The sequence below is a fragment of the Sunxiuqinia elliptica genome (assembly GCF_900113005.1).
Lineage (GTDB): Bacteria > Bacteroidota > Bacteroidia > Bacteroidales > Prolixibacteraceae > Sunxiuqinia > Sunxiuqinia elliptica.
On sequence record NZ_FONW01000012.1, the window covers coordinates 1 to 57,671 of the forward strand.

Consider the following 57,671-nt stretch of genomic DNA (forward strand, 5'->3'; position numbering starts at 1 on the left):
ATAAGTGGCCCGTTCCCGTTTTTCGCAGGGCTTCAGAACTTTTTTCCTAAAATATCTTTAAGCATCTGGTGATCCAGGCTTAGATCGGCATACATCCGCTTTAACCGGCGGTTCTCTTCCTCCAGCTCTTTTAAACGCTTGACCTGGCTGCCATCCATCCCGGAATACTTCTTCTTCCAATTGTAGAAAGTTGCCCGGGAGACACCGTATTCCCGGCAAATACTTTGCACATCACGGCCTGATTCATACTCTTTGACCATCTTCAGAATCTGGCCTTCACTAAATGTCGATCGTTTCATAATTACAGCTTAAAATTAATAATTTGTCTAATTTTAAACTGTCCGATTTTTAGGGAAGCTTACAAATGCTGTAGCATATGTGGTGTAATTCTTTTTATGCCTGCGCTCCAACGGGCAGGCATTTCCGGCTTTAGTTTGGCCAGCAAATCACGCTCATCCGAAAATTCAACTTTGATTACTTCTTGTTGCCGATGTATTGTAGGCTTTAGTGTTAATTGTGGGCGCTTATTCAAGGGTTTCGGTTTTTATTTATCTAAAAATAGGAAACATTTGTTAGATAACAAATGCTTTATTAAGTTGCTTTTACTCCCTGCTGCCGGTCTGTATTGGTAGCAATATCTTCATGGAGCACTTTCTATTTAACACCTCAGGGGGGTACTTCCGAAGTACCCCTCCCCACCTCAAACCTGACTCGACTTACCTCTGAGGTGACTGCAGTCGGTTCCAACCTGGCTCGACTTACCTTCAGGGAGACTGCAGTAGGTTTCGACCTGACTCGAGTCATCAAAAAGGTGAGTGCAGTCGGTAAAAGGGTCGGCGAAGTCAGCGCTGAGCAAACTGCAGTCAGCAAAAACAGAACTCGGGTTGGTTCCGGACAAACTCCAGTCGGGGATCAACTAAGAGCTTCCAACTGGGCCCTTGTTCCTTCCGAAAAAAAAGACAGGAGTTCGGTACTGCTCCTGCTGCCGCGCGATTCCATCATCTGGTATCTCAACGAAGCCACACAATACAATCGTGGGAGAGCGAAGGCGTATTTAATTAATTTAGTAATCTTTCAATTTCATAACTAATCCATTGTCCCGGTTCTTTTGTCTTGTCAAATTGAATCCAACATTTAGGTAAATAAGAGCTATTAATTTTCCAACATCCATCTTTCTGCTTTTTTGTCAGAAGATAATCTTTTGCCAACTTACAACGCGTGTCTGAATCTAAATGATTGTCTTTTAACAATCGAAGGATCTCAATCACATTTGTTTTATATGAAAATGGATAAGTCAGTTTTTTTATATCTTTTGTAATCGGCTGTCCGTCTGATTTTCGCAAATAAATTTGATGGTCAAGGATATATTCCAATCCCAGTTCCAATTTGTTTTCAATTGTATTATTGACTGAATAATCGGGCTGTTTCTTATAATCTGTAAGTGTAATCATGGCTTTTACAATCCCAATATAGCAAGGAGTGTTTTTCATACAACCTCCATATTTTAAAATCCGACTACCTGCCCAGTTGCTTTTTTTGCCGCGTTCAACGTTTTGATAATTCAGAATCCACTCAACGCCCTTCGCAATTTTGACTTTATCGGGATAATGATTTCTAATCAAAATGCTTGTTATCATTGAATTGTAACACGACAATATATCATCGCTTTTTCCAGTAATTGAAAAACCGTCACCACAAAATGACAAATCTGCGAGTTTATTAGTCCATTTTTTTACTCTCTCGAGCTGATAGGCAAATGGGATCTCGGTGATTTCAGTCAATCTGTTTAGTAGATTTAAGACATCGAAGTCAAAATCAGACAACAAATCGTTTACAATCACTGATTTATTGAGGTAATCTGATGCTTTTTCGAAATCTTTAATTTCTCCAGAATCAACTTTTTGTTTTAAAATCAATGCGGTATCCATGTGTATTTCGGTCTCCTATATTACGCACAACAACTCGTCCATATAAAGCGCCCTGCTGCCGCGCGATTTCATCATCTAGTATCTCAACTAAGCCACACAATCGTGCGGTAACGGGAGATTTCTTTCCCTAAAACATTCTTGCCAATAATGGGACAAAGACGACAACAAGAATTGCAATTGTCAGCTGCCAATAATAATTTGTTATAAATAATCCACTCAATACGAGTAAGGATTCATCTACATTCGATTCAATTTTGCCACTTGTCGATGAACCTGCATATTTAATACGAACTCCTTCTGAATCTATGATACTCCATTGGGTATTCCAAAGATTATCATATTTCCAGTCTATTGTTTTTCCGTTTACCGTAATCGTTGCTCGAGTCATCCAAGCGCTATAGTCAATCCCTCCAATCACTTTGCTTTGTGCAACATCGAAAATTAGCGTTTCTTGCTTAAAAAATCCCTTGGTCTGAAACACGTATTCTTCACCGTTGAGAATCCCAGTGATAGATTGAGAAAATAATTTGTCTTTCAAACTTCCAATTTGCTCACCATTCAAGTAAATCTTATACAAACTTGAAAATACGCCTTTCTTCCATGTAAACTGCTTTTGCATAGTATTCTCAGCTATTAAATAATTACAAATGCTGCCGTGCGATTGCATTGCGTGGTATCTCAATTAGGCATACAATTGTACGGTAGCGAGGAATAACAAATAGTCAATTCGTTGATATTTTCGTTTTTTTCAACCCTTAATTTACGAAACTTTACAAAATAGTCGTATGACTAAACACATTTCATTCTCGTTCTAAATAACTGCGCTATAAAAACGTGCACATGGTCAAGAGAAGCAGGCCTGGATCCGGGAAGTCACACCAAAAAAGAATTGCTAAATGCCCAATGGACGGCTTAGGCTGACACCGTTGCTGAACCTCCTCCCTACGGACGCGTTTAAACTGCCGATGGATGCCTCAAACTGGGACCAGACAGCTTTAAATTGCCGACGGACGCATTTAAACTGCCAAAGGTCGGGGCAAATAAGCCAACGGAGACAATTAAACTGCCAAAGAACTCACTTAATTTGCCAAAGGACGGGTCCGAAAGGCCAACGAACGATATTAAATTGACAACGGACGCGTTTAAACTGCCGACGGACGACACAAACTGAGAGTGTTCAATAAACTGGAGTCAGAAGAACGCGCGAAGTCATGAACATACGAACTCAGGAACGAAAAAACACCTTCTTTCGCGTTGGCGAAAGTCCATTGTCCGGTTCAGGCCCATTTCCCCGCCTGACAAGGAGGGGTGTCCACGATTAATCGTGGACGGGGTGGTTGAAACAGTTCGCATCAGCTTGACAAACTCCTGCATTTTTCAGAACTTCAATGAAAAAACATGGGCAAGCTTAACAACCATTCTTACCTAAAAGATTATCGAAAAGGCCTTCGAAACCATTCAACTGCAGCTGAAGCAAGCTTATGGAAGCTCCTAAAAAGCAAGCAAGTTTTAGGGCTAAAATTTAGACGACAACATTCCTTTGGTAATTATATACTTGACTTTTACTGCCCGGAAATTCAACTAGCCATAGAATTGGATGGAGAAATACATACCAATTTATCTTCCAACCAAAAAGATCGGGAACGAGATGAATTTATACGGCAAAATGGGATCGAAATTCTTCATTTTGAAAACCGCTGGGTCTACGAATATCCTCAGGATATTATTGATGCAATCCAGAAAATCAAAAAACGAAAAGAAAAATAGATATAAACTAACCACCTCCCTTTTACTAAAGCAAAAGGACTCCTCCTTGAAAAAGGAGGAGAAAACAGCCAGTACCTACAGTACTCAGGATGACATTAAAAACCAGAAGATCGATTCGAATAAAGTAGATTCTTTGAGCACCAACAGCAAGCTTCAACCGGAGTCCATTTCCCCGCCTGTAAAAGAGGAGAAACAGCAAGCCGCCTTTACTCTTAAACCAGTTGCAGACTCATCCTCTCTTTGTAGCGTTGGCCCGTCAAAGTCGCCCGGGCCGGGGAAGGCGTGAATGATTTTTTGCGGGAATTCTGGCTGGCGAGCCGGAAAAGAAAAAATCATGAAGCGGGCTGAAGGATAACTTTGACTAGCTTTTTGCCTCCTTTTCAGCAATGGAAAAGGAGGAATTATTCCGATCAAAAGAAAGAAGTCGAAAATAAATCGGGGCCATTCCTCCTTGGAAGAAAGCATGGGGCAAAGCGCAAAGCTATTCGATACTTATAAACTTAGGAACTCAAAAAGGGTCAACGACAACACGCAAGGCTCACTTGTTTTCCCCTTCGCACTGTCCTTACTTTTTGCTATCTTTGCGCCTCAGTTTTAAAATGCTTTTAATCAACCAATACCATGGACTACAAATTCTGGGAGATTGAGCCGAGATGGCAGGCTTATTGGGAGGAAAATAAAACCTTCAAAACCCCAAACGATTTTTCAAAGCCAAAATATTATATTCTGGACATGTTCCCTTATCCATCAGGAGCAGGGCTACATGTAGGACACCCTGAAGGCTACACAGCAACCGATATCCTCAGTCGCTACAAGCGAATGAAAGGCTTTAACGTGCTCCACCCCATGGGTTGGGATGCCTTTGGCTTACCCGCCGAACAATACGCCATTCAAACCGGCACACACCCTGCGGTGACTACTTTTAAGAACTGCGACAATTTCAAGCGTCAGATCAAAACCCTCGGCCTTAGCTACGACTGGGACCGGGAAATCAATACCACTGACCCGAAATATGTCAAGTGGACACAATGGATTTTCACCAAACTATATAACACTTGGTTTGACTACGAACAAGGAAAAGGACGTCCGATTTCGGAACTGCCAATTCCTGAAGAAATTCAAGCAGAAGGAGAAGCAGCAGTAAAAGAATACATCGGCAAAAAACGCTTGGCTTATTACGATAACGCCCAGGTTTGGTGGTGCGACAACTGTAAAACAGTTTGTGCCAACGAAGAAGTGTTGACTGATGGAGCGCACGAAAAATGCGGACACCATGTTATTCGCAAAAACCTGAAACAATGGTTGCTTCGCATCCCGCATTACGCTCAACGTCTGCTCGAAGGTCTGGATGACCTGGACTGGCCGGAAGGTGTAAAAGACATGCAGAAGAACTGGATTGGCAAATCAACCGGAGCAGAAGTAGACTTTCAGGTAGAAGGTCTGGACCAACAACTGCGCGTGTACACCACCCGCCCCGACACCTTGTTCGGAGCAACGTACATGGTCGTTTCTCCAGAGCACCCCATGCTGAACGAACTGGTTGTAGCAGACAAGCAAGAAGAAGTTCAACAATATAGCAAGGCGGCCTCCTTGAAGTCGGATTTGGACCGTACTGAACTGGCCAAAGATAAAACCGGTGTTTTCACCGGACGCTATGCCATTAACCCGGTAACCGGATTGCCTATTCCAATCTGGGTAGCCGACTATGTGTTGATGGGCTACGGAACAGGTGCAATTATGGCCGTTCCTGCGCACGACACCCGTGACTTCGAGTTTGCAGAAAAATTTGAAATTCCAATTACCTGCATTCTCGATCCAAAAGATGCCGACGCTGAAGTACGCGAACAAGTGCTGGCTGGCAAAGCATGCTGGACCGAAGATGGTGCCTACATCAACTCATCAAGCGAAAAGACAGGCCTTGACATCAATGGTCTGAATAAGAAAGATGGTATTGCCAAAGTGATCAGCTGGCTCGAAGACAGAGGTATTGGTCATGCAACCACCAACTTTAAATTGCGCGACTGGTTGTTCAGCCGCCAACGATACTGGGGCGAGCCTTTTCCTGTTATTCACTGGGAAGATGGCGAAATAAGCCTGGTGGAAGACGACCTGCCCGTAACACTACCTGATTTGCAAAAATTTGAACCGGGTGAAGGTGGCGAATCACCACTTGCCAACGCAACAGACTGGCTTAACGTGGTGGATGAGAATGGCCGCAAAGGACGCCGGGAAACCAACACCATGCCGCAATGGGCAGGATCATGCTGGTACTTCCTGCGCTACATCGACCCGAATAACGATGAGCAAATTTTTGATCCCAAACTAGAGAACTACTGGATGCCTGTTGACCTCTACATCGGTGGAGCAGAGCACGCCGTACTGCACTTGCTGTACTCTCGTTTCTGGCACAAAGTCTTGTTCGATTTAGGCGTTGTTTCAACTGACGAACCATTCAAAAGACTATACAACCAGGGAATGATTCTGGCTTTTGCCTACGAAACTCAAACCGGAGCCAAAGTAACTTCAGACTTGGTTGAAGAAAAAGATGGAAAATACTTCCACACCCAAACAGGCGAAGAACTCCGACAAATTGTTGCCAAGATGTCGAAGTCGCTTAAAAACGTAATCAACCCCGATGATGTGGTTGAGAAATATGGAGCCGACTCACTACGCTTGTACGAAATGTTTATGGGGCCGCTTGACGACACCAAGCCTTGGGCTGAAAACGGCGTAAAAGGGGTATTTGGTTTCTTAACCCGTGCCCACCGTTTCTTTGCCAATACCGATCATATTACCGAGGGTGAAGAAGACCTGGAAGTATTGAAATTGTTGCAGCAAACCATTATTAAGGTAGGCGACGACATTGAGAACCTGAAATTCAACACCGGTATTTCAGCTTTAATGGTTTTCAACAACCTGGCCATCAAAAAAGGCAAGGTAACCAAAGCCACAGCCGAGACTTTTGCTAAAATTCTTTCGCCTTATGCACCGCACTTGGCTGAAGAACTTTGGAGGCTATACGGGCACAAAGAGTCATTGGCTTATGAACCATGGCCTGTAGCCGATGAAAGTTTGTTGGTTGAAGATACACACGAATACCCGGTGTCATTCAACGGGAAGATGCGCTTCAAGCTAGAGTTAGCACTGGACTTGCCTGCTAAAGAAGTAGAACAAGCCGTTCTCTCGCATGAACTGGCTCAAAAATGGCTCGACGGAAAAACACCGAAGAAGATCATTTACGTTCCAAAGAAAATTATCAACGTGGTATTATAATTCAGAAAAGGCGTCGTAAAGGCGCCTTTTTTTATTCCTCCTTTTTCTCAGGGAAACACAGGCGGACAACCGCTCCTCCTTCTTCGTTATTCGCAAGTTTCACGCTTCCTTCATGAGCTTTTAGGATCAGATTGACTAAAGCCAAAGAAAGGCCTTTTTGCTCGTCTAAATAGTCTTTCCCATAGGAAAACAGCCGAAATGGATCGCTTAATATTTCAGGCTCAAACCCTCGTCCCCGATCAGTGATTTCAATAACAAACCAAGCTTCTTCCACATAAGTATTTAGCAAAATTTCGCCTCCCGCAGGTGAATAGCGAATGGCATTGTCCAAAACGCACTCAATACTCTTCTCTAGTAAATTTTGATCAGCCCAAACCGATTCGACAGTTGAATTAATTGTCACCGTAATTTTCTTTTCTTCCATCATGAAACGAAATCGTTGTGAAATAACATCCAACAAATCGGGTAATTGACAAGTAGCATATCGAAGTATTTTTCGATTGGTCCTCAACTCGGTGATCAGCAAACTGAACTTGGCAAATTTCTCCAACCGTTTTGCCGACATATCCAGAAAATCAATCATTTCGTAGAACTCAGCATGCTTCAGCTTTTCCTTTAAAATGTTCGTAAAGCCAATAATGCCATTGAGTGGGGTATTGATTTCGTGGCTGATAATTCCCAAAAAATCAGCTTTCGCCTCATCCAACAATTCCAGCTCTCGATTGGCGGCTTCCAAATCTTCATTTGCTTGTTGCAACTCACTGGTTCGCTCTTCAACCAATGATTCCAGCCCTGTATTCAACTTTTTAAGCTCCTCCCGACTCCTTCTTAGTTCGATATGTGTTTTCACACGAGCCAGCAGCTCCAGTCCATTAAATGGCTTGCCCACGTAATCCTGACCTCCGACTTCAAACCCTTTTACAATATTATCCACCTCATTCAACGCCGTCAGAAAAATAACCGGGATATCACTCAAAACTTTCCGCTTTCGAATCTGCCGACAGGTCTCATAGCCATTCATTACCGGCATATTCACGTCCAGCAAAATCAAGTCATAATCGATTGATTCTTGCAACAATTCGAGCGCTTGCTTGCCATTAAAAGCAAAGCCAACTTGGTAGTTGGCCTTGCGTAATATCGAGCCGATAACTTTAATGTTTTCGTGATTATCATCGACAGCTAAAACCTTAAACTGGCCTTGCTGGGGGTGTATCTCATTTTTCAAAACTCAATCCTTTAAATTCCTCTACCAATAACGGAAAATTCCGCAATTTTTCCATCAGTTTTTCAATTTCAAAATTATCTGCGTGTTCACAAATCTCTTCTCCCCATTCAACCAACACATCGCATAAATTCTGATGTCCCAAGATCAATAAATCACGTCCAAATTTTTCGAAATCATCAATAACCTGTTTTCTTAAGACATCCTGACATGCAGGCAGAAACTCTTTTTCCAGTCTTTCAACCAATTCTGGAAGTTCCACACAGTCACCTTCTTCCAAGTTCCCATTCAAAAAGCGAGCACCATTCTTTGCCTCCTTTCCTTTCTCTTCAACAAGAGGCAAAAACCGCTTAAGCATCTTTTCCAACTCGGCAAATATGACAGGCTTCATCAAAAAACCATCAAACAACTCGGATTCCACCTGCTTTCTAAAAACAACTTGCGACGATGCCGAAACAGCAACGACGGGCATCATTTTATCCTGCAACTGTTCTTTTAAATGCCTGGTCGCTTCCATGCCATTCATTTCCGGCATGCGCAAATCCATCAGAATTAAATCTGGCAAATGTTCCAACGCTCGCTGAATGGCTTCCTTTCCATTAACAGCTTCAATCAATTTCAATTTTGAAGAAGCAAACAAATACTTTAAAAGCTCCCTGTTCTCCTGACTATCATCAACAATTAATACCGTTGCATCTCCAAACTCAAGTATAGTCGGGTCGTATTCAAGTAAATCTTCCCGGGCTTCAACTCCCTGGTCAAACAAAATCCCAGGTATTTCAACACGAAAAGTACTCCCCTTTCCGACCTCACTGCTTACAGAGATACTTCCTTCCATCATCTTTACCAAACGTTGTGTGATGGACAAGCCCAAGCCTGTTCCGCCAAAACGTTTTTCCAACTGTCCCTCTTGCTGCGTGAAAGGCTCAAAAATGCGTTCGAGCTGATCTTCCGGAATCCCGATTCCGGTATCTTCAACCGTAATAATTAAGCGAAGTATTTGTTTCCCCTCCCAAACTTGGTTGAACGACAAAATAACATCTCCTTCTGTTGTAAACTTAATTGCATTCCCCAACAGGTTGAAGAGAATCTGTCTCATCCTGATCTCATCAATCCACAAAATTGCCGGAATCGCTTGTTCAAACTCCATGAAAAAGGAAATGTTCTTTTCAGCAGCCCGTTGCCGAAACATCACCTCCATGTCATTGACTAAACGTTCAAAGGCGACAGGCTCCGGCTGAAACTCCATCCGGCCAGCTTCAATTTTCGACAAATCAAGAATATCGTTGATGATCTGAAGCAAATGCCGTCCGCTTCGTCGAATCGAATCAACTTGCGATTTTGCTTTTCCTCCTTCAAATGAAGCATACAGCAAGTCTGAAAAACCAATAATTGAATTCAAAGGCGTTCGTATCTCATGGCTCATATTCGCCAGAAAAAGGCTCTTGGCTTTATTGGCTTCCTCGGCTGCTTGACGGGCAATACGTTCATGTTCTGCTTGCTTCTTCTCTGAAATATCTTCCAACTGCGAAATAAAGTACATCGGTTCACCTTCCTTGGAACGAACTAAAGAAACACTCAGCAGCACCCAAATCAATCCTCCATTTTTATGGAAATAGCGCTTTTCAATATTGTAAGTACGGATTTCTCCGCGTATCATCTTTCCAACGTAATCTAAATCCAAGTCCAAATCATCAGGATGCGTAATATCCTGAAAAGTCATTTGAGCAAGTTCTTCTTTATCGTAACCCAATAATCGGCAAATGGACCGATTAACCTTCATCCAGCCTCCATCCAAATTCACCAGTGCCATTCCAATAGCAGCATACTCAAAGGCACTTGAAAACCGCTCCTGGCTTTCTCGTAAAGTCTCTTCATTCTTTTTGCGCTCCGTAATGTCGCGAATGGCAGAAAGAACGTACACCTCACCTCCGATAAGTTGATGATTTAAACTAACTTCAACCGGGAACTCCGTTCCATCTTTGCGTCGTGCATATAACTCAAGTCCGAGCCCCATTTGACGGGGTTTTGGATTATTTACATAGCTGTCGCGCAATCCCAGGTGTTTATCCCGAAACCGCTCTGGAACCAAGCATTCAACTTTCTCCCCAATCAGTTCCTTTACAGAATAGCCAAACGACTGAATAGTACGTTGATTGACATGCGTAATCTCTCCCTTGGAATTCAAGATCACCATCGAATCCGGGGTAGAATCCAACATCCCCCGAAACTTTTCTTCACTTGCTTTTAGGGCATGCTCCACCTGCTTCTGAGGCGTTACGTCAGTCAGCGTACAATTAACTTGCTTCAAGCCCAAGGTGGAAGAAGCATTAATCCGAATTGAAAGTTCTTGCTGAAATTGGCCGACAAATAAGAAATCGGCCTGTCGAAACGCTCCGCAAGCCAGCCCTTCCTGAAACCAGCCTTCAAAAGCATCCTGACTTTCCTTAGCTAAAAACAAATCTAGCTTTGTTCCCATAATTTCGCTGCGAGAACAGCCCAACAACCTCAGACAAGATGAATTAACAAGTTGTATATGACAAGACACATCCACCACCACCAAAGGTACCGGCACCAGTTCAACTTGTTTTTCACTTATCTCTTCCATCCCTAACGCCATAATCTGTCTAGTCTTAAAAAAAAGGGAAAAACTCCCCAAAACAAAGTCATAATATTAATACAATTATCTGATAATTTAAAACTTAATAGTTTTTTTTTAAATAGAAAGCACCTCTCATTTCGATGCAAAAAAGCCCGAAAAATATGGGCTTTTCAACAATTTTCGATGAATCTATTAACTGATGACTTTTACCCATTTTTTTCTACCAATAAAACTCATTCATTTGCAGCCAAATTACCGGATCTAAAAAAAATAAATTTTCCGGTTCGTTTTAACCCTAAAAAAACATTGCTAAAGTGACTGAAGAATATAAAGTTAAGTTGAAGACCACATTCATGGATTACTTAGTAATCACCTTTGGAATGTCGCTTTACGTACTTGGATGGACTGTTTTTCTAATTCCTGCAGAGATTACAGGTGGTGGAATTAGTGGCTTATCAGCAGTTATCTTTTACAGTACGCAAATACCGGTTGCTGTTTCGTATTTTATTATTAATGCGATTCTAATTTTAGTCGCAATAAAAATGCTGGGAGCAAACTTTGGTATAAAGACCATATTCAGCATGTTGGTTGCAACCTTTCTATTTTGGGCTACTTCCAACATGCTTACAAAGCCCTTGATTGATGATACCTTCTTATCAGCTGTGTTAGGAGCAATGATGGGGGGTGCAGGTATAGGGCTTGTTTTCACCCGAGGCGGCAGTACAGGTGGTACTGACATTATCGCAATGATTGTCAATCGTTACCGGAATATCAGCCCAGGACGGGTCATCATGTACTGCGATGTCATTATTATTGCCTCGAGTTATTTCGTTTTCCACTCGCCCAGCAAATTGGTTTACGGCTATGTTTCGATGTGGGTCATCTCCTATTCAATCGATGCTTTTTTAAACGGATCGAATGCATCTGCCCAAATTTTTATATTTTCGAAAAAATTTGAAGAAATTGCCGATTACATCAATAAAGTGGCAGGTAGAGGCGTTACTGTATTTGATGGGACTGGTTGGTACACCAAGGAGAATGTCAAAGTAGTTATGACCGTTGTTCGAAAGCGAGAGTCAAGCCTGATATTCAGAAAATTGAAAGAGATTGACCCCGATGCTTTCATTTCTATGGGAAGTGTTATGGGAGTCTACGGACAAGGATTTGATAAAATCAAGATCTAAACTTGTAGGTTATTTATTCTGCATACTACTTCGGCTCCTTTCCCGGCAAGATTCTATCTCATTAAAAAATTAAATAAATAGAACACAGCCACTGAAGCTGAAAAACAAATTACATGAAGTACGTTGCCGAAGTAGTTTTTTCCCTGATCGCACTAGGTTTATTTTTATTCTTTGTTATAAGTCCACCGCAACCACAGCAAGTTCCCGAAGTCCCAGACCCCGAACCGATTCCAATTCCTGAGCCGGTATTGAAATTTGGACTCCCAATTGATTCTTTTATTGTTGAAACAGCCACTGTTCGTCGTAATCAAAACTTATCAGATATTCTGGTAAAGAAAAATATATCTTATGGACAAATCGACCAATTGGCTCGCCAATCGAAACCAATTTTCGATGTTCGAAAAATCAAATTCAAAAACCCTTACCACTTTTTACTGCGAAACGATAGTTTAAAAACTCCGGCCTATTTTGTTTACGAAATAGACAATACGGACTACATTGTATACGACCTCTCCGATTCCATTCGTATTTATACCGGACAAAAGCCCATTCAGTCGGTCCTTCGGGTTGCCTCTGGCACCATCAAGTCTTCGCTTTGGAACGACATGCAGGCAGCGGGCGTCAATCCCGTCCTTTCACTCAGGTTATCAGACATCTATCAATGGACCATTGATTTCTTCGGTATTCAGCGAAATGACCAATTCCGGGTAATTTACGAAGAGAACTATGTTGACTCGATTTCAATCGGGATTGGAGAAATTTATGCTTGCCAGTTTCGACACATGGACAAAGATTTCTATGCTTTTCAATTTGAACAAGATAGTGCCTTTAGTTATTTTGACGAAGAAGGAAACAGTCTTAAAAAAGCTTTTCTGAAAGCCCCCCTAGAGTTTTCCCGAATCAGCAGTCGTTTTTCCAATAGCCGCTTTCACCCCGTGCTTAAAATTCGTCGTCCACATCACGGAATCGATTATGCTGCGCCAACCGGAACACCCGTTCGATCCATCGGAGATGGTGTGGTCACCCGAAAAGCCTACCAAAAACGAGGAGGTGGAAACTATGTCTACGTCAAGCATAACTCGGTTTATACCACCTGTTATATGCACTTAAGTGGGTTTGCCCGTGGAATCGCTCCCGGAGTTCGAGTCAGCCAAGGACAAGTTATTGGGTATGTTGGCGCCACAGGACTAGCAACAGGTCCTCATCTCGATTTTCGGGTTTTCAAAAATGGCTCGCCAATCGATCCGCTGAAAGTTGAAGCTCCACCAGTAGAACCGGTGCACGAAGTAAACCTTCAAGCTTTCACGGTATTGAAAGATTCATTAATTGGCCAACTCAATCAAGTACCACTGCCTGCCAAATAGCTCTTAGTAACCGCTATACATTATTATGTATATAGAAAGGCCGCTTGGAAAAGGAAAACTTCCAAACGGCCTTTTTAAAAAAATAAGAATTGAGTGGTCTTTATATTCTACTTCACTCATTATCGCCTAAAAGTACTTCTTCAATAATTCGCGGAAAATGCTCATACTCCAAACTCTGCACTTTCTGAGCGACATCTTCTGCCGTATCTGAAGCCTCAAGTTCACAAATCGTCTGAAAAATGACATTCCCCTCATCGTAACGTTCATTTACATAGTGAATCGTGATCCCCGAAATCTTTTCCTTGTTCTGCACAACCGCTTCATGTACCTTTCTCCCGTACATTCCTTTTCCTCCATATTTGGGTAAAAGTGCCGGGTGTATGTTAATAATAGGAAATTCTTCCGTGAGGTATTTTGGAACCAACCAAAGGAAGCCGGCAAGCACAATTAGATCGATTTTTCGCTCGCTTAACTCCTCTAAGACTTCCACACTCCCATAAAAGTCGTCTCTTGAAAAAGTAAATGTCTCAATTCCAAGTTTTTCTGCTCGAATTAATGCATAAGCATTTTCATTATTTGACCATACTGAATCCACAGTTACATGTCTTTTTCCTTGAAAATACTCGATAATATTTTGAACGTTAGTGCCTGATCCTGAGGCAAAAATGGCAATTTTTTTCATCTTATTTTCTACACTAATTTTTTTTAGAATAATAGACTCACATGTTCAAATATAGCTTAGATAATCAGTAACTTACAGCCAAAAACAGCTATTTATTTCAGTTTTTCTTTGATATATTTTGGGTAAATTTATTACTTTGCACCGGATTTTTTAAAAACAAAATTGAATATTAACTTAAAATTAGAACTATGTCTGACATTGCAGGTAAAGTAAAAGCAATTATCGTCGACAAATTAGGCGTTGATGAAAGCGAAGTAACCAATGAAGCTTCTTTTACAAATGACTTAGGTGCAGATTCTTTGGATACAGTAGAGTTGATCATGGAATTTGAAAAAGAATTTGATTTGGCTATCCCAGACGATCAGGCTGAAAAGATTTCAACAGTAGGTGAAGCAATTTCGCACATCGAAGCTAACGTAAAGTAATAAATTTGAATTAAACATTTATGGAATTTAAACGGGTAGTTATAACCGGACTTGGAACCGTAAACCCGCTTGGTAATTCTATTGAAGAGTATTGGGAGGGGCTAAAAAACGGAGTTAGCGGAGCTGACCGAATTACAAAATTCGATGTAGAGCTTCAAAAAACTCAGTTTGCATGTGAGGTTAAAAACTTCGATCCTACGGTATACGTTACGAAGAAAGAAGTGCGCAAGCACGACCTTTATACCTTATATGCTTATGCTTCTGCTCAACAAGCGATCGAAGACTCGGGTTTAGACCTTGAGGCAACTGATAAAGATCGTGCCGGAGTAATTTGGGGAGCCGGAATTGGGGGACTTCAAACCTTTTTTGAAGAAGCCCGCGCCTATGATGTGCATCGCCCCAAATTTAATCCGTTCTTCATTCCAAAAATGATTGCCAACATTGCCGGAGGTTTACTCTCTATCCGATATGGATTCAGAGGACCTAACTTCACGACCGTTTCTGCTTGTGCCTCGGCATCTCACGCGATAATTGAAGCATTCAATTACATTCGCATGGGGAAAGCTAACCTGTTTATCACAGGTGGCTCTGAAGCAGCAATTAACGAAGCCGGACTGAGTGGGTTCAACTCCATGCGAGCACTTTCTACCAGAAATGATGATCCCAAAACAGCATCTCGCCCGTTTGACAAAGACCGTGATGGTTTTGTTATGGGCGAAGGTTCAGGAGCCCTCATCCTTGAGGAATATGAACATGCTGTTAAACGAGGAGCCAAAATTTATGGAGAAGTCGTTGGTGGAGGAATGTCGGCCGACGCTTATCACATGACTGCCCCTGATCCTGAAGGCAAAGGCGCTTCATTAGTCATGAAATGGGCTTTGGAAGATGCCGGCATAAAACCAGAAGATATTGATTACATCAATGTTCATGGTACCTCTACTCCGTTAGGAGACATTGCAGAGCCAAAAGCAATTCAAAAATGTTTTGGCGACCATGCTTATAAATTAAGCATTAGTTCTACGAAATCAATGACAGGACACCTTTTGGGTGCAGCCGGAGCTGTTGAAGGAATTGCTTCAGTACTGGCATTGAAAGATGGAATTATTCCTCCAACAATCAATCATTTTACTGATGATCCTGAGATTGACAGTAAATTGGATTTTACCTTTGGTCAAGCCAAAGAGCGTAAAATTAATTACGCCCTTAGCAATACCTTTGGTTTTGGAGGACACAATGCAACAGTAATTTTTAAGAAATACTGATCACGTGATAAGAAATATCGCACAAAAAATAAAACTCTTTTCCTCTCCGAGAAAAGAGTTTTATTTGTTTTTAAAATCACTATTTAACATTACGCCTAATAATATCCGGCTCTATGAAACAGCTCTGATCCACCGATCGGCTTCAAAAACCGATTCACAAGGGAACTGGGTTAACAACGAGCGGTTAGAATATTTAGGCGATGCAATTCTTGGTGCCGTTATCGCTGAGTTTCTATACAACCGTTTCCCCAACATGGATGAGGGATTCTTAACTCAAATGCGTTCCAAATTGGTCAACCGAAGCTTCCTGACTGAATTAACTTTTCAGATCGGCTTGAACTACTATATCCAATCAAACACCAATAATACAGGGGAAAATAGCCACATCTACGGAGATGCCCTTGAAGCAATTATCGGAGCCCTTTATCTCGACAAAGGCTACCAAGTTACCCGCCACTTCATTATTCGTAAGTTATTGTTGCAGCAGGTTAACCTGGATAAAGTTCAGCATACGAACACCAATTATAAGAGCCAGTTAATTGAGTGGAGTCAAAAGCATAAGAAAGAAATCAATTTTGAAACCGTGGAGCAAACAAGCGACGACAACAAACAGCCCTTTTTTGTATCAACGGTGTTAATTGAAGACGAAGTGGTAGGGACAGGACAAGGTGGATCTAAAAAAGAATCACAGCAAAATGCATCGCGAGCAGCCCTGGTTAAGCTAGAAGAAAAAGTTTCTTAGTTGGACTTCCAGTTATCAAAAATTCGTTGACCAATAAAAAAGCGGAGCCAAAATGACTCCGCCTCTAAAACTAAAACCTAAATTTTCACCTTGTAAAAAACTCTGTTAAACCTCATTTGCGAAAATGATATATTCCTACTTTTGCTGTAATTCAAATATAGGCGAAAGCTTCCTGTAAAGGTGCAAACAAATGTTAAAGCCTGTTAAGAATTTCTGAAGATGAATGCGCCCGAAACCCGTTGATTTGGCCAATGTTAAATATTGTTAAGTGACGAATCGGGCTCCGTATTAAAAATTATCTTTGTAGTCATGAGCAGAAGAGTCATCATTTCTTTGATTGTATTAATGGCGATTGTCATGAGTAGTTTGATCCTTGTTCAAACCAATTCAATTCAAAAAGCTTTTCGGATCAAAGAGGAACAGTTTGACCAAACAGTACATCGAGCTATTCGGCAGGTAGCCCAACGTCTTGAGTTGGAAGAAACCTCGTTGTTGGTGCTGCAAAACAGGCAATCTTCTTACAATAATTCATTTTTCCCCAATAGCAATCATCAGCATAATGTCTTTCCTGGAAATTCGCAAACGACTCCTCGAAACAATCAAGCAGATGTCAACATCTCATTTCGTTTTTCACAACGAAAAACAACAAAAACCTACAGCGAAGAGTTGTCCATCAGTTATAACGATTCGGCCTCATTGTTTAATAATGAAAGAGGGCGCCCCGGAGACTTCCCTTCGGCTTTCGACGAAATTCATGATCATGATGACTACATTCTTCAACAATATGAAATGCGCAAGAATGTGCAAGCAAACTTGTTTCGCATCAGCCAAAACAAGCTCATCATGTCTCAGCTCCCAATCAACGAGCGAGTTGAACAGAGGATGATTGAACGAGCATTGAAAGACGAATTTAAAAATTCAAATATCAACCTGAACTATCGTTACGGCATTTTCACCGCGCCTTTGGGAAATGAGCGAAAGGTTTTTGGCAGCTCCGATTTCAATTTGCATAACAAAAAGCCCTACCAAACAGTCCTTTTCCCAAATGATCAGGACCCAAAACCCAACTACTTAAAAATATACTTTCCAAAGCGTCAGAGTTACTTATTGAAAGAAGCCGGCCTTATGGTTATTCCAACAGCCATCCTGACAGCCATGTTGATTGGGATTTTTATCTATACCATTTTGATTATCCTGCGGCAAAAGAAATTATCCAATATCAAAAACGACTTTATCAACAACATGACCCATGAGTTAAAAACCCCAATTTCAACCATCTCATTGGCAAGTCAGATGCTGCACGACAATAGTGTTAGCAATACTCCCAGGACCATTGAGCATGTTTCAAACGTTATCTTACAGGAAAGTAAGCGTTTGAGTTTTCAGGTTGAGAAAGTCTTACAAATGGCTGTTTTTAACGAAGGGCGCTTGAAGCTCAAGTTCAAAGAAGTACATATGAATGACCTCATTAACAATGTAATTCTTAACTTTGAACTACGGGTGAAGAGTAAAAATGGAACTCTAAACTCTAGCATTGCGGCAGAAAACGATCTAATCAAAGGAGATGAGGTGCACATTACCAATGTGATTTTCAATTTGCTGGATAATGCCATGAAATACAGCAAAAGCACCCCGGAAATCGAAGTAAAAACCGAGAATAAAAAAGGCTTTATTGTTGTTTCGGTGAAGGATAATGGCATAGGAATTGCTAAAGAACACCATGATCAGATTTTTGAGCGCTTTTTCCGGGTTCCAACAGGAAACGTGCATGATGTAAAAGGTTTTGGACTTGGATTGAGCTATGTAAAGAAAATTATCGACTCTCATCAAGGTAAAATAAAAATTGAGAGTGCTTTAAATAAGGGAACGACATTCATTATTTATTTCCCCCTAAACATGAAAGTAAATGGAAACAAAAGCAAAACTTTTATTGGCCGAAGACGATGAAAATTTAGGTCTTCTCCTGAAAGAATATTTAATCGCAAAAGGATACGAAACCGATCTTTTTGGAGACGGTGAACTTGCTTACGAAGGATTTAAAAAGAGTCAATACAGCCTTTGTATTTTGGATATTATGATGCCTAAAAAAGACGGGATGACTCTCGCCAGGGACATTCGCCTGATGAACTCCGAAGTTCCGATCATTTTCTTAACAGCCAAAAACCTGAAAGAAGATGTTTTGGCTGGCTTTAAAATGGGAGCGGATGATTACATTACCAAGCCTTTCAGCATGGAAGAGCTTATTTTTAGAATTGAAGCTATTTTGCGACGTACCAGTGACAGCAAAGGTGGCGAACAATCAACTTATCAGTTAGGGAAATACACCTTTGATCATCGTAAACAAACCTTGGTTACCGATGATGAAACTGTGAAGCTTACAACAAAAGAGTCGGAATTACTTCGTCTGCTTTGCAATAATGCCAACGATGTTTTGGAGCGTAATTTTGCCTTGAAAACTATCTGGATTGACGATAACTATTTCAATGCACGAAGCATGGACGTATACATCACAAAGCTTCGGAAACACCTAAAAGATGAGCCAAGTGTAGAAATCATCAATGTACATGGAAAAGGGTATAAGCTAATCATGTAGCATTTTCAGAATGCCCAATTTACGATATTTCAATCCCAGCTTAGACTGGGATTTTTTATGCAACAATTGTCACTATCGAAAAGCAGGAAGTAAACTCTAATTACTTCCTGCTTTTCTACTTCCACGCTCGGGAAAGCGAATTAAAAAATCGTTAGTTCGCAGAAACTACGCAACGAAAACCAGTATGATTCAAGCCTGTATCCCAACTTGTTTTCATACGCGCAGCCACCCGAAATCCTGAGCAATACTGATCATTGCAAAGGAAAGAGCCACCACGGGTTACCTTTTTCTGAGCATAAGGCTCGTCCGGATCGTACGATTCTTTCGGCCCCTGAGGATCAACAACCGAACCTTCCTGACTGCAAGTTTGATAATAATCTGCTCGGTACCAGTCAGCACACCACTCCCAAACATTCCCAGCCATATCATACAAGCCATAATTGTTTGGAGCATATTGCTTAACCGGAGCTGCTCGTTTATAGCCATCTTCCGACGTGTTCTCATAGGGGAACCGGCCATCCCAGGAGTTCGCTTTAACAGCTCCCTCATGAATCAACTCATTTCCCCAAGGGTAAATATCCGCTTCACGTCCTCCACGTGCGGCATATTCCCACTCCGCTTCAGTGGGTAACCGCTTTCCGGCCCAATGAGCATAAGCAAGCGCATCTTCCCAAGAAACATGAACCACCGGATAGTCTTCTTTTCCTTCAATTGAACTGCCAGGACCTTCCGGATGCCGCCAATCTGCACCTGGCACCCAGCTCCACCAAATGGTTGGGTTATTCAAGGAAACCGGGCCATCTGTTGCCTGAAACACCAAGGAAGCTGCCACCAGCATTTCCTCGGGAGGCTTAGGAGTCCCTGGAGGTACCTGCTTCTTCAGCTCTTCCCAATCCGGCTTACGCTCCGCTGTTGTCACATAGCTTGTTGCCTCGACAAAGGCCTGAAACTGTTGATTTGTGACTTCATGCTCATCCATATAAAAAGAAGAAATAGTCACCCGATGATGAGGAAATTCATCCGGGCGTCCCCAAAGGGAATCTCCTCCCATCACAAAACTTCCTCCTTCAATAAAAACCATCCCCTCCGTACTGGTTGATTCTTTTTCAACACCTTCTTGAGGCAACTGATGATTTCCAAAACGAGCAGGAAGATTAGAGCAACAACTAGCCAAGGTATCAACTACTTGTTCTTCGACTACTGGCTGTGGTTTTGATGATTTATTTGATTGGCAACCAAACAGAAAGGCGGCAACCAAAATAAGCGCAATACGATTCATGGGTTTATCTTTAAAAAATAGAAACAAGAACCTCTGCAAAGGGTTTAGCCGAAGCTTAATTTAGAATGAAAAGTTTGCCTGCTGCCGAATTAGTTTCTAACTTCAATCCATTTAAAACTCGCACCTTATGAAATCTCCTAAGCTTGCTGAAAATAATTGGAAAACCATTCGTAAACAATCAATAGAATTAGCCATACTCCCATGGGGAGCTACCGAAGCACATAACTATCATCTTCCTTACGCAACCGACAACTATCAAGCCGAGGCCATTGCCACAGCAGCAGCCCGAAAAGCGAATCGGAATTCGGCAAATATTGTGGTTCTTCCAACGATTCCTTTTGGAGTTAACACCGGACAATCAGACATTAAACTGACCATCAACATGCATCCGTCAACCCAGGCCAAGATGCTGACCGACATTGTTGAAAGTCTCAACAAACAAGGGATTAAAAAGCTGTTAATTATGAACGGACATGGCGGCAATGATTTCAAACAAATCATCCGGGAAGTCAACTACCGTTTTCCTGAAATGTTTATTTGTGCTAGTTCGTGGTTTAAAATGCCGGAGCATGAGCAATTCTTCGAAGAGCCAGGAGATCATGCTGATGAAATGGAAACCAGCATGATGCTTTACTTGCACCCGGAATTGGTTTTACCCTTGGACGAAGCCGGTGACGGAAAAGCCAAGTCATTTAAGATCGACGCATTCAATGAAAGTTGGATTTGGGCTGAACGTAAATGGACACAGGTAAGTGCCGACACTGGTATTGGAAATCCACGCAAAGCAACTGCTGAAAAAGGAAAAGCTTTTTTCCAGTTTTTGGTTGACAAATACAGCCAGGTAATGCTTGAAATTGCTCAACTTGATCCCAAAGGGTCCAACTATGAATAGCCCAAAGTGAGCAGAACCATAACTTGCGCTCACTCAGCTTTTAGCCTTCTTGGCTTACTTGCTTCAACAGGAAGCTCATTTTTTCCAAAAAGCTCAAATGCATTGGCAATTTGCTCCGAACGCCCCATGATGTATACAATGTCGAATAGCTCAAGTGTGGTATGTACATCCGGATGTTCGATTAGTTCCTCTTTGCGAAGAATTGCAACCAGCGTTACCCCAAATACCTTCCGGAAGCGAATTTGACTAATACTTTTTCCGATAACGAAAGACCCCTCACGAACCTTTAGTGCCATAATTTCCAAGTTAGGTAACTCCTGGAAAAGCTGATCGGATTTGGAGGTTTCTTCACGGAAAATTCCATAATGATCATCCCTGATCTTGGCCAGAAGCAAGTTAATCTCACGCTGAGGTACCAAGCGTTTCTTCAATACCCGTTCAAATAGCTCAATCGCTGTTTCAAACTCTTCCGGGATAACCTGATTCGCTCCTAAGCGATAAAGTTCTTCAATGTCAACAACCTTTTTCGTACGAACAATAATAAATGCATGCGGACTCAAGTTTCTGACTCGCTCAACAATTGACATGGCCACAATCAGGTTGCCAACTGACACCACCACCACATCAGCTGTTTTAACATGAGCCTTCTCCAAAATAGGTTCGTTGGTAGCATCGCCATAAACCACCGTTTCACCTTTTTCTTGTAATTTTTTCACCGTCCCCGGATCAAAAATGATGGAGATGTAAGGCATCTTCATATACTTCGCCATAACAGACAAATTTAGGGCTCGTGCATCTTTCCCAATAAAAACGACATGATTCTTCAACACCGGAATCTCAATTTGCGGAAGTGGGAATAAGCCATTCACCAAAGTTTTGGGCAATGGCAATTTCAACAGTTTTTCAGCCACCGGATGAGAAATCATCATTAGCAATGGCGTGACGGACATGCTGATAATGGCGACAGCTAAAAACAACTGGTAATAATAATCAGGAATCAATTGATATTTCATCCCCGATTGGGCAAGAATAAATGAAAATTCACCTACCTGGCAGAGCGCAAAGCCCACCATGATTGTTCCTCGAAAAGTGTGCCCCAGTACAAAAGCGGTTCCTCCAGCAATAATCATTTTGATCAACAAAACCAGCAAAACCGTGGAAATAACCAGTCCTAAATGCTCGGACACAAAATTAAGATCGAGCAACATGCCAATACTGACAAAGAAAAAGCTAGTGAAGGTATCTTTAAAGGGAATAAGTTGCCCAAAAGCATTGTGGCTATATTCCGACTCAGAAATCATCAATCCGGCCAGAAAAGCACCAAAAGCCAGCGAAATGCCCATTTCTGAGGTTAGCAGAGCTACCGATAAACAAATGGCAAAGATGCTCATCATAAACAGCTCTTGGTTCTTCGTATGAGCCACCATCCGCAACAGTTTCGGCATCAGCCACCGGTTCCCCACATAAACCAGCCCTACCAGAAAGACAGTTTTCCCCAGAAGCATAAGCAATTGCCCACTCTGATCAGAAACTTCGCCACCTAACATGGGTGTAAAAAGCAATAATGGAATTAGAATAATATCCTGGAAAATCAAAATACCCAAGACTGTTCGCCCATAGTTCGAAGTAATTTCAGAACGTTCCTGCATCAGCTTTAACACAACAGCCGTACTACTTAAGGCCGTCAAAAAGCCAACAAACAAAGCTCCTGCCCAATCCATATTGTAAAGCCGTGCAATAAGCATCGTTATTCCTGCTGTAAGAATAAGCTGCATAAAGCCTCCCACAAATACAATCTTTCGAATCCGCAACAAATGATTAATCGAAAACTCCAAGCCGATGGTGAACATCAACAGGACAACTCCAATCTCAGCTAACAACTCAATTTGGTGATGCGAGCTAACCAATCCCAACAAATAAGGTCCAGTCAATACGCCTGTCAACAAATAACCAATAATAGTTGGTACCTTAATTTTGGTAAATAGAAAATTTACCACGGTCGATAATGCAAAAATAACGACTATATCTTTCAGTAAGTTAAGCTCCATAATGTACAAGTTCGTCTGAATAAAAACATGGGGAAAAATCTGATTTGGCTGTTTCCAGTTGCTTCAAAATAAAACTATTTCGCCGATTCAGCATTATAAAAACCCCAATTTTATTTGATTTTTTTCAAGAGAATAAGACCTGATTTAGACCACCTCTTATCCCTTCCATAATTCAAAAGTACGATCAATCCAGCTTATGTTTCGCCTTTTTGGGTAATATTTTCAATAAAAATCTTTTACATTTTCATCCATTTCGGGAGCACTAATAAACATAAGTTTTTCATTCATTGTCTGAAAAGGGGGTTTCATTCAACAAATTGTTTCATTCATGAATTTTGTCCAGAGAGATGCAGCGAGTTTGATTTCGAATAAGTAACTTATCGTCAATAAAATCAATTCACCAGAAAGGAAAAAGAATGTGTAACTCTGATTACTTAGCCGCTTGCTTACCAGCATTGCTCAAACTATCAAGCGATCAGGTAAAAGAACCTAGCGTTCCAATAGCATGCTTTATTCAGGAAACAGAAAGCCTTCGCCAATGGTGCCAAGCTGATATTCCTAAGTTAGCTGCTGCCGGACTCGATATGGATCGGTTAGATCAGCTCGTCATTCGCTCTGGCGCATGTCAAGAAGCTCAGCGTCTATGGATGAAGGAGCCAAACCCAACCGGCCGTTGGCGAAAACAGGCACCCCAAGCCTTCGACCTTTTTGACGAGATGCACTATGCTTTCCGCTACGCCTTTCAGAGCAATGATTTTTTACGCAATCGACTGGCAAAAGTTAGTAATGACTTTGACTCCCACAGTCTCATACAGGGACTGGAGCAACTAGCTATTCTGGGAGAAAACAATCAAGCCTTACTCCAAACGATAGCCTTTGATACTTCAAAGTTGAACCAAGCACTAAGCATTTCAAATCAGCTAAAAGAAATCTTAGCTCTTGAAAATGGCACTAACCTGCCAGAAAATGACAATAAAGATTTGCGCGATCGGGCTTACACCTACCTGAAACTTTTAGTCGATGAAGTAAAAAACTGTGGACGGTACGTTTTTAGAAAAAACAAACATCGTCAACAAGGCTATAATTACCCCAATTGCAGTAGCTTGAATTTTATAAAAAGAAATAATCTATTACAAAAATCAAATCAAAATTGATCAGACCTACACAGACTGCTTAAGCTACTGACGAGAGCTTTCTTAGTTCTGTACCGAAAGACCAAAGTCTTAACGATTATCAACTTTCTCTGGATTTAAATCGTGATTTTGCATCCGATGCCAAGCCAATTCCTCGTACTTTGTTCCTGGCTTTCCATAGTTCGCATAAGGATCAATGCTAATCCCTCCACGTGGCAGAAATTTCCCCCAGACTTCAATGTACCTGGGATCCATCAACTTGATCAGATCTTTCATAATGATGTTGATGCAGTCTTCGTGAAAATCGCCATGATTTCGAAAACTAAACAAGTAAAGTTTTAACGACTTACTCTCAACCATTTTTTGATTGGGCAAATAACTGATGTAAAGCGTTGCAAAGTCAGGCTGCCCCGTAATCGGACACAAGCTTGTAAACTCCGGGGTATTGAACTTCACCCAATAATCATTCTCAGGGTGTTTATTGTCAAAAGCCTCCAATAAGTTTGGATCATAATTAAATTGATAGTCAGTCGTTCCACCCAAGTGTTTCAAATCATCCATAGCTTACTTTTTTAATCATTCAATTAAAAGAACTGTAGAAAAGATTAAGGCAATTTCGCATCACCAGTCACTCTGATTTTCAAATAAGTATCCAATCCATTTTTACGAAGTTTGCAGGCCGGACAAACACCACACCCATCTCCGGGCACACCATTATAACAGGTCAAGGTTTCAAATCTCACCAAGTCAAAAACTCCCAATTCATCAGCTAATTGCCACACCTCCGCTTTGCTTTTCCACATCAACGGCGTATGTATTTGGTAGTGATAATCCATCGACAGATTTAGGGTCTGATTCAACGAGCGGATAAACTCATCACGGCAATCGGGGTAGCCACTGTAATCGGCCTGTCCCACGCCAGTGATCAAATTCGCAATGCCTTTTTCCTTAGCTAAAATGGCGGCATACGTTAAAAACAACATGTTTCGTCCTTCAACCAAGGTATTGGGAGGACGATCAGCCGGTTTCTCTGCCTCAACTTCCAAGCTTGAATCCGTCAAGGCATTGCGGGAAAGCTGCCCCAACACATTCAGTGAATAAATAGCCAACGGAACGGCTGCCTGTTTGGCAATTTTAGCAGCAACATCCAGCTCATTCCGGTGCTTCTGCCCGTAATCAAAAGCTACGGCTTCCACCTCATCAAACTTGGACTTCGCCCAAAACAGGCAAGTAGTCGAATCCTGACCTCCTGAAAAAACAACCAGCGCCTTACTCATCACACTTGTTTTAACCGAAATGGATTGTAGGAAATTTCATTATCAAAGGCATCCTCGCCCTCAATCTGCTTCACTTTATTCACCACCCAGATTGTCAATGGAAGAACGGCCACCTCGTAAGCTGTTTTCAACAAAGCCTGCGTGACAATCATTCCTAAAATCACTTTTAAAGGAAAAATCCCGACAAAAGCAATGGTGATAAAAACCAGCGAATCGGCGCCTTCACCAACCAGGGTCGATGCAATGGCTCGGAATGAGAAGCCTCTCCCCTCGCTCATCACCTTCAACTTGCTCATCAGAAACGCATTCAGGAATGAGCCCATCAGGTAAGCCATTAAACTGGCTATCACAATCCGAACCGAACTTCCCAAGATGGTTTGGAAAGCCGCCTGGTGCTCATAAAACGGAGCTGCCGGAAAATAAATCGCCAACATAAAAAAAACAACAGCCATCAGGTTCACGGCAAATCCGGCCCAAATAATTAAACGAGCTTTGGCATAGCCCCATACTTCGGCAATAACATCATTGATGATGTAGGCCAAGGGAAAGATCAATACTCCAGCTGGAGCCGACCACGGACCAATTTGGATGATTTTTGACGCTAAAAGATTGGAAATTAACAGACAGGCAGCAAACAATACTCCTGTCAACAGGAATAATACAGATACTTTCGTTCTCATTATCTCTTGTTTTTTACGTGGTTATCAAGAACACGTCGTTCATACTGGCGGCAAAGATAGTTATTTTTTGGAAATCCTTAGCGTTCAGTTCTAACTCACAGCGCTCTGTCTTTTGCCCCATACCTAGCCACTGAGTTGCAAATATTTCAGCAATTCCAGATCAAGGCATCCTTTTTTTCGTATTTTTGTTTAGGATGTTACCTTTTTCAAAAATGATGTTACTATGGCTGTTTCCCGGTTTGGAGTTTCACTAGAGAAAGAATTATTGGATGCACTTGATCAATATGTCGAAGAAAATCATTTTGCCAACCGTTCTCAAGCAATTCGACAACTGATAAACCGCAATATTGCAGAGAAAAAGTGGCAATGTGACAATACAGTTGCCGGTTCTATAACCTTGGTTTATGCTACTTCTCGCCACGACATTCAGAATCAAATCAGCGATTTTCTTCAAACTTATACGACTGAAGTTTTATCCTCTCAACGCTTCCTGCTAAATGATTCTCAAACCATGGAGATCATTGCAATCAAAGGGATTGCTCACCGCCTAACCGAACTGGCTGACAGGCTAATCACAATTAAGGGGATGCAGCATGGCAAACTAAGCATGAGCCGGGCAGACTAGCAGCCAATCAATTCGTAATCGATAAACCAATAAGAACATGCAAACACTTTCGGATCATTTAAAACATAAACTACACCAGCTCGAAGACTGGTTTTCAACACGCAAAGGCTCCATCGTTGCTTTTTCCGGAGGAATTGACTCAACCTTGGTCCTTTTTCTAGCTCGAAAATTTCAAGGAAAGGAATGTGCAATCGGTGTCATTTCCAATTCGGAAAGCTTAAAAGCCAAGGATTTTGAATTAGCCCAGTCATTTTGCCGCGATTTTGATATTCAACTCGAGGTGATAAAAACACAAGAACTGACTGACCTGCGTTATAACCAAAACCCCGAAAACCGCTGTTATTTCTGTAAAGAACACCTGTTTCACGATTTACGAGAGATTCAGCAAAAATACCCGGATTTTGATGTTTTAAGTGGAACCAACCACGATGATCTGGGAGACTATCGTCCCGGCTTGCAAGCGGCTAGTAAGTTCAGTGTAAAAGCGCCCATGGCCGATTGCCAACTGACCAAGGATGAGCTTCGACAAATCGCCAAACACTTTGAACTCCCCAACTGGGACAAGCCTGCAAGCCCTTGTCTAAGCTCACGAATTCCTTACAATCAGCCAATCACCCATCAGAAGCTGCAACAAGTAGAAGCCGCTGAAAACCTACTGAATGAACTTGGATTCAGAGACGTTCGAGTTAGGCACTACGGAAGCTACGGACAGGTGGAGGTGCAAAAACAGGAGCTGGACAAGCTGCTGGCCATCGAGGATCAGGTGATCGCGCAAATCCGTTCGCTGGGTTTTCAAGAAGTTCGCATCGACCGGGAAGGCTTGGTTTCCGGCAAATTAAACCGTGCCTTAAAAGGCTTAAACCAAACAAAAGCATAAACCATGAAGATCTTGTACTATGACTGCTTCGCCGGAATTAGCGGCGATATGAACCTCGGTGCTCTTATCGACCTTGGTGTTGACGCCGAATACTTAAAAAATGAATTATCGAAATTGAATATAGATGGTTTCCGGCTCGAAGTAAATACCGATCAGCGAAGAGGCATTACCGGAACCAAAGCTGAAGTTATCATTGAAAACCAGGAAAACGAGAAACATCGCCACCTGCGTCATGTTGAAGAAATTGTGAATAACAGCAGCTTGCCAGAACAAGTGAAGCGTAATGCACTTAAAATTTTTGATTTGGTTGCTGAGGCAGAAGCCAAAGTGCACAACATTTCGAAACAACAAGTTCATTTTCATGAGGTCGGAGCTCTTGACTCCATTGCCGACATAGTGGGTGCTGCCATTTGTCTAAATTACCTAAAAGTGGACAAGGTGATGGCCAGCTCCATCCAACTCGGTGGAGGAACAGTTAAATGTGCGCATGGAATCATGCCCGTGCCTGCTCCGGCAACTGCGGAGATTGTCAAAAATATTCCTGTAAAAACCGGCTTAGTGAATCATGAAGCTACAACTCCTACCGGAGCGGCGATCCTGGTTGCTACTGTTGACGAGTTCACTGACTCAATCAGCTTTCCGATTCAGAAGACCGCCTATGGAATCGGCCAACGCGACCATGAGGTTCCGAACGTTCTTCGGGTTTACCTGCTCGAAACAGCAAATGAAACCGCTGATGTATCAACGGAGACTGCCAGCTTGCTCGAAGCCAATATCGACGATATGAATCCCGAGCACTACGACTATTTGCTGGAGCAGCTTTTAAAAGCGGGGGCTTCCGATGCGTGGCTCACCCCTATCATCATGAAAAAATCGCGCCCGGCAGTTCAGCTTTCAGTGCTGTCTCCTGTCAAGTTAGTATCCCAACTGAAACAGCTCATTTTTACCCATAGCACTTCCATTGGACTCCGGGAATATTCCGTGCAAAAGAGCATGCTCCGAAGAGAAGAACGAACAGTACAAACAACCTTAGGCCCCGTTCGTGTTAAGCAAAGTTTTTTTAACGGACAGCGGGTACGATGGAAAGCCGAAGCTGAAGATTGTCGCCAATTAGCCAGCCAACACAAACTTAGTTTACAAGCTATTGAAGAGGAAATCAGCAAACAACTGGAGTTATGAGTCCCAAAGAACTGTTAGAAAAGTATAAGAATGGTGAAATCAGCTTAACCGAAGCGCTGGAGAAATTCCCTGACCGTGGCATTGAGGAAATGGGTTTTGCGACAATTGACACCGATCGACTCTCCCGCACGGGACTTCCCGAAGTAATTTACGCTTCCGGGAAAACGGTAGAGCAAGTCAAACAGATTGCTTTACGCATGGTTGAAAAAGGGATTGACCTGTTGGCAACACGGGCAACTCCTGCCATGTTCGAGGCGATTCAGGAAGTTGTTCCCGATGCGCATTACAACGAATTAGCCCAAACCATCACTTACAAACACCATGAGACGGAGGTACCAGCAACTTACATTGCTGTTGTTGCCGCAGGAACTTCGGATCTGCCTGTTGCTGAAGAAGCGGTGGAAACAGCCCAGTTTTTGGGAAACCGGGTTGAAAAAATCTACGATGTGGGAGTAGCCGGAATTCATCGACTATTTCACCGACTTGATGTCATCCGCCGAGCGCGTGTCATTATTGTTGTTGCAGGCATGGAGGGTGCTCTCGCCAGTGTTGTTGGGGGCTTGGTTGACAAGCCGGTGATTGGAGTTCCAACAAGCATTGGCTACGGTGCTAATTTTGAAGGGCTATCGGCTCTTCTTTCGATGCTAAATAGTTGCGCAAGTGGCGTAAGTGTCGTCAATATTGACAACGGTTTTGGAGCTGCCTGCCAGGCCTCCCTCATTAACAAACTGACCTAATTAACAAATTTTCAACAAGACGACTAAAACCACCACGAAAACTTAATAAACATTCCTAAAAATTAAATCTTATGCAAGAGCTTTATCTATTGTCATTATCAGCCGCTTCGCTCGGCTTCATCCATACCATTCTTGGCCCCGATCACTACCTGCCCTTCATCGTATTGAGTAAAGCCCGCCAGTGGTCGAGCAACAAAACCATGTGGATTACCTTCATCTCCGGAATTGGACATGTGGGCAGTTCAGTCCTGATTGGGTTCATTGGCATTGCCTTAGGCATTAGCCTCAATAAGCTGGAATACATCGAAGCTTTCCGGGGTGAAATTGTTGGCTGGTTGCTATTTGCCTTCGGTGTTGGCTACACCCTTTACGGTCTATACCGCTATACCAAAAGCATTCCCCACTCCCATCTGCCTGCTTTTCTCGTTCCCAAAAAAGTACGCGAGCTTCAACATCTCCCCCTGGACGAACAAGAGGATAACACCAAGCTAACACCCTGGCTGCTGTTCTTGATTTTTGTGTTTGGCCCCTGCGAAGTGCTTATCCCCATGCTCATCTTTCCGGCCTACGAACACAGCACCTGGGGTATGCTTACCGTGGCTCTCATTTTTGGACTGGCAACCATCGGGACCATGTTGCTAACTGTTTACTTAGGCCATAAAGGAAGTCGCTTCGTACGATTTAAAAAGCACGAACGTTATGTCCATCTTTTAGCCGGACTGATTATTCTGATCAGCGGAGCCGGAATTGTTTTTATGGGATGGTAAATTGGATAAAGCGGAGTCAAGCGTGCAGGGAACGGATCTATTTAGAAATTAGAAGCTTGATTTTATCTTATTGTTTCACTAAAAAAGGCAGCATCATATTGGTACCGGAAAAAATATTACTTTTGTGAAAACAGAATCCAGATAAGTGTCTTACTCAAAAGGCGAGCTTCTTTTCCCTGGTAGTTTGATAATACATTCCTCCGTATTGATGGAACGAGCATATAAGATTAACATACAGCAATCAATAATTAACATGCAAGTTTTGTAGGAGACCTTAAAGACAGCTAATTCAATGGAAGCAGCAAGGTGATGATTATCACAAAGGAGGGTGATTCTGAGGTGGCAAGTTCCCTAATAAGTATCGGGATTGCCATTGAAAATAAAAAATAGAACGAATGAAATTTGACGATTTTGATTTACATGATGATATTTTAGATGCCCTGTACGATATGGGCTTTGATGAAGCAACAGCGATCCAGGAAAGCACCATTCCGATGATTTTGGAAGGACATGACTTGGTTGCTTGTGCTCAAACCGGAACCGGAAAAACAGCAGCTTTTATTCTGCCAATTCTGGATAAAATTGCTGATTATCCAGAAGGAAAAACGCGGGCCTTGGTGATTGCTCCAACGCGCGAGCTAGCCATTCAGATTGAACAACAGGTTCAGGGTTTTGCCTACTATTTGGGAATTACCTCCATAGCTCTTTATGGCGGCGGCGATGGCAATGAGTGGGAAACGCAACGGCAAGCATTGAATAAAGGTGTTGACCTGATTGTTGCCACTCCTGGCAAATTAATCTCTTTCATTGATAATGGAATTGCTCAACTTGACAGTGTTGATTTTGTTGTTTTAGATGAAGCCGACCGCATGCTCGACATCGGTTTTTATGATGATATCATCAAAATATTCAGTAACCTGCCAGAAAAGCGCCAAACCTTGATGTACAGCGCAACCATGCCGCCCAAAATCAAAACCTTAGCGTCTAAAATTCTGACCAATCCCAAAGAATTTAGCACCGCGATCAGCAAGCCGGCCGAGGGCGTTCTTCAGGCTGCCTATTTGTGCTACGAAAACCAAAAAACCCCCTTGATTGAGTCGCTGATTGAAGGAAAAGATGATTGCCAGAGTATTATCATCTTCAGCTCAACTAAAAAGAAAGTATCCACCATTGCACGAGCCCTAAAAAAGAAAGGCTTTGTTGCTGAAGGGATTTCTTCGGACCTGGAACAGAAAGAGCGAGAAGATGTGCTGATGCGCTTCAAAGCACGGCAAATTCGCATTTTAGTAGCTACCGATGTTTTGAGCCGTGGAATCGACATTAAAGACATCAACCTGGTGATCAACTACGATGTTCCGGGAGATGCCGAAGACTATGTGCACCGCATTGGACGGACTGCCCGGGCCAATACCACAGGAATTGCCCTGACGCTGATCAATGAAGACGACATGTACAAGTTTCAACAGATTGAAACGCTGATTGAAACTGAGGTCTTTAAAGCACCACTCCCGCCACAACTAGGCGATGGCCCGGAATGGAAAGTCAGTTCCAAAGGAAAAGGCAGAAACAAGAACAAAGGCCGCTACCCCAAAAAAGGAGCAGGAAAAGGCAACCCAAGGGGCAAGAAAAGCTAAGCAGAATTCACACAACTCCCCATAAAAAAGCAGGGCAAAATAAAATCTTTACCCTGCTTTCAACAAAAAGTTAGTTGACTGAAGCCTATCTCCAGCACAATTCGCCTAATTTACATTGAGCCCAATATTCAATTGCAACATGATTGGGAAAAAACCATTATTCCCTTTTGTATCGAAATAATACACTGATCCAACATCAAAGAGCAAGTGCATTTTACCATATGCCCTTTGGATTCCCCATGTTGGGCCAAAAGCAAAATTAATATCATCTTTCCTCAAGGCATTGTGAGCCTTCATCTCTTTAAAATTTGACAACAACCTCACTCCCCAGTAGTTCCCTGAGTTATAGTCAAGATTTTTACCTTTTGATAATCTTGCTTCTCGATTATAAAGTTTCTTATAAGATAAGTCTAAGAAAGGGGCGATATAATAGGTGGTACCAGAATTTGTGTAATCCAAGTGTAAGTAGGTACCTTGTATGCCAACACCAGCATTCGCGGCAATCGTTGCTTTTTCAGATATTGGCATTTCATACTCAATCCCCGGACTTAAGATATTTACCCTAAGAACTCTTTGGAGTTCAATTGTCTCCGATTGTCCCATACTAGCCACGCTTGCAAACAAGAACAATCCAATCAATCGTTTTCTCATTTTCTATTTTTGATAAAAAAATCCTTCCAATCTCTCAAGCTGCTTTCTACGCAGTCAAACCATGCACTTCAATGTCCATTGTATAGAATAACAGCCTTAAACTCTCTCAATTTCTAAAATGAAACAGCACGATTTTATTCCCACAAAGGGTAAGACAAGTTCAATACAAGCATCCGGTTACGGAAGACCTGCCCAACATGATTATTCCCATAAATTTCTCCAAAACCCTGCCAATCGAATCCTTGTTTGTAATTGACTGACCATTGCAATCGGTGTTGCTTGCTACCAAAGCCAACGACCCAGTCAAACTCCGGCTTTTCATTGACATGTTTGTAGTTTAAAAGCCAGCTGATATCAACGCCTGTTTCAACAAAATAATGCCTGCTAACCGGATACTGTAACTTCACAGGAATGACCAGGTAACTTTGATTAAATTTTGTCCAATAAGTTGTATAGGAGGGTTCATCAATAAGGTACTGCTGACTTTTATTTTCTTTATAACGATAACCTAAGCCTGCTACTGCTGATAGTTTTTTCCAAATTGGACTCGACACATAGATACCAGCACCAACACCAAACCCATTTTTTAATGAATTTGAATTGGATGAAAACTCTTTAGGCATAAACCAAGCCCCTTCAGTATAAATACCAATTTGATGAGCCCGCTGAGCTGAAGCTGCAAAAACAGCTAATACCAATAAAATTGAAATTGTTAATTGTTTCATCTGTTTTATAAAGTTAGTAAGACATGATAGACCTATAATTATTTCATCGCAATTCACCCTTCCACATCTGTCAACCACTGTTAACAGCCGATCTTATTCCCAATCAATTTCCCTTTTTTTCACTCTATTCCCGGACGGGAATCCTCATAGAAGCGCAAGCGAGATGCAAAAATATTTATTATTATTTAAACTACATAATAATGAATGTTAAACTAAAAATCGTTTTTCTCTCGAGCCAGAGAATAAAATAGAACACTACTGCCAATAAGTCAACATTTCCATCAACGACTTAAAACCTGACACTATACTTAACTGATGGAATAAATGGGAAACCACTTTGTTGATAAAGAACTAAAGGATTTGAGCGGTTCTGATCTTTATGGTCGAAATAATAGAAAACAGCATTTTGCCGGTTATAGACATTATAAACTCCAAGTGTCCAAATCCGTTCTTTTTTCCCTTTTTGCTTTCGAAAATTGAAACCAATATCCAAACGGTGATAAGCTCGCATTCGCATCCAGTTTTTCCCTGGATACAAGTAGGCCTCCCCATTGATATCAAAAGAATCATCACTCTCCAAATCAGTGGGGCTGTCCTCCCAGTCCCACCTCAAATGATCAAAATAATCAACAGGCCCAATCGTTTGATAGGTCGTCGTATGCAATGTTGTCGGGTATCCACTACCATAAGACCATGTTGCCGAAAAATCAACTTTATGAGATAACTTGTGATTAAGCACCACCGAAACAGCATGTCTCCTGTCATATTTAAAGGGATAGGCTTTCCCTCCATTTATATTTTCAAACTGACGATCTGTTTTTGCCAGCGTATAGGCTACCCAACCCGTTGTTCTCCCCTGCTTTTTTTGGAGCATTAGCTCAATCCCCTGAGAAGTTCCTTTTCCTCCTTTTTCAACATTATCATCCCACGTCTTAGAATTAACCAGCGTAACTCCACTTTTTACGGCCAGCAAATGGTGCATTTCTTTATAATAAGCATCTACACTTAACTCAAACTTCCCATTGGTTAGGCTTCTTACAAAAGCCAAAGAATATTGATCAGAAATGGCTGGTTCCACTTTGCTACTGGATGGGAGCCAAATATCGGTGGGGAAGGAGTTTCCTGAATAACTCAGCAAATGCATCGGTTGTTGCATCCTTGAATATCCGGCCTTTAAACTTCCCAGCCGTCCAAGTTGAAGCATGGCTATTATCCGTGGTTCAAACGAAATGTAGTTGCTGTTATCAATAGCCAAATTCGTCATTCTACTTCCTACATTGAAGCCCAGCTGATTAAACAGAAAAAACTCACTTTCCAGGTACACAAAGGAGTTAATCCCATTTAATCGATTGTTTACCCCTGCCGTATTTTCGGCACTTCCGCTATGGGTTATCGATCCCGGATTATACCAGTTTCCTGAAAATCCACCTCCAAAGCGAAAGATCAATTTATTTCGAAGGTGCCAGTAATAATCAGCCTTCGCTCCCGCCTCCTGAAAACCAGCATCATAAATCATTCTTGCTTTTTCACTTTCCAACTTGCTATATTGGTTCAACCGATAGCGGTAACGGGTATAGTACAGCGTGATATCGCTATACAAACGGGCATTGTAAATATGGTTCCAACGCGCTGTTCCCAATAGGTTGCCCCACAAGTATTTTGAATAGCCTTTCCGGTCTTCCTTTCTCAGTTTATAATGATAACTCAACCGATCGTCTCCTCCGTAAAAACTCAGATAGAGCCGGTTATGTTTGTCAGCTTCATGACTTATTTTACCATAGCTGTCATAAAAATTATACCCCATTGAAAAATTTCTTGTCCCGATCTTAATTGCCGGACGTGTTAACAAATCAAGCCACATTCGCCTGACAGAAACGAGATAAGATGTTTTCTCATCAATTGGTCCCTCTAAAGTAAGGTCGCCTGAAACCAATCCAAGTCCCCAACTTCCGTGGTGCTCGTTTTTATGGCCTTCTTTCATCCGTAAATCGACAATAGAAGAAAGTCTCCCGCCATATCGCGCAGGAAATCCCCCTTTATAGAGTTTAACATGTTTCAATATCTCGGGAGAAAAAACAGAAACAAAACCTCCTAAGTGATTGACATAATAGAGAGGTGTTCCATCCAATAAAAACAGATTTTGATCAGGGCTTCCCCCCCGGACATAAAACCCATTTCGTCCATCAGCTCCTCCTTGTACGCCAGGCATTAGTTGTAAGGCCTTCAACACATCAGGCTCCCCAAACATCGGCAGTGTTTTTATTTGCTGAACAGGTATTTCCGCCACGCCAATTTCCATCCGGTTTTCAATTTTCTTTACGGCCTCTACCTGAATCTCTTCCAAATCAACTCCCGGAGTTAAACTAATATCCAAGCGTTGGTTGGTTTGCAACTTCATAAAACGGCTAAAACTTTTATAGCCAACATAGCTGGCGGTGATTAAGCTGGAGTCTTCAGCCAATACCTCCAGGCTAAAAAAGCCAAATACATCCGTACTGGTTCCTGTATTACCAACCAGCACATTGGCCCCAATCAGGGGTTCTCCGCTAAGCTTGTCCCGAACAACTCCCTGTACAAAACACCGGGACTGGCTATATGATGAAAAGAAAAGCAGGCTTAGCAAAAGACTAATACAGTACTTTCTCATGGAAGGGGGTTTTTCGCGGTTATTTCATAGTCACGGAAAGAATAGCCTGCAAAAATCCCATAAGCATTCTCAACGTTTGAATAAACGGCAATTGGCTCATAAACTTCCCAAAAATCGTATTCTTTAGTATAGTTATGAATAATTAAAGAACGGATGTAGCTGAAAGCATCCGATGAAAAAGAGTAAAGACGAAAGTGAGTAGCTATATCATATGAAAACCGCACTGAAACAACCGTTGTTGAAGCATTAAACTGGTCATCTCGAAAAACTAAAATATCCGGATAATCTTCAACAATTATTTCATTGGTAATTTTAGTATCATTACTTGTTATTTCTAGAGGAAAAAGCTTTCCAACTCCAGGATCGGCCAACACTGAAATACCATAGAAATTTTCTGAATCCTCACTATCGGACAGTTCAATACGTAACTCCGAATAAGATTGTCCTTCATCGTCAATTCCTGCATTCTGTATGAAATGATGTCCCAAAACCTGAAGGCCAATGCCAGGGAGAAAGTCTTCAACCCGGATAGCATCATCATCTGGGCTCTTGATCTCTAAAGAATATGAATGGCCAATCTTCGGAAGTAAGGCAGAATCAAGGTATACGCCTTCTCCCTCGGAGTTAAGCGTTCCAAGAAACTCATCACCATCAAACAACTTGACACTCGCATCATCAATTGCTGCATATGTTTTTGAGTCAGCAGCTTTAACCCGGCTAAGATGAACCTTAAAAGGTTCTCCTTCTGTAAATAAGCAATTAACAACCGGAACCAATTCCTGGTCCGGCAGTTCTATCTCAATAATTTTCTGGCATGCGCTAACAACAATATAGCCTATCAGAACAAGTAAGATCTTTTTCATTTATAATTCTAAAAAGAGGAGGGAAAGAAACTTTTCCTCCTCAATAAATACTCTTTCTAATTACAACTGATACTCAATTGAGTAACATTATCGGTAAAACCATTATAAAATGGGGAAATACCATATTGTAATACTTTGTAAGAAAAATTGGTTTCTATTGAAAAACTTTGAACTCTCCTAGTTCCATAGAATGGTCTCCAAGAAACTTCATCATCATGATTTCTTACGTCTTTTTGAATGTGCTCATTAACAGACCTCCGTGATTCTCTCTTGCGATCATAATAACCATCAATATCCATTACAAATAAAAAAATTGGTCTTGCCCCACTAGAATATTTATAACTTGTAATCTTGAACTTCGAGATAATCGTATGAATAAATCCAAAGTTTTGATAATTTAATTTTGCTTGCGCTTCAAACCAAAAGTTTTTATCCGCTTCAGAACCTGTAAATATTGAACTATGCTTTCTATCTTGATCAGAATTACAATAAGATTTTAACATAACCTCATCGTTCAAAATAGCAAAAATATCATCGGTCCAGCGAAAAACAATCGGTTCAGAAGCATCATACATACTAAGATTTTTTAAGCCACCCGAAATCTCTGTCATAGAATATACTTCAGTCTTCTCACTCTCAAAATTTACTTTGAATAAATAATTACCAATAACAATAGTTCCTTCAGGACTAATAACAGTTGCAATTAAATCATCAATCATTTTTTCCGACCTTCCAGGTTTATCCTCATAATATGATCGATAAGAATCAAACCCGACATTTTCTTCAAAATAAGGGAAGAAGTTGTCCCCTTTCTCTACCAAGTAATCGAGTAGCTTTTGAAGTTCTTGTTCACTCTCAAAATTCAAACAATTTTCATCAACAGAAAAGGCAATTTGCTTTAACTGTTCATCCATTACTAACTTTTCATCTGATTGCTGTACCTCTAACTCTTCTTGCTGGCAAGCAGAAAAAAGAGTTAGTACCACAGCCATAACGGCTAAAAGATTAAATTTTTTCATAGTTTTGAAAAAGTTTATGGTAGGACAGTTGCTGCTGCCCTACCAGGTTTTAATAAACATGATAAGCCGGCTTTTTTAAAAAAGGGTCGGCTTTTTCCCTTTCAATGCCATAAATTAAGCCTGTTAACCGCTATTAACAGCCTATTTTGTCCCCAATCAATTTCCCTTTATTTCATGCTATTCCCGAACGAGAATTCACTATAGAAGCGCGAGCGAGGTGCAAATATATTTTTTATTATTTAAACTAAATAATAATGAATGTTAAAACGACTCATCTATAAATCTAGATATTTCCTTCACTTTCCGATACCTTCTTCTCTTTCATATATAAGCCGATTTCCCAACAAAAAAAAGCAGTCACAGGTCTTAAAAGATGAAACGATTTGCAAAAAGTCATTCATTTTTACCTATAAACAGAAAGCTTAGGACTAAGGAAAGAGTTACAAAGGTTGCCCGTTATTGGCATGGAGCTCTGACAAACAACCAAATACCATTTTATTGACAAATTGGGCTTTGGACAAAGATCCAAAGCGTATCCAAGCAGTAAAACAGCGATTTTTCTCTTGTCCAAAGGCTGTCCAATCAAAAAAACAATTCATTTATAGTTGACCAAAGCTCCACCAAGCAAAAAGCTGGTTTGGATAAAAAGACAAAATATAACCATAGCTACAAAATAGACGTTCATTGATTTTATGTCAAAAAACATTGTTAAATACCTCACCTAAATAACAGTATGATGTATATTGTTGTATTAATTTTTAAAAAAATAGCCACACTACGATCTTCTGTACGCTCAATTCAACATCCCAACTGTTGTATTACCGCTTAAAATATCTTCAGAAGAATAACTCTTACTCCTGAAAAAAGATGATTCAATTTTCAGGGCTACGATTTCGATTTTTTTAGAAATATCTTAATGATTCTTATTTATGAACAAGTTAAAAGCCCAAAGCCGCAACACCGAAGTTAACGCATTAGCCAGGCGTCTTCTTGGTGCCTATCGCAAAACAGCACTAAACAATGACTCCCATTTAGCAAACTTGATTGCAGAATTGGAGCAAGTAGTAACTCTTTTAACAGCTGCAATTAACCGATTAAGGGTCGCATCAGCTCTTGATGAAAAAGATGAAATACGCGACAATTCTGTCCGCTCTCTTTATTACTTTATTTTAGGGATAACCCATCATCCTGACCAGAAAATTAGCGAGTCGGCAAAACAGTTGTTCAAGCTTCTTGAACATTATGGATTGTCAATTACCGGAGAAAGCTATGCCAGCGAGTCCTCTTTTATTAATTCGTTGCTCGATGATCTGAATAAACCAAATGCACAAAGCGCTATTGCCGACATTTCCGGAGCATCTGAATTAATTGCCACCATTCAAACAGCACAAACTGACTTTGAACAAACACGTATTGCCTATGAAGAAGAAAAAGCCCAACAAGGCAATTTTGAAAACGCAACCAATCTCAAAATGCAATTAGTAAAACTGATTAACGAACAACTGCTGGTCTATCTCCAAGCAATGATGCTGGTTAATGAAAGTACTTATGGAGAGTTTGGGCGTACTGTTGCTGAAATTATCAGCACCGCTAACGAAGCTGTCAACAGACGCTCCTCTAAACCTGATCCTGTCAACTGAGTTTAGGACTCCTCTAAAAAGAATCAGGGGGGAAAGCTGTTTATTACTAAAAATCCCCAACTAAGGATAAACCTTTAGTTGGGGATTTTAGTGTTTCAAGCAGGTCCTGCAACCTGATCTATATTTTTTATACGACCTCGATGCCCTTTTCTTTGAGCAACTGCAGGCCGACTTCTTTCAGTTTATACTTTTGAATTTTACCGCTGGCAGTCATTGGGTATTCTGTTACAAAAAAGATGTATTTCGGAATTTTGAATCGGGCAATCTGTCCCCGGCAATATTCTTTTACATCCTCTTCCGCCAAGCTCATGCCTTCTTTTATCTTAATGAAAGCCCCCACCTGTTCGCCATACTTTGGGCTAGGAATTCCGGCCACTTCAATGGCTTCAATTTCGGGCATCTTATACAGGAAGTTCTCGATTTCGCGCGGGTAAATGTTTTCACCACCACGAATAATCATATCTTTTATCCGGCCAGTAATTTGGTAGAAGCCATCCTTGGTTTTCAAGCCTAAATCGCCTGAATGCAACCAACCGTCTTCGTCAATTACCTTGCGGGTAGCTTCTTCATTTTTGTAGTAGCCTTTCATCACATTGTACCCCCGACAGCAAACTTCTCCCTGCTCGCCTTCTTCGCATTCCTCACCAGTCTCTGGGTTTACAATCTTTACTTCAACATTTGGGAATTCGAAGCCAACCGTTGTTGCCCGAACTTCGGCAGAGTTGTGTGTGCGAGTTGCCGTCATGCCTGGCGAAGTTTCGGTTAAGCCATACACACTGATGATGTCTTTACAGTGCATTTTTTCCATCACCTGACGCATGGTTTCAATCGGACATAAGGAGCCAGCCATTATTCCGGTGCGCAAACTACTTAGATCAAACAAGTCGAACATGGGGTGATGCAACTCGGCAATAAACATGGTAGGAACTCCATACAAAGCGGTACAACGTTCTTTCTCAACCGATGCAAGTACCATCAAAGGGTCAAAGTTCTCGGTAACCACCATCGTGGCTCCATGACTAATTATGGCACAGACTGCTAACACGCATCCAAAGCAGTGGAAAAATGGCACACAAACCAACAAGCGGTCGTCAGCCGTATATTTCATGCATTCGCCAGCGGCAAAACCATTATTCAATATATTGTGGTGCGACAGCATCACTCCTTTCGGAAAACCAGTCGTTCCCGAGGTGTACTGCATATTAACCACGTCGTGAGGCCCCACCTTTAGTTTGGCATCTTCCAATTCTAAGTCGTCTAAATGCTCGCCCAACAAAATTAACTCGGCGGTATTGAACATTCCCCGGTGCTTTTCCTGGCCGATAAAAACGACATTCCGAAGCTCTGGAAATTTCTCCGATTTTAAGTTTCCTCTTGAGTGGGTTTTTAGTTCCGGAATCAACTCAAAAATCATGTTGACATAGTCACTATCACGCCATCCATCAACCAAACAAAGGGTATGAATATCTGCATTTTTCATCAAATACTCCATCTCTGCCAGCTTATAGTTGGTATTGATTGTCACCAGAACAGCTCCAATCTTTGCCGTTGCAAACATGAAGGTCAACCAGTCGGGCACATTGTTGGCCCAAATTCCCACTTTATCACCAACGCCTACACCTGTGTACATCAAGCCTTTTGCCAGCTTATCAACACGGGCATTAAACTCGCTGTAGGTAAATCGTAAATCCCGGTCAGGATAAACAATAAACTCCTGGTCAGGAGTTTCAAAAGCGTATTTCTCTAAAATTCCGCCAAGTGTATAATCAAGTAATTGCATGTTTCCGATTTTAGGGCCAATAATGTTGATTAGTAAGGAGCATAAATGACAGCCAATATTTTAGCTGGTTGATGGTCTCCGGCATGTACGTTGTGCGACACAATAGAATCCAGGTAAACACTATCCCCCACATTCAGCTGAATGACTTCTTTCCCGTAGTTGATCTCTACTTTTCCTTCGAGCACATAGATAAACTCCTCGCCTTCGTGCGACGACAGCATATAGTCCGATTGTTGCCCCGGCTCAATCTCAACAATGAATGGCTCCATATTCCGTCCAACCTTATCAAAAGCCAAGGATAGGAAGTTCAGGTGATCGCGTGTTCCACTTAACTGAGAACTAAACCGAACACCTTTCTCATGGTCGTTTGCCCTTACAATTGCTGGTCCCAGGTTGTTGCTGTCATCTAAAAATGTTCCCAACCGAACACCCAGCGCCCGGGCAATCTTAATTAGTGGTGCCAAGGAAGGCAATACCTCGCCTTTTTCAATTTTTTGAAGCTGGTCGATATCCAAGTTGGTCTTTTCAACCATTTCTTCCAAGCTCACTTTCTTGGACTCTCTTATTTGGGTGATCTTTTTTCCAAGGTCGTATTTCCGTGCCATTCTTCTAATCTTTAAGTATGCTCACAAATTTAATTTTATTTTTAAGCGATTCAAACGCCGCGGATGTAGAAACGACCTTACAACCACCATCAAACGAATATTTAGAAACAATTTAAATTTCATCAGTATGAATTTTAATTTGCTACTAATTCAAAAATTCAAATTTGGCAGATGACTTTAGCCAGGAGTCTCGAGCAACTTTGAATCTTGAAATTCGAAAATAGAAAAGGAGAACAGAAACGGGATGGGCAGATTATGATCTAAATTTGCAGTATACTCAAGTCGCTGACAGATTCCGAAACAAGTCCGGAAAGACATGTTTCTCATGTTGTACAATAGATCTCCTTCACCGCTAAATCTTTATGATACTCTGTACTTTTTTCTCTGTGGCACTCTGTGGTTTATTTAATTTTTAACCACAGAGACCACAGAGTTTTTTTATTACTTCTTTTATTCCCAACAGCCTGTCGAACTCTTGCAAAAATCTGATCCTTAGTAGCTTAAAGATTTCGCCAACTGATTTATAAAAATACTTTAAATCAAGGCATTACAAATGGCTGACAGTCTGCAATCTGAAAATCTGACGATCTATTATTATAACCAGCGTAGGTATTTACAGTCCTGTCGATGAGGCAGCTGCTCATTTTTAGGGAACATCCGAATTGCGTAGCTGTAAGCTCCTGGATGCATCAAGTGCAAGTTGAGCTTATAGGTTGCTAATTTTCCGTCTGTTCCTTCCAAGTCAAACTCTTTACATTCCACCAAGGTTGGTTCATCATTCCCTTCATTTTCAGTGATGACGATTTCAACCCCCACATCGGCAGGAGCTAAGCCTTTTAAATCCAGCACCACTTTGGCCGGATACTCTTCGCCAATACGGATTGCATTGGTAATCCCATCGGCTATTTCGAGTTCCTTCAATTCAATATCATCCCAGATAGCGGCCAAGTTTCCTTTCCACGAAGTGATTTCTTTCGCCAGCTTGAAGTTGTCAGCATGTAAGCGCTGGCTTCTTTCAGCCTGTGGCTTATAGAAACGATCCTGGTAGTCGCGAATCATGCGGCAAGTGGTAAACTCGGGAGCAACTTGGGCTTGCGTATTCTTAATAAACCCAACCCATTCTTCCGGGATATCATGTTCATTCCGATCGTAGAAGGTTGGAACAATCTCGTTTTCAAACAAGTTGTAAATGGTCTCCGCATCCAACTCATCCTGAAAGTCCTGCACATCGTAGGAACGTTCCAAAGGCAGTGCCCAGCCGGCTCCCTCGCGGTAACCTTCGACCCACCATCCATCCAAGACCGAGAAGTGTAAGGTGCCATTCATCACCCCTTTTTCTCCACTGGTCCCAGAGGCTTCCAGCGGGCGTGTTGGCGTATTCAGCCAAATATCAACCCCTTGAAGCAGCTGCTTGGCCAAGTTCATATCGTAATTCTGAACAAACAAAATTTTTCCAACAAACTCAGGGCGCTTGGAGATTTCTACAATGTAGCGAATCAAGTCTTGACCAGCTTTATCTGCGGGGTGTGCTTTTCCTGCAAAAATAAATTGTACCGGACGTTCCGGATCATTGACAATCTTCGACAAGCGATCCAGGTTGCGGAACAACAGATGAGCGCGTTTATAGGTCGCAAACCGTCGTGCAAAGCCAATGGTCAATGCATTCGGATTCAACGCATTCTTCACCTCGCCAATCAGTTTTGGATTCTCATTTCGCTTCACCCAAGTATCCGTAAAACGTTGTTTCACGTAGTCGATCAACTTGGCGCGTAAGTTTTGTTTTAAGTTCCAGATTTCCTGATCAGGGACTTTATAGATTTTATCCCAAAGATCAACATCCAACTGATTGTTTATAAAGTCTTTTCCGAAATATTTCAAGTGAATCTCTTTCCACTCCTTAGCCGTCCAAGTTGAGTAATGAACACCATTGGTCACATAGCCAATATTCAATTCTTCAGACAGGTAGCCTTCGTATAATGGTTTTAGAATATGCTTGGACACATCGCCATGCAGCATACTTACTCCATTGATTCCCTGGGACAGGTTGGCTGCTAAAAAGCTCATATTAAAATGATCTTCGTACGGAGCAGCTTTTCCAAGCATAACAAATTCATCCCAGCTAAGACTTACCTTCGCAGGATACTTATTCATGTACATTTTAAACAAATCCTGATGGAATGAATCGTGTCCGGCAGGAACTGGCGTATGGGTGGTGAACAAGGTTGACGCACGCACCACTTCTTTCGCCTCGGCATAGGTCAGTTGCTCTTCAGCAACTAAATTCGCAATTCGCTCCAAACCAATCATAGCGGCATGCCCTTCGTTGCAGTGGAAAATGTCAGCATTAACATGTCCCAGTTTTTTCAATGCCCGAATCCCACCCAAACCAAGTAACATTTCCTGCTTTAAGCGGTTTTCGTTGTCTCCTCCATACAGGTGATGCGTTACAAATCGATCATTTTCGTTATTCGCCTCAAAGTCGGCATCAAGTAAATAAAGGCTAACAGCTCCCACTTTGGCTTCCCACAAACGAGCATAAAGCGGGCGTCCAGGATATTCAACTTCTACTTGAATCCAATTGCCATCGGCATCCATCGCCGGCTGCACTGGAATTTTTGAAAACTGCTGAGCTTCGTAATTTGCCATTTGATCGCCTTGCAACGAAATGGTTTGTTTAAAGTATCCATAGCGATACAATAAACCGACAGCCACCAGGTTTGCTTTTGAGTCACTGGCTTCTTTCAGGTAATCACCAGCCAGAATTCCCAAGCCTCCTGAGAAAATTTTCAGACTATCGTGCAGGCCATATTCCATACTGAAATAGGCTATTTTAGGTCCCAAAGTATTTTTTCGTGCTGTCAGGTAATCCTGCAACTGTTTGTCAACAGCATGCATTTCAGACATAAATACTTCATCGCTCTCCAGTTCCTGGAATCGCTGGTAACTTACTTGCTCTAACAAGACAATTGGGTTGTGCGCACATTCATCCCATATTTCTTCGTCTATTTTGGCAAATAAATCACGTGCTTCAGTATTCCAACTCCACCAGAGATTTTTGCTCAACTCTTTCAGAGGAGCTAACTTTTCGGGAATGTTTGATTCAACAAACAGTTTCTTCCAATTTGGCATATCCACAACAGGTCTTTTAATAAATCTAACACCTTCTGTCTTCATCTCCATTCACTCATTAAGTAGTCAAAAATTGGGTTAAGTGCAGTTGCACTATAACTGCCTTAAAAAGAGATGCAAAAGTATTAAAAAACTTCTAACAAAGCTTTTTAACTAAAGATGCTCATGATTTTGGTTCAACTTATTTTTTACTTTTCTCTTTTGTTGAGCTCGTTTTAGGTTTAGTTGCGGTCTTTTTTTTCTTTTTCCGGGTTTGTAACCGGGCAATTTCCGATTCGTATTTCTTTAGTTTTTCTTCCTTCTCCTCCAACACTTTGTTCAGTTCGGCCAACCTCACCTCCAGCTCACTCTCTGGCACAAAGGTGTTCAGCCTCAGTTTAAAATCGCTTAAAACATTCATGTAGTTGATGAAGGCCTCGTACGGACTTTCGTACGGATTAAAATAATTATGCACCTCGCCATCGGAGAAGAACTTGGTACTCATGTAATAAAAATGATCACTCACTTGGAGGAAGTTCCAATCCTTATTCAATGCCGGGTCGTCAACCTTAGCCATCCGGTCGGTCAGTTCATAAAGTTTATCAAAAGCTTCCTGCTGCATTTCGTTCCCCAGCCAAGCAGTTAGGTCGCGTTCTTCGTCGGCCCACGAAATGGCATGGGGCACGCTGACAGCAGAAACCGGTTGAAATTCTTCGATAATTTCAGAAGGCGTTGCAAATACAAAGTCCTTCTGCTTAAACACGGCATCGGGTAATTCCTCCAAAAACCGGAAAATCCCAGTTTTCTCCGACTGGTGTTCGCCAAATGTTTCGTAATCCATGAACAGGTTGAAAATCTCTTCATTCGAGTCACCATTCATCCAGCCCACAAGTTTCTGCGGTGTTAAAGGGTATTCGTTCCAAGCCTGGTTTGAGAATCGGAAAGCCATGTCATCACTCAGCTTGTAATTGCGCATTAACACTTTCAGGCGCGGATTAACGGCATTGCAATACAAAAAGTTCGGTGATTTCCACCCCAGAATATGCTTCGCACCTTCTGTCAACACAGCCTGAAAGCCCATTTCTGCTGCGGCAACACCGATATCATCGGAATAAACCATCTCGGTATTCCGAAAGACAGTGGGCCGCTGACCAAAGTAGTGTTGAATGGCATCACAGTGTTTGGTTACTTGCTCCTGAAAAAGCGACTTACTTTTCAGAGCAACCAATGAATGCGAATAAGTTTCTGCCAGGAATTCCACCTGACCGGTTTTAGCCAATTCCTGGAAAGACTCCAGCACCTCAGGGGCATACATTTCAAATTGCTCCAAGGCGACACCAGTGATCGAAAAAGCAACTTTAAATTTCCCTTTGTATTTGTTGATCAACTCAAGCATCAGCTTATTAACCGGCAAATAACAATGATCAGCCACTTTTCTTAAAATGGTTTCATTCGCGTAATCGTCGTAATAATAATGATCGTTACCAATATCGAAAAACCGGTAACGACGGTACCGAAATGGTTGATGTACCTGGAAGTAAAAACAAATGGCTTTCATATTGTTTATCTTTTTAGTCTATTTTCAAAGCATCGTAATACACATCGCGAACATTTCTAGCAGAATTTTTCCACTGTAAACTGTCCACTTCTTTTTTACCGTATTTCATGAACATGTTCCACATGCCCGGATAATTAAGTAATCCGTATATGGCATCAGCCATTGCATGCGTATCCCAATAGTCGGTTTTCACCGCATATTTCAAAATCTCAGAGACTCCGGACTGGTTGGATATAATCACCGGAACGTTGGTTTGCATGGCCTCCAAGGGAACAATTCCAAAGGGTTCTGACACGGAAGGCATCACAAAAACATCACTCATCCGAAACATATCAAACACATCATCTCCTTTTAAGAAACCGGTAAAATGAAACGAATCAGCTATTTTAAGCTCGGCAGCACGTTTCACCATATTGTTCATCATATCACCACTTCCAGCCATCACAAAACGAACATTGCTCATTTTCTTTAAAACAAGGCTTGCTGCTTCCACAAAATATTCCGGTCCTTTTTGCATCGTAATCCGCCCCAAAAAGGTCACTATCTTATCGTTTACCCCTTTTTTCAAGCGGGCTTTTTCTTCTTTGCTAACCGGTTCCACTGCATTGTAAACAGTCGTTACTTTAGCCGGATCAATCCCGTACTTTTCAATAACAATGCGCCGGGTCAAATTGCTCACGGTAATAATTTTATCTGCCGCATGCATGCCCCGCTGTTCAATCTCAAAAACCTGAGGATTAACACTTCCTCCACTGCGGTCGAAATCCGTCGCATGCACATGAATAACCAAGGGTTTACCACTGATTTCTTTGGCAGCAATTCCCGCTGGATAGGCCAGCCAATCATGAGCATGAATCAGGTCAAATTCCTGATCTCGGGCAATCACCTCTGCCACCAGCGAGTACTTATAAATTTCATACAACAGGTCATTCCCATACTTACCGGTAAAATGCAGTTTCCCTTCCTCATTGGTTTCAATAAACCGAGTGGAATTGGAGTACTTTTTACTGCTGAGTTTCCAAAACTCCTCCGGATCCATGTAGGGAACCATGCCCGACTCAACCTCATAATAGTCAATCTTCTTCTGAAGATCGCGAAAATGAACCTGCTTCCGGGTAATCGGAATATCATTGGCTCCAATCAATTTCATGCTTGATTGATCTTCGTCACCATGTGCTTTTGGAACCACAAAAGTGACATCCACATCCTTATAAGCTGCCAAGCCCCTTGTCAAGCCATAACAAGCCGTTCCCAAGCCTCCGGAAATATGAGGAGGAAACTCCCAACCAAACATTAATACTTTCATGCGCCTAAAAATTAAAACCAAGACTCAAGACCAAAAAGCGATCAGCATTTCAGAATCTTTTGTCTTCGTTGTATTATCGATTCGTGTTCTCTTGTGCCTGCTTCTACCTATCGTTTTATTCCGAATAGCTTATCATCAACTTGTAAGCTTTAATGACAGCAGCAACACTCCAGGCCTGAGATATTGCGCCCTTTCCTTGGTGTGGCGGATTGCCATTATAGTTTTCAGGAATTGTTCCGATGCAGTGAGCGGTCATCTCCTCCTCAAAATCTTCAACAATTCGCTTAATGAAAGGAACTCCTCCACGTTTGTGTATCTTCAGATAGGCCTCAACAAAAAACATGAGTAGCCAAGGCCACACCGTTCCCTGATGCAGTGTTTTTTCCCGTTCGGCAATACTACCCACACACAAGCCTTCATATTCGGCACTTTGGGGTGACAAGGTTCGTAAGCCTCTTGGTGTTAGCAACTGCTGTTTGGCCACACTGAGTATCTGCTTTTGTTTTTCGCGGTCCAAAGGACTGTACTCCATCGCAGCAGCAATCACCATATTGGGGCGAATAGACCAATCGGGCACGCCAGCCTTAATGCAATCAGCCAAATACCCTTTTTCCTCATTCCAGAAAATTTGAACGAACGCATCAGCAATTTGCTTCGGACAGGCTTCCCAATCTTTTACAAAGGCCTGATCATTTGAAGCTTCAGCCAATTCTAATGCAAAACAAATAGCATTGTACCATAAGGCATTAACCTCAACAGGCATTCCTCCTCTTTTAACCACTGGTTGCCCATCAACATAGGAGTTCATCCAAGTTAAGGCCAAGTTATCAGCTTCTCCTTCCAACAGGCAATGCCCATTCATTTTTATATTGAAATCCGTCCCGTTTCTGAAAGCTGTCAGAATTCCTTTCATCGCCTTCCCATACTTTTCCCAGATATACTTCCAGTTTTTAGTTTCCTCGGCATATTGTTGCAAGGCCCAGAAGAACCACAAAGGCGTATCAACAGCATGATAAACCGGATCTTTCTGTTCTCCAACCAAAGGAAAGAGACCATTTTTAAGTTGCTTTAGCTGAGTATCAATAATGGGTTCAAATCGCTCGGGCTGATCCAGCTCCAATGATAAAGCAGGTAAAGCTACAAACGTTTGCCGAGGCATAGCTCCGTACCATGGAAAGCCGGCAATCAAATCCTGTTTCTTTCCTTGCTCGACAAAAAATTGCTGTGCCGCATTGTGCAGATTGCTCATAAAAGTATCCCGCGGTAAACGCTGGTTCAGCTCGCGCGTGAACTTCCCTTTTAACGACGGAATTTTTGCTTCCTCCGTTGACGCGGAAAAAATAATACTCTCGCCTTTCTTAATCGGCAGCTCAAAATACCCGGGTACAAATAAGTCTTCCCGAAAATCATAGCCTCTGTTCTTTTCCTTCAGGTATTCAATATTATTGTACCAATCGGGCACTGGGATGAATTCCACAGCCTTGGAAAACTGCATATGCAAAAACGGATAGCCTTCGTATAAACGCATTTTAATTCCGTTGGGCACCTTTTGGTATTTTGTATTGGCATACATGTTGGCTTTGCTCAACTCGTGAACACTGCGGAAAGCCAAAAAGGGCTTAAAACGCAACACTGTTGGCGAATGCGCTTCTTCCAAGGTATAGCGAATCAACACCTGCTGTTCCTTCTGCACCAAAATCCGCTCCTTACTTAAGACCACTCCTCCGACCCGGTATGTCGTTTTCGGGATTCGGTCCACTTCATAATCCCGAATATACTTGTGTCCCTTGGGCTCATAAAAGTCATTATCATACTTATGAATCCCCAAATTAAATTCGGCACCACGTTGCACAACGGTTTCATCGAAAGAAGACAGCAACACATGCTTGTCCTTATCGAGTGTATCAACAGGACAAACCAGTAGCCCATGATATTTCCGGGTATTGCATCCCGAAATCGTACTACTAATGTATGATCCTGCACGATTGGAGCGAAGGACTTCTCGATACAATGAATACTCGAGATTAACTAAACGACTTTTATCAAATTTTAAGTAGCTCATAGTTCCTGACTTTGGGCTTATTCACTATTGACTATTATTTTTCAAAAGAACGGGAGGCAAAGTGCTGAGGGGTATTCTACAAATTTAAAGAAACAAATTGGATCATTTATTTCCCTCTGTGCTGATAACCATCCAATTCACGTTTAAAATGTTCTTTTTCCTTACTTAAATTAAGAAAAGGAAATTTTTTTAATAAATCTTCGACCTCTTTTAAGTTATAAAACAGGAATTTTTCATACGCTTCGGCATTTCTATTGAAGGGTCGATGCCCCACAGCTTTCGATAGTTTACTCAGCCGTTTCATTAACTGTTGAGTCTCAGATTCAAACATCAAGCTCCCAAATTTCTGCCAAATATGCTCAATCGACTGATTGCTAATATGCACCATATCAGGTGTATAAAAACGGTAATCCCGTAGTTCGTCCATCATAATTTCATAGGAAGGGAAATAGGCACATTGCTCAGTTCCAAAGCCGGTGACCAACCGATCAACGGCTAACAATAGTGCTGCTTTACTGAGTTGGTTGCCATGAGCACCATCTTTCCAGTGACGTATCGGACTGACTGTAAGCAGGATCTTTAACTTTGGATTAAATTTCCAAAGGGCTGTCATTAGCTCCTTTAACTCATCAACAATTTCACCCGGCGTTAAGCGAAATCGCTTAAAATCAGCAGCTGGTAATTTATGGCAATTCGATACGATTCGTCCCGTTGGCTTCCATTCATACACCCACGATGTCCCCAACGAAACAATCAGGTAATCGCTACTCTTCAAGTGCTCAGCAGATGTTTTCAGCTGTTCATTCATGCGATCCAGCGCCTCGGCAGCATTGGTCGATGAAAAACGGCTATGATGATCAAAACTGTGCCAAACTCCTTGATGCTCGAATAAATCATTCGCGGTGTACTGCTTCCCTTCCATCAGTAACTTCAAGCTGCGCGATACGGACAAGGGATTGTAAACAATCCCAAAAGGATTCATGTCAACCTGAAATTTCAGTTCTTGCATCCGGATTCCAATATTCTCCGCAAAACACGATCCCACCATCATCAACTTAGACTGATGGTCAATCTTCCACTCCAACTCCGGTAATTCTACTTCTGTATAATATTGATTCATTTAGCGAACTCGTTTAAATGCTTGTTTCTTTAAAACTAAACCTGTGCGTGCAGGCAAGTACAAATTCAAATAATGCTGACTTCCCAAGCTTCCAGCAGGACGGGTGTAATAAGTCATTTGCTTGTCAACCCGGTCTTGACCTCCAAAGCAACCAGCATCGGTATGAAACAGGATCCGGTACTTTGAAGATTCCAAAGGAATGCCATAATCGGTAAACGACCTGGTCGGGTTAAAATTGAATACCATCAAAAACTCACCGCGTGAGTAACTCAAAATCTGATCTTCCTTATTATCGAAATGCCAAACCACTTCCGGAGTCTCAAGCAAGCAACTTTGCCTGACCCACTGCATCATTTCCCGGTCAAAATCTCCCAGCCAGTGGTAACGTAAATCCGGGTTATCAGCCAAATTCCATTGCCTTCGGGCATGTTTATAAGACCAGCCATTGCCTTCGCGTGGAAAGTCGATCCATTCCGGATGTCCAAACTCATTGCCCATAAAATTCAGGTAAGCACCTCCCGCTGTTGTTACCGTTGCCAAGCGCATCATTTTGTGTAAGGCCATTCCCCGGTCAACAATCAAATTGGGCTGATCTTTACGCATGCTGAAGTACATTTCTTTATCCATCAGGCGGAATATCAACGTTTTGTCGCCCACCAAAGCCTGATCGTGTGACTCGGCATAACTCACCACTTTTTCGTCCAGGCGTTTGGCTGTCAACTCATAAAATAACTGTCCCATATCCCAATGCTCATCCGGGACTTCTTTGATCAACTTAATCCAAAAATCGGGAACTCCCATCGCCATCCGGTAGTCAAATCCATATCCTCCCATATCAATTGGAGTAGCCAAGCCAGGCATTCCACTTACCTCTTCAGCAATGGACAGCGCTTTGGGCTTCAACTCATGAATGAGTTTATTCGCCAGGTAAAAATAACTCACGGCCTCTTGGTCAACACCTCCATCAAAATAATCGGCATATTGCGTAAAGGCTTTTCCTAGCCCATGGTCAAAATAAAGCATGCTGGTTACCCCATCGAAACGGAAACCATCAAACTTAAAATTTTCAAGCCAATAGCGAATATTCGACAGCAAAAAGTGAAGCACCTCATCTTTGCCGTAGTTAAAACAGAAAGAATCCCAAGCTGGGTGTTCTCCCCTTGGCCCGTCATGGAAAAACTGGAAACGCGTTCCATCGTATTTTCCCAATCCTTCTTCCTCATTTTTAACAGCATGCGAATGCACCAAATCAATAATTACTGACAAGCCCATCCCATGTGCTTCATCAATCAACTGTTTCAACTCCTCTGGGGTTCCAAACCTCGAAGAAGGCGCGAAAAAGCTGGACACATGATAACCAAAACTTCCATAATAAGGATGCTCCGGAATGGCCATTAACTGCACCGTGTTGTAACCTGCGGCTTTGATGCGAGGCAAAACATGCTCCCGAAACTCGTTGTAAGTATGGACACGCTCCTCTTCCCCGGCCATTCCAATATGGCTTTCATAAATCAATGGTGCCTCATCCGTCCGAATATAATCCGGATGTTGCCATTCAAAATCCTTTTCATGATCCCAAACCTGGGCACTGAATAACTTCGTGTGGTCATCCTGAACCACTCGTTTACACCAAGCCGGAATGCGCTTGCCATTTCCTCCAATCCAATACACGCTAAAAGCATACAACTGCCCATGGCGTAATTTATCTTCCTCTAAAATCAGTTCCCAATCTCCATTCCCCAATGCTCTTAAACGATAGTCTTCCGTTTCCTGCCAATCATTGAAATCACCAACCATATAGATTCGAGTTGCATTAGGAGCCCAATCCCGAATCACCCATCCCTGGTTTGCTTTATGTAATCCAAACCAAAGATGTCCACTGGCAAAATCAATCAAAGAGCCATTCTTAAGGAGCTCTGCTTCTTTCTGCCTGGCAATATTCATGCGTTCCGTAATAACAGAAGCAAATGGCTCCAACCCACTATCGTTCCTGATTAATTGAGGTAGTTTCATAGTCCTTGCTTTTTCCTAAAGATAGGGATTTGCCTCATAGAATAACAGGATTCAGATGTGAAATAAACACTAATTCACAACATCTTCATATTGAGAATAAATAACAAAAACATATTATTGAACAGCTGACAAAATTTCGTTAAAATCGTAATAGCGAGTATCTTTTATGTCAAAACAGCAAACTTTTCAGCCATGAAAAAGCTATTCAAAACACTCGTCTATTTTTTACTAATTGTACTGGGAATTATTCTCGTATCCGTAATCATTTTCAATGTTTATTATTCTGTTCTCAATAATAAAGCTCAAAAAGAACTGCTTGAAGCTCAGGTTCTCCATGTTGATGGCTTGCAATTTCGCGATCTGAATAAAAACGGGGAACTTGATCCGTACGAAGATCATCGCCAGCCAATTGAAGTACGCATCAATAATTTGATGCAACAAATGAACCTCGAAGAAAAAGTAGGTTTGATGTGGCACCCGCCTATTGGTATTGAAGATGATGGAGAACTTCAAGCTAAACCCGGCTTGATGAGTCCAAGCTCAACTTATGACTTAGTGATCAATCAAAAGCTCAACCACTTTAACCTGTTTACCGTTCCTCCCACACACGAGCTAGCCTCGTGGCACAACAAGCTTCAGCATTTAGCAGAAGAAACACGCTTGGGGATTCCAATTACCATCAGTACAGACCCACGTCATGGTATTTCTAACTTTATTGGTCCCGACCTACTTGGGGGCAACTGGTCGAAATGGCCAGAACCTATCGGACTTGCTGCCACGCGCGACTCGGCGCTGGTCGTTGAGTTTGGACAAATCGCCAGTCAAGAGTACCGGGCAGTAGGCATCCGCACAGCTCTGCACCCTATGGCCGATCTGGCAACAGAACCACGCTGGGCCCGAATCAATGGAACTTTTGGAGAAGATGCCCAATTGGCCGCCACCATGACAGCAGCTTACATTCATGGTTTTCAGGGAGACTCATTAGGCACGACCAGCGTTGCCTGCATGACCAAGCACTGGCCTGGAGGTGGCCCCCAAGAGAATGGTGAAGATGCCCATTTTAGCTATGGTAAGAACCAAATTTATCCGGGAGATAACTTCGCCTACCATCTCATCCCATTTGAAGCCGCCCTGAAAGCCAACACGGCCATGATGATGCCTTACTATGGCGTTGCCGTTGACCAAACAGGCGAAAATGTAGGCATGAGTTTCAATAAGGAAATCATCACCAATCTGCTCCGAAAGCAATACGGATACGATGGCATCGTTTGCACAGACTGGGGCATTATTGAAGGTTTTTCCTTTTTGGGTTATGAGATTGTTGAAGCCAAAAATTGGGGGGTTGAAAAACTTTCCATCGAACAACGCATCGCCAAAGTAATTGATGCAGGCGTTGATCAGTTTGGGGGCAATAATCACACCCGTCAACTGGTCCGCTTAGTCCAGAAAGGTGAAATTTCAGAAACACGAATTGACGAATCAGTTCGTCGTTTACTTCGTGCGAAATTCAAGTTGGGTTTATTCGACGATCCTTACGTCGATGTTGAGCAAGCTGTTCAGACAGTCAACCAACCAGCCTTCGAAGCCAAAGGCAAGCTGGCTCAACGAAAAGCCATTGTTCTGCTAAAAAACAAAGCTTTGACTAACGATCGCAAGGTTCTTCCTCTTAGTAAAGGAATAAAAATCTATACCGAAAACATTAACAGGGAAATTGCATCAAATTACGCCACCGTCGTTGATAGTTTAGCGGATGCTGATGTTGCCATACTCCGGCTAAGTACTCCCTTTGAACCACGTAGCGGCGATTTTATTGAAAGCCTCTTTCATCAGGGACGGCTCGATTTTCAAGCGTCCGAACTCTCGCACATTCTAAACATCATGCTTCACAAACCAACCATTGTTTGCATGTACATGGATCGTCCGGCTGTCATTCCTGAAATTGCCTACCAAAGCCAAGGACTGCTGGTTGATTTTGGAGCTTACGACGATGCCGTTTTAGATGTTATTTTCGGAGATTTCAAGCCTCATGGAAAACTACCATTCGAACTTCCCTCGTCGATGAAGGCTGTGGAAGCTCAAAAAGAAGATTTACCCTATGATTCAAAAAATCCACTGTTCCCATTTGGGCATGGGTTATCTTACGATTAAAAAAGCGAAGTCTTTATAAAAAAAACAGCAGGCCGAAATCAAACCTTTCGCCTGCTGTTGATCTATTCCTTGGTATCTTCTATGCAGCTTACAAGTTGCTACTGATCATCCAGAAAACGCAGGTTTCGCTTCAGCCCGTCGTACTTTGTACGTTTAACAGCCGACTTCCGAAACAGCTCATTGAATAAAGCATGATCCATCTCCATCCACTCTTTCCGGGTGAGCTCAAGCAATTGGGGATGAGGCTCAAAATCGGGTTCTTGATGCGGTTCCGACTTTAAATTCCAGGGACACACATCCTGGCAAATATCACAGCCAAACACCCGGTTCTTAAACTGGTCTTTCAGCTTGTCATCCAACTCCCCTCGCAGCTCAATGGTTTGATAAGAAATACACCGACGTGCATCAACAACTCCGGGAGCAACAATGGCCTGTGTAGGGCAAGCATCGATACAACGCGTACATGTTCCACAGTGATCCCTTACCGTTTTTTGATCAGGTTCCAGCGGCAGATCAACAATCAGCTCTCCAATAAAAAAGAAACTCCCATGCTCAACGGAGATCAAATTTGAATGCTTCCCAATCCATCCCAAACCGGCTTTAGCTGCCCAGGCTTTATCCAACACGGGAGCCGAATCAACAAAAGGCCGTCCGTTACAGGGAGCTATTTCTTCCTGTATATATTTCAACAGCAGATTCAGCTTTTCCTTCAGCACAAAATGATAATCTTTTCCGTAGGCATACTTCGACAAAACCGGTGCTTCAGCATCTTGCTGTTCCTTTTTGGGGTAGTAGTTTAGCAGAACGGAAATAACAGAACGGGCGCCCTCAAAAATCAATCGCGGATCAAGACGCATTTCCTGGTTACGCTCCATATAACTCATCTCGCCATGCATTCCTTGTTGCAACCACTTCTGTAGCGCGTCCTTTTCATCACTTAAAAAGTCGGCTTCAGAAATCCCGCAACTCAGGAAACCTAACTCGAGTGCTTTTGCTTTTATTTTTTCCGATTTTGTCCTTGTCATAAATCAAACTGATTCAACAGAGTCTAAACAAAAATACCCGGCAACAAACCGGGCATTCTTCTAGTTATCCTTCTATATCTTAAAAGAATCCCAGCTCCAGGCGGGCTTCTTCACTCATCATCGACTTATCCCATGGTGGTTCAAAAGTCAGCTCCACATGAGCATCTTCGACACCTTCTACGGATAGGGCTGCCTGGCGAGTATCTTCCACCAACATATCAGCTACCGGGCATCCAGGTGCCGTCAGGGTCATAATAACACTGGCCTTATTATTTTCATCCACATCGATGTTATAAATCAGGCCTAAATCGTATATGTTTACCGGAATCTCCGGGTCATAAACTTCTTTCAGATTATCTATAATCAGATCTATTCTTGAGTCCATAGCTTCTCCGCTTTAACTTGAAATTCTGTTATAAGCAACAGCATATAACTTAATTTGTTTGATCATGGCAACCAGTCCGTTGGAACGTGTTGGCGACAAATGTTGCTTCAACCCAATCGCATCAACAAAATGTAGATCAGTGTTCATGATTTCTTCCGGAGTTCGTCCCGAAACCACACGCAACAACAAGGCAACCAACCCTTTCACTATAACAGCATCACTCTCTCCTTTAAAATAAATTTTCCCATCTTTAAACTCAGGTACCAACCACACGCGCGACTGACATCCTTTAATCAGATGCTGGTCATTTTTTTGCTTGGTATCCAAATCTTTCAAATCATTCCCCAACTCAATCAGGTAGCTGTATTTATCCATCCAGTCCTCATAAATCGAGAATTCATCAATAATCTCTTGTTGTATTTCTTCTATGGTCATGAATCTTAGGTTTTAAGGATGCAAATGTCGTAATTTTTTCACGAAACGCCCAATACTTTTTGCATAGGCTTTTGGAAACCAGAAGTGAGAAACAGGAAAACGAGATAAAAAAGAGAACTCAGACTCTCCCCCAACAGCCCCATCTCACCGGCTTTTTTGAATCATTCTAAATATCCAACTGTTTCTGGCTGTTCAATAGCTTTTAATTATCTTCAACTTTTTCAAAAAAAATCAACAACACTAATTCTTTAAACAAATTAGCATGAATTCAATAGTTGGAACACAAACAGAAAAGAACCTGCTAAAAGCCTTTGCAGGTGAATCGCAAGCTAAAAACCGTTACGAGTTTTTTGCCAAGCAAGCCAAAAAAGAAGGTTTGCACCAAATTGCCGCTATTTTTGAAGAAACG

Annotated in this window: 48 protein-coding genes and 1 pseudogene (1 of these 49 running past the window's edge); 21 read left to right on the plus strand and 28 right to left on the minus strand. The window is 42.0% G+C overall.

The genetic code is table 11. The annotated features are described in order from the left end of the window. Nucleotides 1-38: 38 nt before the first annotated feature. The 4 genes and pseudogenes from BM156_RS17210 to BM156_RS17225 form a co-directional block, all read right to left on the minus strand. Nucleotides 39-299, minus strand: a pseudogene (locus BM156_RS17210) (transposase); the annotation flags it as partial. 59 nt (nucleotides 300-358) lie between these two features. Continuing rightward, nucleotides 359-532 carry a hypothetical protein gene (locus tag BM156_RS20720; protein ID WP_170846997.1) on the minus strand — a complete coding sequence of 58 codons (174 nt, stop codon included), beginning with the start codon at nucleotides 530-532 and terminating at the stop codon, nucleotides 359-361. Nucleotides 533-1,058: 526 nt separating this feature from the next. Further along, on the minus strand, nucleotides 1,059-1,928 hold the full coding sequence (locus tag BM156_RS17220) for a hypothetical protein (protein ID WP_093921146.1): 870 nt from the start codon (nucleotides 1,926-1,928) through the stop codon (nucleotides 1,059-1,061). Nucleotides 1,929-2,055: 127 nt separating this feature from the next. Further along, complete coding sequence (locus BM156_RS17225; protein ID WP_093921147.1) at nucleotides 2,056-2,547, minus strand: hypothetical protein; 492 nt, start codon at nucleotides 2,545-2,547, stop codon at nucleotides 2,056-2,058. Between the two features lie 779 nt (nucleotides 2,548-3,326). Here BM156_RS17225 and BM156_RS17230 point away from each other — a divergent pair. The 3 genes from BM156_RS17230 (at nucleotide 3,327) to leuS (ending at nucleotide 6,968) form a co-directional block, all read left to right on the plus strand. After that, nucleotides 3,327-3,695: an endonuclease domain-containing protein gene (locus BM156_RS17230; protein ID WP_093921148.1), complete on the plus strand. Its 369-nt coding sequence runs from the start codon at nucleotides 3,327-3,329 to the stop codon at nucleotides 3,693-3,695. A 46-nt stretch (nucleotides 3,696-3,741) separates the two neighbouring features. Further along, a complete protein-coding gene (locus BM156_RS17235) occupies nucleotides 3,742-3,981 on the plus strand; it encodes a hypothetical protein (protein WP_139218323.1) in 240 nt (79 codons plus the stop codon). 335 nt (nucleotides 3,982-4,316) lie between these two features. After that, nucleotides 4,317-6,968: a leucine--tRNA ligase gene (gene leuS / locus BM156_RS17240; protein WP_093921150.1), complete on the plus strand. Its 2,652-nt coding sequence runs from the start codon at nucleotides 4,317-4,319 to the stop codon at nucleotides 6,966-6,968. Nucleotides 6,969-6,999: 31 nt separating this feature from the next. On the opposite strand, the gene BM156_RS17245 is transcribed toward leuS, so the two are convergent. Beyond that, nucleotides 7,000-8,115 (minus strand): hybrid sensor histidine kinase/response regulator, encoded by a 1,116-nt coding sequence (locus BM156_RS17245; RefSeq protein WP_399165464.1) that lies wholly within the window; start codon nucleotides 8,113-8,115, stop codon nucleotides 7,000-7,002. A gap of 67 nt (nucleotides 8,116-8,182) precedes the next feature. Then, a complete protein-coding gene (locus tag BM156_RS17250) occupies nucleotides 8,183-10,810 on the minus strand; it encodes a PAS domain-containing hybrid sensor histidine kinase/response regulator (protein ID WP_093921152.1) in 2,628 nt (875 codons plus the stop codon). A 335-nt stretch (nucleotides 10,811-11,145) separates the two neighbouring features. Here BM156_RS17250 and BM156_RS17255 point away from each other — a divergent pair, with 335 nt between their 5' ends. Next, the gene (locus BM156_RS17255; protein WP_093921255.1) at nucleotides 11,146-11,976 is read left to right on the plus strand and encodes a YitT family protein; all 831 of its coding nucleotides are present in this window, start codon (nucleotides 11,146-11,148) and stop codon (nucleotides 11,974-11,976) included. A 113-nt stretch (nucleotides 11,977-12,089) separates the two neighbouring features. Continuing rightward, nucleotides 12,090-13,340 carry a M23 family metallopeptidase gene (locus BM156_RS17260; RefSeq protein WP_093921153.1) on the plus strand — a complete coding sequence of 417 codons (1,251 nt, stop codon included), beginning with the start codon at nucleotides 12,090-12,092 and terminating at the stop codon, nucleotides 13,338-13,340. A gap of 112 nt (nucleotides 13,341-13,452) precedes the next feature. Here BM156_RS17260 and purN read toward each other — a convergent pair whose 3' ends face one another. Then, entirely contained in the window at nucleotides 13,453-14,022 is a 570-nt protein-coding gene (gene purN / locus BM156_RS17265; protein ID WP_093921154.1) for a phosphoribosylglycinamide formyltransferase, read from the minus strand. Between the two features lie 188 nt (nucleotides 14,023-14,210). Here purN and BM156_RS17270 point away from each other — a divergent pair, with 188 nt between their 5' ends. From BM156_RS17270 to rprY, 5 genes are all read left to right on the plus strand, one after another. Further along, a complete protein-coding gene (locus BM156_RS17270; RefSeq protein WP_053181687.1) occupies nucleotides 14,211-14,447 on the plus strand; it encodes an acyl carrier protein in 237 nt (78 codons plus the stop codon). A gap of 20 nt (nucleotides 14,448-14,467) precedes the next feature. Beyond that, nucleotides 14,468-15,709 carry a beta-ketoacyl-ACP synthase II gene (gene fabF / locus BM156_RS17275; RefSeq protein WP_093921155.1) on the plus strand — a complete coding sequence of 414 codons (1,242 nt, stop codon included), beginning with the start codon at nucleotides 14,468-14,470 and terminating at the stop codon, nucleotides 15,707-15,709. Between the two features lie 4 nt (nucleotides 15,710-15,713). Beyond that, nucleotides 15,714-16,451 (plus strand): ribonuclease III, encoded by a 738-nt coding sequence (gene rnc / locus BM156_RS17280; RefSeq protein ID WP_093921156.1) that lies wholly within the window; start codon nucleotides 15,714-15,716, stop codon nucleotides 16,449-16,451. Nucleotides 16,452-16,760: 309 nt separating this feature from the next. Beyond that, the gene (locus tag BM156_RS17285) at nucleotides 16,761-18,398 is read left to right on the plus strand and encodes a sensor histidine kinase (RefSeq protein WP_093921157.1); all 1,638 of its coding nucleotides are present in this window, start codon (nucleotides 16,761-16,763) and stop codon (nucleotides 18,396-18,398) included. After that, the gene (gene rprY, locus BM156_RS17290; RefSeq protein ID WP_093921158.1) at nucleotides 18,358-19,044 is read left to right on the plus strand and encodes a response regulator transcription factor RprY; all 687 of its coding nucleotides are present in this window, start codon (nucleotides 18,358-18,360) and stop codon (nucleotides 19,042-19,044) included. Before BM156_RS17285 ends, rprY begins: the two co-directional genes overlap by 41 nt. Before the next feature lie 151 nt (nucleotides 19,045-19,195). Here rprY and BM156_RS17295 read toward each other — a convergent pair whose 3' ends face one another. Beyond that, entirely contained in the window at nucleotides 19,196-20,323 is a 1,128-nt protein-coding gene (locus BM156_RS17295) for a formylglycine-generating enzyme family protein (protein WP_093921159.1), read from the minus strand. Nucleotides 20,324-20,450: 127 nt separating this feature from the next. On the opposite strand from BM156_RS17295, the gene BM156_RS17300 reads away from it, so the two are divergent. Further along, entirely contained in the window at nucleotides 20,451-21,215 is a 765-nt protein-coding gene (locus BM156_RS17300; RefSeq protein ID WP_093921160.1) for a creatininase family protein, read from the plus strand. A gap of 29 nt (nucleotides 21,216-21,244) precedes the next feature. Here BM156_RS17300 and BM156_RS17305 read toward each other — a convergent pair whose 3' ends face one another. Next, nucleotides 21,245-23,263 carry a monovalent cation:proton antiporter family protein gene (locus BM156_RS17305; protein WP_093921161.1) on the minus strand — a complete coding sequence of 673 codons (2,019 nt, stop codon included), beginning with the start codon at nucleotides 23,261-23,263 and terminating at the stop codon, nucleotides 21,245-21,247. Between the two features lie 416 nt (nucleotides 23,264-23,679). Between BM156_RS17305 and BM156_RS17310 the strand changes: the two genes are divergently transcribed. Beyond that, nucleotides 23,680-24,417 carry a hypothetical protein gene (locus BM156_RS17310; protein ID WP_093921162.1) on the plus strand — a complete coding sequence of 246 codons (738 nt, stop codon included), beginning with the start codon at nucleotides 23,680-23,682 and terminating at the stop codon, nucleotides 24,415-24,417. Nucleotides 24,418-24,486: 69 nt separating this feature from the next. Here the strand turns inward: BM156_RS17310 and queF are convergent, their stop codons facing one another. Genes queF through BM156_RS17325 form a run of 3 tightly spaced genes read right to left on the minus strand, consistent with a single transcriptional unit; the run spans nucleotide 24,487 to nucleotide 26,353 of the window. Then, nucleotides 24,487-24,957 (minus strand): preQ(1) synthase, encoded by a 471-nt coding sequence (gene queF / locus BM156_RS17315; RefSeq protein WP_093921163.1) that lies wholly within the window; start codon nucleotides 24,955-24,957, stop codon nucleotides 24,487-24,489. 44 nt (nucleotides 24,958-25,001) lie between these two features. Then, nucleotides 25,002-25,673, minus strand: coding sequence for a 7-cyano-7-deazaguanine synthase QueC (queC, locus tag BM156_RS17320; protein ID WP_093921164.1), 672 nt, complete (start codon nucleotides 25,671-25,673; stop codon nucleotides 25,002-25,004). Beyond that, nucleotides 25,673-26,353 (minus strand): queuosine precursor transporter, encoded by a 681-nt coding sequence (locus BM156_RS17325; protein ID WP_093921165.1) that lies wholly within the window; start codon nucleotides 26,351-26,353, stop codon nucleotides 25,673-25,675. The genes queC and BM156_RS17325 overlap by 1 nt, the downstream gene beginning before the upstream one ends. Nucleotides 26,354-26,576: 223 nt before the next feature. On the opposite strand from BM156_RS17325, the gene nikR reads away from it, so the two are divergent. From nikR to BM156_RS17355, 6 genes are all read left to right on the plus strand, one after another. Next, the gene (gene nikR / locus BM156_RS17330) at nucleotides 26,577-26,978 is read left to right on the plus strand and encodes a nickel-responsive transcriptional regulator NikR (protein ID WP_093921166.1); all 402 of its coding nucleotides are present in this window, start codon (nucleotides 26,577-26,579) and stop codon (nucleotides 26,976-26,978) included. A gap of 37 nt (nucleotides 26,979-27,015) precedes the next feature. Beyond that, nucleotides 27,016-27,855 carry an ATP-dependent sacrificial sulfur transferase LarE gene (larE, locus tag BM156_RS17335; protein ID WP_093921167.1) on the plus strand — a complete coding sequence of 280 codons (840 nt, stop codon included), beginning with the start codon at nucleotides 27,016-27,018 and terminating at the stop codon, nucleotides 27,853-27,855. A gap of 3 nt (nucleotides 27,856-27,858) precedes the next feature. Further along, nucleotides 27,859-29,034 (plus strand): nickel pincer cofactor biosynthesis protein LarC, encoded by a 1,176-nt coding sequence (larC, locus tag BM156_RS17340; protein WP_093921168.1) that lies wholly within the window; start codon nucleotides 27,859-27,861, stop codon nucleotides 29,032-29,034. Then, a complete protein-coding gene (gene larB / locus BM156_RS17345) occupies nucleotides 29,031-29,771 on the plus strand; it encodes a nickel pincer cofactor biosynthesis protein LarB (RefSeq protein WP_093921169.1) in 741 nt (246 codons plus the stop codon). Before larC ends, larB begins: the two co-directional genes overlap by 4 nt. Nucleotides 29,772-29,842: 71 nt before the next feature. Beyond that, complete coding sequence (locus tag BM156_RS17350; RefSeq protein WP_093921170.1) at nucleotides 29,843-30,538, plus strand: urease accessory protein UreH domain-containing protein; 696 nt, start codon at nucleotides 29,843-29,845, stop codon at nucleotides 30,536-30,538. Nucleotides 30,539-30,933: 395 nt separating this feature from the next. Beyond that, complete coding sequence (locus BM156_RS17355) at nucleotides 30,934-32,172, plus strand: DEAD/DEAH box helicase (protein ID WP_093921171.1); 1,239 nt, start codon at nucleotides 30,934-30,936, stop codon at nucleotides 32,170-32,172. A gap of 105 nt (nucleotides 32,173-32,277) precedes the next feature. Here BM156_RS17355 and BM156_RS17360 read toward each other — a convergent pair whose 3' ends face one another. From BM156_RS17360 to BM156_RS17380, 5 genes are all read right to left on the minus strand, one after another. Continuing rightward, complete coding sequence (locus BM156_RS17360) at nucleotides 32,278-32,823, minus strand: hypothetical protein (RefSeq protein WP_093921172.1); 546 nt, start codon at nucleotides 32,821-32,823, stop codon at nucleotides 32,278-32,280. 134 nt (nucleotides 32,824-32,957) lie between these two features. Further along, nucleotides 32,958-33,548, minus strand: coding sequence for a hypothetical protein (locus BM156_RS17365; RefSeq protein ID WP_093921173.1), 591 nt, complete (start codon nucleotides 33,546-33,548; stop codon nucleotides 32,958-32,960). Between the two features lie 289 nt (nucleotides 33,549-33,837). Next, complete coding sequence (locus BM156_RS17370) at nucleotides 33,838-36,195, minus strand: TonB-dependent receptor (protein ID WP_093921174.1); 2,358 nt, start codon at nucleotides 36,193-36,195, stop codon at nucleotides 33,838-33,840. Then, complete coding sequence (locus BM156_RS17375) at nucleotides 36,192-37,058, minus strand: DUF4249 domain-containing protein (protein ID WP_093921175.1); 867 nt, start codon at nucleotides 37,056-37,058, stop codon at nucleotides 36,192-36,194. The genes BM156_RS17370 and BM156_RS17375 overlap by 4 nt, the downstream gene beginning before the upstream one ends. Before the next feature lie 56 nt (nucleotides 37,059-37,114). Further along, a complete protein-coding gene (locus tag BM156_RS17380; protein WP_093921176.1) occupies nucleotides 37,115-38,077 on the minus strand; it encodes a hypothetical protein in 963 nt (320 codons plus the stop codon). A gap of 929 nt (nucleotides 38,078-39,006) precedes the next feature. On the opposite strand from BM156_RS17380, the gene BM156_RS17385 reads away from it, so the two are divergent. Next, nucleotides 39,007-39,717, plus strand: a complete 711-nt coding sequence (locus BM156_RS17385) for a DUF6261 family protein (RefSeq protein WP_093921177.1) — start codon at nucleotides 39,007-39,009, stop codon at nucleotides 39,715-39,717. 127 nt (nucleotides 39,718-39,844) lie between these two features. Here the strand turns inward: BM156_RS17385 and BM156_RS17390 are convergent, their stop codons facing one another. From BM156_RS17390 to BM156_RS17425, 8 genes are all read right to left on the minus strand, one after another. Continuing rightward, on the minus strand, nucleotides 39,845-41,497 hold the full coding sequence (locus BM156_RS17390; RefSeq protein WP_093921178.1) for an AMP-binding protein: 1,653 nt from the start codon (nucleotides 41,495-41,497) through the stop codon (nucleotides 39,845-39,847). 29 nt (nucleotides 41,498-41,526) lie between these two features. Further along, nucleotides 41,527-42,102 carry a helix-turn-helix domain-containing protein gene (locus BM156_RS17395; protein WP_093921179.1) on the minus strand — a complete coding sequence of 192 codons (576 nt, stop codon included), beginning with the start codon at nucleotides 42,100-42,102 and terminating at the stop codon, nucleotides 41,527-41,529. 594 nt (nucleotides 42,103-42,696) lie between these two features. Beyond that, nucleotides 42,697-45,231, minus strand: a complete 2,535-nt coding sequence (gene glgP, locus BM156_RS17400; RefSeq protein ID WP_170846998.1) for an alpha-glucan family phosphorylase — start codon at nucleotides 45,229-45,231, stop codon at nucleotides 42,697-42,699. A gap of 181 nt (nucleotides 45,232-45,412) precedes the next feature. Beyond that, on the minus strand, nucleotides 45,413-46,768 hold the full coding sequence (locus tag BM156_RS17405) for a glycoside hydrolase family 57 protein (RefSeq protein WP_093921181.1): 1,356 nt from the start codon (nucleotides 46,766-46,768) through the stop codon (nucleotides 45,413-45,415). 13 nt (nucleotides 46,769-46,781) lie between these two features. Further along, entirely contained in the window at nucleotides 46,782-48,074 is a 1,293-nt protein-coding gene (locus BM156_RS17410; RefSeq protein ID WP_093921182.1) for a glycosyltransferase family 4 protein, read from the minus strand. 115 nt (nucleotides 48,075-48,189) lie between these two features. Then, complete coding sequence (locus tag BM156_RS17415) at nucleotides 48,190-50,136, minus strand: amylo-alpha-1,6-glucosidase (RefSeq protein ID WP_093921183.1); 1,947 nt, start codon at nucleotides 50,134-50,136, stop codon at nucleotides 48,190-48,192. A 106-nt stretch (nucleotides 50,137-50,242) separates the two neighbouring features. Further along, a complete protein-coding gene (locus tag BM156_RS17420; protein ID WP_093921184.1) occupies nucleotides 50,243-51,256 on the minus strand; it encodes a GSCFA domain-containing protein in 1,014 nt (337 codons plus the stop codon). Next, nucleotides 51,257-53,269: an alpha amylase C-terminal domain-containing protein gene (locus tag BM156_RS17425; protein ID WP_093921185.1), complete on the minus strand. Its 2,013-nt coding sequence runs from the start codon at nucleotides 53,267-53,269 to the stop codon at nucleotides 51,257-51,259. 192 nt (nucleotides 53,270-53,461) lie between these two features. Here BM156_RS17425 and BM156_RS17430 point away from each other — a divergent pair, with 192 nt between their 5' ends. Then, complete coding sequence (locus BM156_RS17430; RefSeq protein ID WP_093921186.1) at nucleotides 53,462-55,417, plus strand: glycoside hydrolase family 3 protein; 1,956 nt, start codon at nucleotides 53,462-53,464, stop codon at nucleotides 55,415-55,417. Nucleotides 55,418-55,515: 98 nt separating this feature from the next. Here BM156_RS17430 and queG read toward each other — a convergent pair whose 3' ends face one another. From queG to BM156_RS17445, 3 genes are all read right to left on the minus strand, one after another. Next, on the minus strand, nucleotides 55,516-56,442 hold the full coding sequence (gene queG, locus BM156_RS17435; RefSeq protein ID WP_093921187.1) for a tRNA epoxyqueuosine(34) reductase QueG: 927 nt from the start codon (nucleotides 56,440-56,442) through the stop codon (nucleotides 55,516-55,518). A 79-nt stretch (nucleotides 56,443-56,521) separates the two neighbouring features. Next, on the minus strand, nucleotides 56,522-56,827 hold the full coding sequence (locus tag BM156_RS17440; protein WP_093921188.1) for an iron-sulfur cluster assembly protein: 306 nt from the start codon (nucleotides 56,825-56,827) through the stop codon (nucleotides 56,522-56,524). A gap of 12 nt (nucleotides 56,828-56,839) precedes the next feature. Next, nucleotides 56,840-57,262, minus strand: a complete 423-nt coding sequence (locus BM156_RS17445) for a SufE family protein (protein ID WP_093921189.1) — start codon at nucleotides 57,260-57,262, stop codon at nucleotides 56,840-56,842. A gap of 262 nt (nucleotides 57,263-57,524) precedes the next feature. On the opposite strand from BM156_RS17445, the gene rbr reads away from it, so the two are divergent. Next, nucleotides 57,525-57,671 carry the 5' end (the start) of a rubrerythrin gene (rbr, locus tag BM156_RS17450; RefSeq protein ID WP_093921190.1) on the plus strand. Its footprint extends 429 nt past the window's final position, so 147 of the gene's 576 nt are visible here — the first part of the coding sequence; its start codon is at nucleotides 57,525-57,527; its stop codon lies off the right edge, out of view.

Excerpts from the sequence above, each read along its gene's own strand:
- BM156_RS17270 (WP_053181687.1), top strand. The coding sequence starts at position 14,211 with ATGTCTGACATTGCAGGTAAAGTAAAAGCAATTATCGTCGACAAATTA.
- fabF (WP_093921155.1), top strand. The coding sequence starts at position 14,468 with ATGGAATTTAAACGGGTAGTTATAACCGGACTTGGAACCGTAAACCCG.
- BM156_RS17300 (WP_093921160.1), top strand. The coding sequence starts at position 20,451 with ATGAAATCTCCTAAGCTTGCTGAAAATAATTGGAAAACCATTCGTAAA.
- BM156_RS17415 (WP_093921183.1), bottom strand. The coding sequence starts at position 50,136 with ATGAGCTACTTAAAATTTGATAAAAGTCGTTTAGTTAATCTCGAGTAT.
- BM156_RS17230 (WP_093921148.1), top strand. The coding sequence starts at position 3,327 with ATGGGCAAGCTTAACAACCATTCTTACCTAAAAGATTATCGAAAAGGC.
- BM156_RS17360 (WP_093921172.1), bottom strand. The coding sequence starts at position 32,823 with ATGAGAAAACGATTGATTGGATTGTTCTTGTTTGCAAGCGTGGCTAGT.
- larE (WP_093921167.1), top strand. The coding sequence starts at position 27,016 with ATGCAAACACTTTCGGATCATTTAAAACATAAACTACACCAGCTCGAA.
- glgP (WP_170846998.1), bottom strand. The coding sequence starts at position 45,231 with ATGCCAAATTGGAAGAAACTGTTTGTTGAATCAAACATTCCCGAAAAG.
- larB (WP_093921169.1), top strand. The coding sequence starts at position 29,031 with ATGAGTCCCAAAGAACTGTTAGAAAAGTATAAGAATGGTGAAATCAGC.
- BM156_RS17260 (WP_093921153.1), top strand. The coding sequence starts at position 12,090 with ATGAAGTACGTTGCCGAAGTAGTTTTTTCCCTGATCGCACTAGGTTTA.
- BM156_RS17325 (WP_093921165.1), bottom strand. The coding sequence starts at position 26,353 with ATGAGAACGAAAGTATCTGTATTATTCCTGTTGACAGGAGTATTGTTT.
- BM156_RS17355 (WP_093921171.1), top strand. The coding sequence starts at position 30,934 with ATGAAATTTGACGATTTTGATTTACATGATGATATTTTAGATGCCCTG.
- BM156_RS17425 (WP_093921185.1), bottom strand. The coding sequence starts at position 53,269 with ATGAAACTACCTCAATTAATCAGGAACGATAGTGGGTTGGAGCCATTT.
- BM156_RS17395 (WP_093921179.1), bottom strand. The coding sequence starts at position 42,102 with ATGGCACGGAAATACGACCTTGGAAAAAAGATCACCCAAATAAGAGAG.
- BM156_RS17250 (WP_093921152.1), bottom strand. The coding sequence starts at position 10,810 with ATGGCGTTAGGGATGGAAGAGATAAGTGAAAAACAAGTTGAACTGGTG.
- BM156_RS17445 (WP_093921189.1), bottom strand. The coding sequence starts at position 57,262 with ATGACCATAGAAGAAATACAACAAGAGATTATTGATGAATTCTCGATT.
- BM156_RS17285 (WP_093921157.1), top strand. The coding sequence starts at position 16,761 with ATGAGCAGAAGAGTCATCATTTCTTTGATTGTATTAATGGCGATTGTC.
- BM156_RS17350 (WP_093921170.1), top strand. The coding sequence starts at position 29,843 with ATGCAAGAGCTTTATCTATTGTCATTATCAGCCGCTTCGCTCGGCTTC.
- BM156_RS17385 (WP_093921177.1), top strand. The coding sequence starts at position 39,007 with ATGAACAAGTTAAAAGCCCAAAGCCGCAACACCGAAGTTAACGCATTA.
- BM156_RS17310 (WP_093921162.1), top strand. The coding sequence starts at position 23,680 with ATGTGTAACTCTGATTACTTAGCCGCTTGCTTACCAGCATTGCTCAAA.
- nikR (WP_093921166.1), top strand. The coding sequence starts at position 26,577 with ATGGCTGTTTCCCGGTTTGGAGTTTCACTAGAGAAAGAATTATTGGAT.
- BM156_RS17365 (WP_093921173.1), bottom strand. The coding sequence starts at position 33,548 with ATGAAACAATTAACAATTTCAATTTTATTGGTATTAGCTGTTTTTGCA.
- BM156_RS17370 (WP_093921174.1), bottom strand. The coding sequence starts at position 36,195 with ATGAGAAAGTACTGTATTAGTCTTTTGCTAAGCCTGCTTTTCTTTTCA.
- queF (WP_093921163.1), bottom strand. The coding sequence starts at position 24,957 with ATGGATGATTTGAAACACTTGGGTGGAACGACTGACTATCAATTTAAT.
- queC (WP_093921164.1), bottom strand. The coding sequence starts at position 25,673 with ATGAGTAAGGCGCTGGTTGTTTTTTCAGGAGGTCAGGATTCGACTACT.
- BM156_RS17225 (WP_093921147.1), bottom strand. The coding sequence starts at position 2,547 with ATGCAAAAGCAGTTTACATGGAAGAAAGGCGTATTTTCAAGTTTGTAT.
- BM156_RS17305 (WP_093921161.1), bottom strand. The coding sequence starts at position 23,263 with ATGGAGCTTAACTTACTGAAAGATATAGTCGTTATTTTTGCATTATCG.
- purN (WP_093921154.1), bottom strand. The coding sequence starts at position 14,022 with ATGAAAAAAATTGCCATTTTTGCCTCAGGATCAGGCACTAACGTTCAA.
- BM156_RS17295 (WP_093921159.1), bottom strand. The coding sequence starts at position 20,323 with ATGAATCGTATTGCGCTTATTTTGGTTGCCGCCTTTCTGTTTGGTTGC.
- larC (WP_093921168.1), top strand. The coding sequence starts at position 27,859 with ATGAAGATCTTGTACTATGACTGCTTCGCCGGAATTAGCGGCGATATG.
- BM156_RS17440 (WP_093921188.1), bottom strand. The coding sequence starts at position 56,827 with ATGGACTCAAGAATAGATCTGATTATAGATAATCTGAAAGAAGTTTAT.
- BM156_RS17220 (WP_093921146.1), bottom strand. The coding sequence starts at position 1,928 with ATGGATACCGCATTGATTTTAAAACAAAAAGTTGATTCTGGAGAAATT.
- BM156_RS17430 (WP_093921186.1), top strand. The coding sequence starts at position 53,462 with ATGAAAAAGCTATTCAAAACACTCGTCTATTTTTTACTAATTGTACTG.
- queG (WP_093921187.1), bottom strand. The coding sequence starts at position 56,442 with ATGACAAGGACAAAATCGGAAAAAATAAAAGCAAAAGCACTCGAGTTA.
- BM156_RS17420 (WP_093921184.1), bottom strand. The coding sequence starts at position 51,256 with ATGAATCAATATTATACAGAAGTAGAATTACCGGAGTTGGAGTGGAAG.
- rprY (WP_093921158.1), top strand. The coding sequence starts at position 18,358 with ATGGAAACAAAAGCAAAACTTTTATTGGCCGAAGACGATGAAAATTTA.
- BM156_RS17410 (WP_093921182.1), bottom strand. The coding sequence starts at position 48,074 with ATGAAAGTATTAATGTTTGGTTGGGAGTTTCCTCCTCATATTTCCGGA.
- BM156_RS17380 (WP_093921176.1), bottom strand. The coding sequence starts at position 38,077 with ATGAAAAAATTTAATCTTTTAGCCGTTATGGCTGTGGTACTAACTCTT.
- BM156_RS17390 (WP_093921178.1), bottom strand. The coding sequence starts at position 41,497 with ATGCAATTACTTGATTATACACTTGGCGGAATTTTAGAGAAATACGCT.
- BM156_RS17375 (WP_093921175.1), bottom strand. The coding sequence starts at position 37,058 with ATGAAAAAGATCTTACTTGTTCTGATAGGCTATATTGTTGTTAGCGCA.
- BM156_RS17255 (WP_093921255.1), top strand. The coding sequence starts at position 11,146 with ATGGATTACTTAGTAATCACCTTTGGAATGTCGCTTTACGTACTTGGA.
- leuS (WP_093921150.1), top strand. The coding sequence starts at position 4,317 with ATGGACTACAAATTCTGGGAGATTGAGCCGAGATGGCAGGCTTATTGG.
- BM156_RS17405 (WP_093921181.1), bottom strand. The coding sequence starts at position 46,768 with ATGAAAGCCATTTGTTTTTACTTCCAGGTACATCAACCATTTCGGTAC.